General features: G+C 66.9%; 53 protein-coding genes (2 of these 53 only partly in view). 32 read left to right on the top strand and 21 right to left on the bottom strand.

Going from position 1 to position 57,049, the window contains the following annotated elements:
* Positions 1-621: the 5' portion of a DUF2470 domain-containing protein gene (locus LKD76_RS00490; protein WP_227978933.1), read on the bottom strand. It extends 153 nt beyond the left edge of the window; only the first 621 of its 774 coding nucleotides appear in the window; its start codon is at positions 619-621; the stop codon falls past the left edge of the window.
* 99 nt (positions 622-720) lie between these two features.
* Here LKD76_RS00490 and LKD76_RS00485 point away from each other — a divergent pair, with 99 nt between their 5' ends.
* From LKD76_RS00485 to LKD76_RS00475, 3 genes are all read left to right on the top strand, one after another.
* Entirely contained in the window at positions 721-1,140 is a 420-nt protein-coding gene (locus tag LKD76_RS00485) for a hypothetical protein (protein ID WP_227978932.1), read from the top strand.
* A gap of 85 nt (positions 1,141-1,225) precedes the next feature.
* Positions 1,226-2,146: a prephenate dehydratase gene (pheA, locus tag LKD76_RS00480; RefSeq protein WP_227978931.1), complete on the top strand. Its 921-nt coding sequence runs from the start codon at positions 1,226-1,228 to the stop codon at positions 2,144-2,146.
* Positions 2,143-2,844, top strand: a complete 702-nt coding sequence (locus tag LKD76_RS00475; RefSeq protein WP_227978930.1) for a histidine phosphatase family protein — start codon at positions 2,143-2,145, stop codon at positions 2,842-2,844. Before pheA ends, LKD76_RS00475 begins: the two co-directional genes overlap by 4 nt.
* Positions 2,845-2,848: 4 nt before the next feature.
* Here LKD76_RS00475 and LKD76_RS00470 read toward each other — a convergent pair whose 3' ends face one another.
* From LKD76_RS00470 to LKD76_RS00450, 5 genes are all read right to left on the bottom strand, one after another.
* Entirely contained in the window at positions 2,849-3,682 is an 834-nt protein-coding gene (locus LKD76_RS00470) for an ESX secretion-associated protein EspG (protein WP_227978929.1), read from the bottom strand.
* Positions 3,683-4,849: a PPE domain-containing protein gene (locus LKD76_RS00465; RefSeq protein ID WP_227978928.1), complete on the bottom strand. Its 1,167-nt coding sequence runs from the start codon at positions 4,847-4,849 to the stop codon at positions 3,683-3,685. It lies immediately after the preceding gene.
* 49 nt (positions 4,850-4,898) lie between these two features.
* Entirely contained in the window at positions 4,899-5,210 is a 312-nt protein-coding gene (locus tag LKD76_RS00460) for a PE family protein (RefSeq protein WP_227978927.1), read from the bottom strand.
* Positions 5,211-5,411: 201 nt separating this feature from the next.
* Positions 5,412-5,765 carry a metallopeptidase family protein gene (locus LKD76_RS00455; protein ID WP_227978926.1) on the bottom strand — a complete coding sequence of 118 codons (354 nt, stop codon included), beginning with the start codon at positions 5,763-5,765 and terminating at the stop codon, positions 5,412-5,414.
* Between the two features lie 5 nt (positions 5,766-5,770).
* Positions 5,771-6,853, bottom strand: coding sequence for a septum formation family protein (locus tag LKD76_RS00450; RefSeq protein ID WP_227978925.1), 1,083 nt, complete (start codon positions 6,851-6,853; stop codon positions 5,771-5,773).
* Between the two features lie 204 nt (positions 6,854-7,057).
* On the opposite strand from LKD76_RS00450, the gene serS reads away from it, so the two are divergent.
* From serS to LKD76_RS00435, 3 genes are all read left to right on the top strand, one after another.
* Positions 7,058-8,320, top strand: a complete 1,263-nt coding sequence (gene serS / locus LKD76_RS00445) for a serine--tRNA ligase (protein ID WP_227978924.1) — start codon at positions 7,058-7,060, stop codon at positions 8,318-8,320.
* A gap of 186 nt (positions 8,321-8,506) precedes the next feature.
* Complete coding sequence (locus LKD76_RS00440) at positions 8,507-10,291, top strand: putative bifunctional diguanylate cyclase/phosphodiesterase (protein ID WP_227978923.1); 1,785 nt, start codon at positions 8,507-8,509, stop codon at positions 10,289-10,291.
* A gap of 40 nt (positions 10,292-10,331) precedes the next feature.
* A complete protein-coding gene (locus LKD76_RS00435; RefSeq protein WP_227978922.1) occupies positions 10,332-11,312 on the top strand; it encodes a DMT family transporter in 981 nt (326 codons plus the stop codon).
* A gap of 64 nt (positions 11,313-11,376) precedes the next feature.
* Here LKD76_RS00435 and LKD76_RS00430 read toward each other — a convergent pair whose 3' ends face one another.
* Positions 11,377-11,973, bottom strand: a complete 597-nt coding sequence (locus LKD76_RS00430) for a TetR/AcrR family transcriptional regulator (RefSeq protein ID WP_227978921.1) — start codon at positions 11,971-11,973, stop codon at positions 11,377-11,379.
* A gap of 114 nt (positions 11,974-12,087) precedes the next feature.
* On the opposite strand from LKD76_RS00430, the gene LKD76_RS00425 reads away from it, so the two are divergent.
* Positions 12,088-12,909: an SDR family NAD(P)-dependent oxidoreductase gene (locus tag LKD76_RS00425; protein ID WP_227978920.1), complete on the top strand. Its 822-nt coding sequence runs from the start codon at positions 12,088-12,090 to the stop codon at positions 12,907-12,909.
* A 12-nt stretch (positions 12,910-12,921) separates the two neighbouring features.
* Here LKD76_RS00425 and LKD76_RS00420 read toward each other — a convergent pair whose 3' ends face one another.
* Complete coding sequence (locus LKD76_RS00420) at positions 12,922-14,478, bottom strand: Rieske 2Fe-2S domain-containing protein (protein WP_227978919.1); 1,557 nt, start codon at positions 14,476-14,478, stop codon at positions 12,922-12,924.
* A gap of 196 nt (positions 14,479-14,674) precedes the next feature.
* Here LKD76_RS00420 and LKD76_RS00415 point away from each other — a divergent pair, with 196 nt between their 5' ends.
* The gene (locus tag LKD76_RS00415; RefSeq protein WP_227978918.1) at positions 14,675-15,301 is read left to right on the top strand and encodes an antibiotic biosynthesis monooxygenase; all 627 of its coding nucleotides are present in this window, start codon (positions 14,675-14,677) and stop codon (positions 15,299-15,301) included.
* An 82-nt stretch (positions 15,302-15,383) separates the two neighbouring features.
* Here LKD76_RS00415 and LKD76_RS00410 read toward each other — a convergent pair whose 3' ends face one another.
* Complete coding sequence (locus LKD76_RS00410; protein ID WP_227978917.1) at positions 15,384-16,256, bottom strand: hypothetical protein; 873 nt, start codon at positions 16,254-16,256, stop codon at positions 15,384-15,386.
* A gap of 123 nt (positions 16,257-16,379) precedes the next feature.
* On the opposite strand from LKD76_RS00410, the gene LKD76_RS00405 reads away from it, so the two are divergent.
* Together LKD76_RS00405 and LKD76_RS00400 are read left to right on the top strand one after the other, a co-directional pair.
* On the top strand, positions 16,380-17,168 hold the full coding sequence (locus LKD76_RS00405; RefSeq protein ID WP_227978916.1) for a lysophospholipid acyltransferase family protein: 789 nt from the start codon (positions 16,380-16,382) through the stop codon (positions 17,166-17,168).
* Positions 17,169-17,200: 32 nt separating this feature from the next.
* On the top strand, positions 17,201-17,965 hold the full coding sequence (locus LKD76_RS00400) for a lysophospholipid acyltransferase family protein (protein ID WP_227978915.1): 765 nt from the start codon (positions 17,201-17,203) through the stop codon (positions 17,963-17,965).
* A 285-nt stretch (positions 17,966-18,250) separates the two neighbouring features.
* Here LKD76_RS00400 and LKD76_RS00395 read toward each other — a convergent pair whose 3' ends face one another.
* Positions 18,251-18,526, bottom strand: coding sequence for a hypothetical protein (locus LKD76_RS00395; RefSeq protein ID WP_227978914.1), 276 nt, complete (start codon positions 18,524-18,526; stop codon positions 18,251-18,253).
* Positions 18,527-18,646: 120 nt separating this feature from the next.
* Entirely contained in the window at positions 18,647-20,098 is a 1,452-nt protein-coding gene (locus LKD76_RS00390) for an amidase (protein ID WP_227978913.1), read from the bottom strand.
* Positions 20,099-21,121: 1,023 nt separating this feature from the next.
* Between LKD76_RS00390 and LKD76_RS00385 the strand changes: the two genes are divergently transcribed.
* The gene (locus LKD76_RS00385; protein ID WP_227978912.1) at positions 21,122-21,607 is read left to right on the top strand and encodes a carboxymuconolactone decarboxylase family protein; all 486 of its coding nucleotides are present in this window, start codon (positions 21,122-21,124) and stop codon (positions 21,605-21,607) included.
* 28 nt (positions 21,608-21,635) lie between these two features.
* Here LKD76_RS00385 and LKD76_RS00380 read toward each other — a convergent pair whose 3' ends face one another.
* On the bottom strand, positions 21,636-21,902 hold the full coding sequence (locus LKD76_RS00380; RefSeq protein WP_227978911.1) for a hypothetical protein: 267 nt from the start codon (positions 21,900-21,902) through the stop codon (positions 21,636-21,638).
* 59 nt (positions 21,903-21,961) lie between these two features.
* Between LKD76_RS00380 and LKD76_RS00375 the strand changes: the two genes are divergently transcribed.
* Together LKD76_RS00375 and LKD76_RS00370 are read left to right on the top strand one after the other, a co-directional pair.
* On the top strand, positions 21,962-23,200 hold the full coding sequence (locus LKD76_RS00375) for an MFS transporter (protein ID WP_227978910.1): 1,239 nt from the start codon (positions 21,962-21,964) through the stop codon (positions 23,198-23,200).
* A gap of 11 nt (positions 23,201-23,211) precedes the next feature.
* Positions 23,212-23,580, top strand: coding sequence for an ArsR/SmtB family transcription factor (locus LKD76_RS00370; RefSeq protein WP_227978909.1), 369 nt, complete (start codon positions 23,212-23,214; stop codon positions 23,578-23,580).
* Between the two features lie 46 nt (positions 23,581-23,626).
* On the opposite strand, the gene LKD76_RS00365 is transcribed toward LKD76_RS00370, so the two are convergent.
* Genes LKD76_RS00365 through LKD76_RS00340 form a run of 6 tightly spaced genes read right to left on the bottom strand, consistent with a single transcriptional unit; the run spans position 23,627 to position 31,555 of the window.
* Positions 23,627-24,283 (bottom strand): hypothetical protein, encoded by a 657-nt coding sequence (locus LKD76_RS00365; protein ID WP_308188498.1) that lies wholly within the window; start codon positions 24,281-24,283, stop codon positions 23,627-23,629.
* Positions 24,280-25,950 (bottom strand): ABC transporter family substrate-binding protein, encoded by a 1,671-nt coding sequence (locus LKD76_RS00360; RefSeq protein WP_227978908.1) that lies wholly within the window; start codon positions 25,948-25,950, stop codon positions 24,280-24,282. The genes LKD76_RS00365 and LKD76_RS00360 overlap by 4 nt, the downstream gene beginning before the upstream one ends.
* 31 nt (positions 25,951-25,981) lie before the next feature.
* Entirely contained in the window at positions 25,982-27,658 is a 1,677-nt protein-coding gene (locus LKD76_RS00355; RefSeq protein WP_227978907.1) for an ABC transporter family substrate-binding protein, read from the bottom strand.
* 9 nt (positions 27,659-27,667) lie between these two features.
* On the bottom strand, positions 27,668-29,548 hold the full coding sequence (locus LKD76_RS00350) for an ABC transporter ATP-binding protein (protein WP_227978906.1): 1,881 nt from the start codon (positions 29,546-29,548) through the stop codon (positions 27,668-27,670).
* Positions 29,545-30,546, bottom strand: coding sequence for an ABC transporter permease (locus tag LKD76_RS00345; RefSeq protein ID WP_227978905.1), 1,002 nt, complete (start codon positions 30,544-30,546; stop codon positions 29,545-29,547). The genes LKD76_RS00350 and LKD76_RS00345 overlap by 4 nt, the downstream gene beginning before the upstream one ends.
* A gap of 31 nt (positions 30,547-30,577) precedes the next feature.
* Positions 30,578-31,555, bottom strand: coding sequence for an ABC transporter permease (locus tag LKD76_RS00340; RefSeq protein WP_227978904.1), 978 nt, complete (start codon positions 31,553-31,555; stop codon positions 30,578-30,580).
* 163 nt (positions 31,556-31,718) lie between these two features.
* Here LKD76_RS00340 and LKD76_RS00335 point away from each other — a divergent pair, with 163 nt between their 5' ends.
* Positions 31,719-32,522: an HAD family hydrolase gene (locus tag LKD76_RS00335; RefSeq protein ID WP_227985027.1), complete on the top strand. Its 804-nt coding sequence runs from the start codon at positions 31,719-31,721 to the stop codon at positions 32,520-32,522.
* A gap of 64 nt (positions 32,523-32,586) precedes the next feature.
* Here LKD76_RS00335 and LKD76_RS00330 read toward each other — a convergent pair whose 3' ends face one another.
* Complete coding sequence (locus tag LKD76_RS00330; protein WP_227978903.1) at positions 32,587-34,833, bottom strand: N-acetylmuramoyl-L-alanine amidase; 2,247 nt, start codon at positions 34,831-34,833, stop codon at positions 32,587-32,589.
* 339 nt (positions 34,834-35,172) lie between these two features.
* Here LKD76_RS00330 and LKD76_RS00325 point away from each other — a divergent pair, with 339 nt between their 5' ends.
* On the top strand, positions 35,173-36,756 hold the full coding sequence (locus LKD76_RS00325) for a SpoIID/LytB domain-containing protein (protein WP_227978902.1): 1,584 nt from the start codon (positions 35,173-35,175) through the stop codon (positions 36,754-36,756).
* A 14-nt stretch (positions 36,757-36,770) separates the two neighbouring features.
* Here LKD76_RS00325 and LKD76_RS00320 read toward each other — a convergent pair whose 3' ends face one another.
* Entirely contained in the window at positions 36,771-37,271 is a 501-nt protein-coding gene (locus LKD76_RS00320) for a MarR family winged helix-turn-helix transcriptional regulator (protein ID WP_227978901.1), read from the bottom strand.
* A gap of 108 nt (positions 37,272-37,379) precedes the next feature.
* Between LKD76_RS00320 and LKD76_RS00315 the strand changes: the two genes are divergently transcribed.
* The 4 genes from LKD76_RS00315 to LKD76_RS00300 all read left to right on the top strand — a co-directional run bounded on the left by LKD76_RS00315 (position 37,380) and on the right by LKD76_RS00300 (position 40,365).
* Entirely contained in the window at positions 37,380-38,372 is a 993-nt protein-coding gene (locus LKD76_RS00315) for an EamA family transporter (RefSeq protein ID WP_227978900.1), read from the top strand.
* 6 nt (positions 38,373-38,378) lie between these two features.
* On the top strand, positions 38,379-39,020 hold the full coding sequence (locus LKD76_RS00310) for an NAD(P)-dependent oxidoreductase (protein ID WP_227978899.1): 642 nt from the start codon (positions 38,379-38,381) through the stop codon (positions 39,018-39,020).
* 206 nt (positions 39,021-39,226) lie between these two features.
* Positions 39,227-39,856, top strand: coding sequence for a hypothetical protein (locus LKD76_RS00305; RefSeq protein WP_227978898.1), 630 nt, complete (start codon positions 39,227-39,229; stop codon positions 39,854-39,856).
* A gap of 8 nt (positions 39,857-39,864) precedes the next feature.
* Complete coding sequence (locus tag LKD76_RS00300) at positions 39,865-40,365, top strand: hypothetical protein (RefSeq protein ID WP_227978897.1); 501 nt, start codon at positions 39,865-39,867, stop codon at positions 40,363-40,365.
* A 24-nt stretch (positions 40,366-40,389) separates the two neighbouring features.
* On the opposite strand, the gene LKD76_RS00295 is transcribed toward LKD76_RS00300, so the two are convergent.
* On the bottom strand, positions 40,390-40,707 hold the full coding sequence (locus LKD76_RS00295) for a hypothetical protein (protein ID WP_227978896.1): 318 nt from the start codon (positions 40,705-40,707) through the stop codon (positions 40,390-40,392).
* A 192-nt stretch (positions 40,708-40,899) separates the two neighbouring features.
* Between LKD76_RS00295 and glf the strand changes: the two genes are divergently transcribed.
* The 13 genes from glf to fadD32 all read left to right on the top strand — a co-directional run.
* The gene (gene glf, locus LKD76_RS00290; RefSeq protein ID WP_227978895.1) at positions 40,900-42,102 is read left to right on the top strand and encodes a UDP-galactopyranose mutase; all 1,203 of its coding nucleotides are present in this window, start codon (positions 40,900-40,902) and stop codon (positions 42,100-42,102) included.
* 42 nt (positions 42,103-42,144) lie between these two features.
* The gene (locus tag LKD76_RS00285) at positions 42,145-44,076 is read left to right on the top strand and encodes a glycosyltransferase (RefSeq protein ID WP_227978894.1); all 1,932 of its coding nucleotides are present in this window, start codon (positions 42,145-42,147) and stop codon (positions 44,074-44,076) included.
* Positions 44,073-44,675: a phosphatase PAP2 family protein gene (locus LKD76_RS00280; protein WP_227978893.1), complete on the top strand. Its 603-nt coding sequence runs from the start codon at positions 44,073-44,075 to the stop codon at positions 44,673-44,675. The genes LKD76_RS00285 and LKD76_RS00280 overlap by 4 nt, the downstream gene beginning before the upstream one ends.
* A gap of 1 nt (position 44,676) precedes the next feature.
* Positions 44,677-45,624, top strand: coding sequence for a decaprenyl-phosphate phosphoribosyltransferase (locus tag LKD76_RS00275; protein ID WP_227978892.1), 948 nt, complete (start codon positions 44,677-44,679; stop codon positions 45,622-45,624).
* Between the two features lie 4 nt (positions 45,625-45,628).
* On the top strand, positions 45,629-47,590 hold the full coding sequence (locus LKD76_RS00270; RefSeq protein ID WP_255660677.1) for an arabinofuranosyltransferase AftB family protein: 1,962 nt from the start codon (positions 45,629-45,631) through the stop codon (positions 47,588-47,590).
* Positions 47,591-47,772: 182 nt separating this feature from the next.
* Positions 47,773-48,879 (top strand): alpha/beta hydrolase, encoded by a 1,107-nt coding sequence (locus LKD76_RS00265; protein WP_255659529.1) that lies wholly within the window; start codon positions 47,773-47,775, stop codon positions 48,877-48,879.
* A 369-nt stretch (positions 48,880-49,248) separates the two neighbouring features.
* The gene (locus LKD76_RS00260) at positions 49,249-50,343 is read left to right on the top strand and encodes an alpha/beta hydrolase (protein ID WP_372465673.1); all 1,095 of its coding nucleotides are present in this window, start codon (positions 49,249-49,251) and stop codon (positions 50,341-50,343) included.
* A 456-nt stretch (positions 50,344-50,799) separates the two neighbouring features.
* Entirely contained in the window at positions 50,800-51,702 is a 903-nt protein-coding gene (locus LKD76_RS00255; protein WP_227978889.1) for an alpha/beta hydrolase, read from the top strand.
* A 234-nt stretch (positions 51,703-51,936) separates the two neighbouring features.
* Positions 51,937-53,739, top strand: a complete 1,803-nt coding sequence (locus LKD76_RS00250) for an alpha/beta hydrolase-fold protein (protein ID WP_227985025.1) — start codon at positions 51,937-51,939, stop codon at positions 53,737-53,739.
* A gap of 180 nt (positions 53,740-53,919) precedes the next feature.
* The gene (locus LKD76_RS00245; protein WP_227978888.1) at positions 53,920-54,456 is read left to right on the top strand and encodes a DUF732 domain-containing protein; all 537 of its coding nucleotides are present in this window, start codon (positions 53,920-53,922) and stop codon (positions 54,454-54,456) included.
* Positions 54,453-55,442, top strand: coding sequence for a cutinase family protein (locus LKD76_RS00240; protein ID WP_227978887.1), 990 nt, complete (start codon positions 54,453-54,455; stop codon positions 55,440-55,442). Before LKD76_RS00245 ends, LKD76_RS00240 begins: the two co-directional genes overlap by 4 nt.
* Positions 55,443-55,656: 214 nt before the next feature.
* A complete protein-coding gene (locus LKD76_RS00235) occupies positions 55,657-56,649 on the top strand; it encodes an LLM class F420-dependent oxidoreductase (RefSeq protein ID WP_227985024.1) in 993 nt (330 codons plus the stop codon).
* A 245-nt stretch (positions 56,650-56,894) separates the two neighbouring features.
* Positions 56,895-57,049, top strand: partial view of a long-chain-fatty-acid--AMP ligase FadD32 gene (gene fadD32 / locus LKD76_RS00230; protein WP_227978886.1) — the 5' portion only. It continues 1,768 nt past the right edge of the window; only the first 155 of its 1,923 coding nucleotides appear in the window; the start codon lies at positions 56,895-56,897; the stop codon falls past the right edge of the window.

The raw sequence follows: 57,049 nt of genomic DNA, 5'->3' as shown, positions 1-57,049 counted from the left end.
GACGCCGTAGCGGTCGATCGCCAGCGGCCGCACCGAACCGCCGCGCAGCCGCACCGGCAGATGCCGGGCCAGCCGGGCGATCACATCGGCGTGATCGGAGTCCATATGTTGCAGCCAGGCCGATTCCAGCTCCCAGAACGGGTCGGCGTCGGCACTGCGCAAATCGTGCGGGCATACCGATTCGGCCCCGGCGGCATCGGCGACGACGGCGGATTCCAGGACCACCCGCAGCAGGGTGGTGGTGTGGCCGACATCGAGCAGACCGGGGTGCGGATATTCACTCGCGACCTGGGATGCCACAGCGCGCTGCGCATGTCCCGGAACCGCCCGTACCCGCCCGCGGAGCCAGACCAGGGCGCGCACTGGTTCGCGCAGGGGCAGCGGCGCGTGGTCGGTGAGTTCGAGGACTCCGGGGGACCCGACCTCGGCCGCGGCGGCGGCCACCACCGCCGAATTGCGCGCGACGGCGATGACCACATCGCCGCAGGCCCGCAGGTGATGCACGGACGTGGGAATGGGATCGGTACCGGGCAGGGCCAGGACCGAACTCTCGGCATGGGCACACGCACTGCGGATCCGCTCCGCGGCGGATGGAGCGGCGGACGTGATCGTGCGGCGCATACAAACCTCCAGTGACAAACCCACGACAGATAATTAGGTAAACCTAAGCTAAGTCACCGCGTGTGGATGCGCAAGCATTGCGCTCGCTACGGTGGAAATGTGCCGCACGATCAGACGCCCGCCTCCGAACCCGTCCTGGTATCGCTGAGCGTGCCGGTCGCCGCCCGCACCGATCTGGTGCAGGACCTGGTCCGGGCGCCGTCGGCGAACCCACAGGCGCCGGTGCTCGATCTGGATCTGCCCGACGAGCGGATCGCCGAATTCCTGGTCGGCGTCGCACATTCCGATACCGGCTTCATCGCGGTCACGTCCTCGGGTGAGCGCGCGGTGGCGATCGTCGCCGCCACCGTGGCCGCGCTGTGCGGTGACGATATTCGGAGGGCGCTGACCGGTCCCGATATCGAATTCCTGCGCGGGCTGACCGCTCCGGCCGTTCAGGCGTTGCGCGAGGTGCTGCTGGCGGTCGAGACCGACCGGGTGGATGTGCTGACCGAGGCGCTGCGGGTGCTGCGGCCCTGACCGCATCGACTCGCCTACCTGGTCGGTTACTGCCGGGTACACGCAAACGGCGAGTCGGCAGCCAACTGCCAGTAATGTCGTATCCGTGCCGCGTATCGCCTATTTCGGGCCGTCGGGAACTTTCACCGAGATGGCCCTCGCCCAACTCGAATCCGCGCAGACCTTCGATGAGCCGGTCGAGCGGATCGCCGCACCCAGTCAGGGCGCCGCACTGGAGCTGATCCGTTCCGGTGCGGTCGACGGCGCGGTGGTACCGATCGAGAGCTCGGTCGAGGGCTCGATCTCGGCGACCTTGGACGCGCTCGCGGTGGGGCCGCGGCTACAGATCGTGGCCGAAACCGAACTGGATGTGGCCTTCGCGATCGTGGCCGCTCCCGGGGTGGAACTGTCGCAGGTGCGCACGATCGCGGCCTATCCGGTGGCCGCCGCGCAGGTGCGGTTGTGGCTGGCGGATCGGCTCCCGCAGGCCCGGATGTACACCTCGGCCTCGAATGCCGCCGCAGCCGAGGACGTAGTCGCCGGCCACGCCGACGCCGCGGTGTCGACCTCGCTGGCCGGACAGCGATTGGGCCTGGTCGAACTGGCCACCGGCGTCGCTGACCACGATCAGGCCATCACCCGGTTCGTCCTGGTCACGCCGCCGCGGCGAGCGCCCGCGCGCACCGGTGCCGATCGCACCTCGCTGGTGGTCCTGGAGTTGGCCAACGAGCCGGGCTCGCTGATGCGGGTGTTCGCCGAATTCGCCACCCGCGGTGTCGATCTGACCCGCATCGAATCGCGGCCCACCCGCACCGGAATGGGCACCTACCGGTTCTACCTCGATTGCGTCGGCCATATCGAGGACACCGCCGTCGCCGACGCCCTCAAGGCACTGCACCGCACGGCGGGGCGCATTCGCTATCTGGGCTCGTGGCCGGCGAGCTCACCGAGTGGTTCGCCGCCGCCCGCCGACGAGCCGGCGGCGGCCTGGTTGGACGATGTGAAGAAGGGGGTGGACGCTTCATGAGCGAACCCGAAGCAACGAAAGATCCCGGCAGGGGACCCGGCAGATTGGTGCTGGTCCGCCATGGCGAAACCGAAGGCAATGTCGCCAAGCTGCTCGATACCCGGGTGCCCGGATTGCCTCTGACCGAACGCGGTGTGGCGCAGGCGAAGTCGTTCGCCGCGCGCTTGGCGGAACCGCCGGTGCGGCTGTACTCGTCGGTCGCGCTGCGGGCGCGGCAGACCGCCGGGCACATCGAATCGGGTATCGGGGTTCCGGCCGAGGTCCTCGACGGTGTGCACGAGGTCCAGGTCGGTGAGCTCGAAGGCTCGAATTCCGATGCGGCGCATCACGAATTCCAGCGAATCTACCGCTCCTGGCATATCGGTGAACTGAGTACCCGGCTACCGGGTGGCGAATCCGGCGAAGAGGTTCTCGGCCGCTATCTTCCGGTGCTGGAACAGCTTCGCGCCGACTACCTCGCACCGGGTTCGGACTCGCGCGACGTGTTGTTGGTGAGCCACGGTGCCGCCATGCGTTTGGTAGCGCGTGAACTCACCGGTGTCGCACCACCGTTCACCACCAACAACCACCTCGACAACACCGAGACCATCGAGCTGGTGCCGACCGCCGAGGGTGGCTGGACCTGTGTGCGGTGGGGCCGTTACACCCCACCGTTCGGATACCAGGTCGAGCCGGCCGCCGACGATCCGATGGGTTAGGCGATCAGACCAGGCCCGGGGTAATGGGTGTGAAATCCTCGCGCAGCGGCAGCTTCTCGATGAGGTCCTTGATCGCGGTGCGCAGGCGCCCCGCGGTGCCACTGGCCAGCGACGTCCACATGACATCGTCGTCGGACCGGGTGGTGACGCCGATGAAGCGGCCGTTGCGAGTGTTGTAGACCGCGATCATGCCGTCGGAGACATCGCGACTGGCATCGTTGTAGACGACGCCGACGATCGAAGCGTGCGAGTGGATTTCGACCAGGGCCGAGCCCAGAACCTGAGCATCGCGCGCCGGACGGCCCACGCGGTTGAGGCGCTGCGTGGTGGACGCGGCGTCACCGGCATCACCGAGGATCGGTTTGAGTTCCTCGGTGAGGACGTTCATACCGCTGAGCTCGAGCGCTTCGGCGGGGCCCAGCGCGGCCATGATGGTGCCGGGCAGATCGTGCCCGACCTCATCGACGCTGTAGGAGTCCGGGCCCCGCAGTACCACGACCTCGAGCTCGTCCCCCTTGGCCAGACAGAAGCGGTTCACCCGATCGCCGACGTACCAGCGCATCGCGATCACCCAGTGCGGGCGATACAACGCCCGCAACCGGTCCTCGAGATCGCGATGCACCACACTGTCGACGAGTAGGTCACGCGCCGTGAGTGATTCGGCGGCCGCGGCCATCGCCCTACCATGGTCGGTGACGTTGTCATAGCGGCCGATCGCATTCAATACGACCGGCACCTCGTCGATCTCCAGTTTCTCGAGCAGAAACTGCATCTCGTCGAGCGACAACACCACGCCCTCGAGTGCGGATGACCCGCGGCCTTCGCCGAGAATTGTCACTTAGCGTTCCTCGGTAATCGCGCCTCCGCCGATGACGCCGGCCGCGATGATCCGACCGTCGGCGAAGTGATCGCCGCGGAGGTAGTCGGTGCCGTTGTGATCGCTCTCGTCGTCGTCACTGTGAACCTGACGGCCCAGCAGCGGATTACCCGACGGATTGCCGGCCCGAGCCGGAGCCGGCGTGCCGACCTGCGGGGCACCGGACTCGACCACCGGGGCACCGGCCGGCTGACCGATGACATTGCCCGCGCCCCAGCCCTCGGGCAGCTGAAGTGTGCCCGCGCCATTCCCGATTCCCACGCTGCTGCCGGTGAACGACACCGCCCGGGTGGCCGCCGCGGCACCGCCGGCAGCGGCGACACCACCGAGACCGCCCATCATCATCGGCGACATGGTCGAGGCCGATCCGGCGTGGGTGGCCGCGGCGATCGCGGTACCCGCCACGTTGCCGGCCGTCGAAACACCCGTGGTGGCCACCGAACCCGCGACCTGAGCCGCCTGGGTCGCGGCGCTGATCACGCTCGGGTTACTGGCCAATGCCTGGGCCGCGGCGGCCGCGGTCTGGATCGGATCACCGCTGGTGTTCTGCGCGGCCGACTCGGCACCGCCCTCGGCCAGTCCGGCGCCGGCCGCGATCGGCGGCGGGGGCGCGAACTCGGCCGGAGTGGCCATCATGGCCTCGACCGTCGACTCGTAGGTGTCCATGACCAGGGCTGCCTGGATGTCCAGCGCGGCTTTCACGGCCTCGGCGATTTCGGCCGAGCCGTCGAGATCGCCACCGTGCGCGTGCGCCGCGACGCGGGCCGTATCGGCGGCCGCGATCTCGGGCAGGCTCGGCATGGCCAGGCTCGCAACGGTATTGGCGGTGGCGTGTGCGGAGGCCTTGGCGGCCATGGCGGCCGCCTGCACGCCCTGCTGTTCGGCCCAGCCGGTGAATCCGGCGAGCTTGGCCAGTGCGACGGTGCCGTTGATGCCGACCATGCCGACGCCGAGCTCCGCCATCACCCGGACGGCGGTGGCGGTCGCGTCGACCCACGCCGCGGTGAGCCCGCCCCAGGCGGTGGCGGCGGCCGCGGCCGGAATCGCATGCGGTCCGGCGGTCAGCAGACTCGAGTTGCCCTCGGCCAGACGGGGCAACCAGTAAACTCCGGTCAATCCTGCGGTCATTGTGTCTCCCCTGAACGAACGGTGTGGTGAAGGATCGTTGGGCCTCGGGTCAGAACGTGATGGCCGCGGTGGCGGCGGCGTTCAATCCGTCTTCGGCGATGTAGGAAGCCAACTGCTGACGCAGGATCGCGGCGGCGTGATGCAATTCCAGAATGGCCTGGGCGGCCGCGCGGTCGTGGCTGAGGGCACCTTCGTTGAGGTGGGCGGCCGCGGTCGCGGAGACCTCTTCGGCGCCGGCCGGAACGACATGGGTCGCCGGTCCGCTCAATGCGCTTGCGGCGGCGAGACGTTCGGCGAGCAGATCGAGTTCCGCCGAGGCCGCGAGGACGACTTCGGGCTGTACACCGAGCAGACCAACCATGACTCGAACTCCTTCTAGTGGCGGCTGTGCAAGTGTCGGGACAGCCTGAGTTCGAGTACCGCACCGGTGCCCGGACTGTATGACCGACCCTTCGGTGGAACCACGAGAATTCCCCCTACGAGATGATTGGACGCGACGGATCTCCTTTCGGTTCCCGCCAATCCCGAATCACTTCGACTTTACCGCTTTCGCGTGTAAAGACTAGCCCCATCCCAGCTCATGCAGCCGGTCTTCGTCAATGCCGAAATAGTGAGCTATCTCATGGATCACGGTAATGGCGACTTCCTCGACGACCTGCTGTTCGTCCTCGCACATCTCGAGGATCGAGTCCCGGTAGATCGTCACGGTGTCGGGTAGCGCGCCGCCGTATTGGCTGTCCACCCGGTCGGTCAGCGCGATGCCGTGGTAGAGCCCGAGCAGGTGCGGATCGTCGCGGTTGCGCGGTTCGACGAGGATCACGACATTGTCTATGGCCCTGGTCAGCCCGGGCGGAATCGTATCCAGCGCTTCGCCGACCAATTCCTCGAACCGGCTCTCCGACATGGACACCGGCACTGTGGTCAGCCCCCCGGCGGAATCGGCGCGGGTGCGGCGCCCGGCAGCGGCGCGGGTGTGGAGCGACCCGAACTCGGCGGCGCCACCGGAGCCTGGCCGTCGATGAGGATATCGCCCTTGGCCGATCCGGTGATGGTCGAGAAACCGTCCTGAGAACCCTTGCCCACCAGGCAATTCAGTTTGTGGCTACCGACCAGCCAGCTGCGGCTGTCGAGGTTGTCCCAGAAGATGGTCAGCGTCTTGTTGATCAGCGCGTCCTGTCCACCCAGGTAATCGCCTGCGGCGCGGCCGCATTCGTCCTGCATGAACTTGTCCTGATCGGCATTGGCCGGGGGGCCGCCGTTGAACTGGGTGCCGAGGTCGACGGTCGACATCACCTCGTAGGCATGTGGCTGACCGCAGGGGACGGGCTCGTTGGTGGGCAGATTCTGGCTGATGCCGATGCAGGTGCCCGGATCGAAGATGCGCGACTGATCGCTGTCGCGCACCCGGCCCACGGCCTGCTGGGTGGCACTGCCGGTCGCGCTCACCAACTGCAGCCCGCATCGGATGGTCCGATCGCCGTTGCGCCAGCCGGGTTCACCCGGGTTGACCATTCCGACCACGAACTTGCCGCGCGGATCGAGCCGCCCGCCGAGATAGGCGGCCGCGGCCGGTCCGCAGTGCTCGTCGCGCAGTTCGGCGAAGCGCAGCGAATCGGGAAAGGCGGAACCGGGCCCGAATTCGCGCCCCGGGTACCGGCTCAGGTCGATATCGGAGGTGACTTCGAACAGATGCTTGTCGGCGCAGTTGACCTTGGCCAGATCCAGCGTCTTGGCGCTCGTCCAGGTGAGGCAGTCGCCGGATTTCGCGGCGCCGAAGGCGGCGCCGGCGTGGCCGCCGGGTGCCTTGGCCGTACCGGGATCGTGGGCCTCCAGACCGTGCGAACTGCGAAATCCGGAGATGGACAGTGTCACCAGCGCCGCCACCACCGCGCCGATGGCGACCGCGAGCAGACCCCAGCGCAACCGGTGTGGATGCAGCGCCTTCTCACCGGCCTCCGCACTCGCCCGACGGCCGTGCTCGGAACGTCGCCGCGGGCCCGGCACCGAGCGATGGCGGTTCGCTCCGGCACGCCTGCGAGTGGGCCTGTCGGATGCTTCGGTTTCCGGTTCCGGCGCCGCTGGCGCCCCATCATCGGAGGACATCGCCGTCCATCATGGCAGGCCGCGCGCGGAGCCTGCCACGATCGTCTCGGTTTTCACCGGATCCTCAGAAATTCGGCTGGACGCCGCCCATTAGGCTGATTGCCCATGATCGACCTCCGATTCCTGCGCGAGAATCCCGATGCGGTCCGTGCCTCGCAGCGTGCCCGTGGCGAGGACCCGGCGCTGGTGGATGCCCTGCTCGAGGCGGACGCGGCTCGGCGTGCCGCGGTCGCGACGGCCGACAATCTGCGGGCCGAGCAGAAGGCGCTGGGCAAGAAGGTCGGCAAGGCGTCCCCCGACGAGCGGCCGGCCCTGCTGGGCCACGCCCAGGAGTTGTCGGCGAAGGTGAAGGAGGCCGAGGCCGCCGAGAACGCCGCCGACGCCGAGCTCGACACCGCGCACCGGGCCATCTCCAATGTGGTCCAGGAGGGTGCGCCCGCCGGAGGTGAGGACGATTTCGTCCTGCTCGAGACCGTCGGCACACCGTCCGAATTCGATTTCACCCCGCGTGACCATCTCGAGCTGGGCGAAGCGCTGGGCCTGATCGATATGGAACGCGGCGCCAAGGTATCGGGAGCCCGGTTCTACTTCCTGACCGGATACGGCGCGCTGCTGCAGCTGGGTCTGCTGCAGCTGGCCGCCCAGCGCGCCACCGCCAACGGTTTCACGATGATGATCCCCCCGGTGCTGGTGCGCCCGGAGATCATGGCCGGCACCGGTTTCCTGGGCCAGCATTCGGCCGAGGTCTACCATCTCGAGGACGACGATCTGTACCTCGTCGGCACCTCGGAGGTCCCGCTGGCCGGCTACCACTCGGGCGAGATCCTCGACCTGAGCGCCGGGCCCAAGCGGTATGCGGGCTGGTCGTCGTGCTTCCGGCGCGAGGCGGGCAGTTACGGCAAGGACACCCGCGGCATCATCCGGGTGCACCAGTTCGACAAGGTCGAGATGTTCGTCTACTGCCGTCCCGAGGATGCCGACGCCGAACATCAGCGCCTGCTGGCCTGGGAGAAGGAGATGCTCGCCGCGATCGAGGTCCCCTATCGGGTGATCGATGTCGCCGGCGGTGATCTGGGCAGCTCGGCCGCTCGTAAATTCGACTGCGAGGCCTGGGTGCCGACCCAGCAGACCTACCGGGAACTCACCTCGACCTCGAACTGCACCACCTTCCAGGCCCGCCGCCTGTCGGTGCGGTATCGCGACGAGAACGGCAAGCCGCAGATCGCCGCGACCCTGAACGGAACCCTCGCGACCACGCGGTGGATCGTCGCCCTGCTGGAGAATCATCAGCAGGCCGACGGTTCGGTCCGTGTCCCCGCGGCGCTGGTGCCGTTCGTGGGTCGCGAGGTGCTAGAGCCGCCGCGATGACCGTGCGCGGCACCACCGCGATGACCGTGCGCGGCACCACCGCGATGACTTCGGTCTCGAATACGGCGGATGTCACTACTGCCCCGCAGCACGTTGTCTAGGCTGGACGACGTGCGAGGACTCGGGTCTCGCGGCGATAACCGCACGCAGGTTCGGGCGGCATCGGCGCTGGCGACGGCAATGGTCATGGCTCGGACCACCGGGGCGTTCTACGTCATGGGCGGGGTACTGGGCCTGTTGATCACTGCGATCGCACCGGGGGACGAGGGCAACCGGCCACTGGTCGGTTCGGCGGCGGCGGTGGCGCTGCTGCTGGGGGTGAGCCTGCTGATCTGGGGTCCGCGCCTGCCGCATTCGGTGCATCATGGCTACGTCGCCTTGGCGACGGTGCTGGTCACGGTCGCGGTGCACTGGTTCCCCAATACCGTCGGCGCGATCACGCTGGCGGCCTTCTATGTGTTCGTCGCCGCCGACGCCGCGATCTTCTTCGCCTGGCGGCTCACCGCGGCGCATGTGGCGTTCGCGGTCGTGCTCTGCCTGTGGGTCGTGCCGTCGCGGGGGCTGCCGTGGTGGTCGGGCATCATCCCGGCGGGTATCACCGTCGGTGTCGGCATCGTGGTCGGCATCCTGACCCGAATGGCCGCCGACGCCGATATCGATACGCTCACCGGCCTGTTGAACCGCCGCGGTTTCGATCGAGCGCTCAACGGCGCCATCGGCCATGCCGGCCGGACCGGCCAGGGCCTGGCCCTGATCCTGGTCGACCTGGACCGGTTCCAGAAGATCAACGACCATCTGGGCCATCGCGCCGGCGACGCGGTTCTGCAGCGCGTCGCCGACACCTGGTCCAAACTGCTCGCGCCCGATCAGTTGCTGGCTCGCTACGGCGGCGACGCGTTCGCCCTGCTGCTGCCCAACACCACCGAACAGGCCGCGATTCTGCTGACCGAACAATTGCGCGCGGCCGTCACCACCGGCTGTTCGGCGGGTGTCACCTCCTGGCAGCCGGGTGAATCCGGTTCCTTGCTGGTGAGCCGGGCCGATGTGGGGCTGTACCGGGCCAAGCAGGCAGGCCGCAACCGCACGGTGCTGGAATCCTCGCGGCAGCAGCCGCTGGCGGTCGAACTGCGCCAGGCCATCGATACCGGCGCGCTCGATGTGCACTATCAGCCCATCGTCAGTCTCGGCGAGGACGGCGCGCAGGCGGTCGGCGTGGAGGCGCTGTTGCGCTGGTCGTCGAATGCGCAACCCGATGTCACCACCGAGGGCCTGATCCGGGTCGCCGAGGAATACGATCTGATCTCCGACCTGGACGAGCTGGTGCTGCGGCGGGCCTGTGCCGACGCCGCTCGGCTGCAGGAGACCTTCACCCAACTCGATCTGACCTTGAATGTGAACGTCAGTGGTCTGGAACTGGCCGAAAGCGATTACGCCGACCGTGTTTCCGGCATCCTGGCCGACACCGGCTGGCCCGCCGATCAGCTGGTCCTCGAGGTCACCGAAAGCGAACTGGCCGCCGAATCACAGACCGCCATCCAGAACCTGCACACGTTGCGCGACAACGGAGTCCGGATCGCCATCGACGATTTCGGCACCGGATACTCCTCACTGAGCCGGCTGGCGACCATCCCCAGCGATATCCTCAAGGTCGATCAGTCGTTCGTGGCCGCGATCCGCTCCGATTCGCCGGCGCCGCCGCTGCTCGGTGTGATCGCGGCGCTGAGCAAGTCACTGGACCTGCAGGTCATCGCCGAGGGAGTGGAGACCGAATACCAGGCGGCGGTGCTCACCGAACTGGGATTCGCGCTCGCCCAGGGCTATCACTACAGCGATTCGCATCCGGTTTCCGAGCTGATCAGCGATATGAACTCCCACCGCGGTCTGGTCGGGGCCGGTGCGACCGATCGGGATTTCGCCGCCAAGGGCTGGGTCCCGTTGGACACCAACGGTTTCGATCCGGAGGGTCTCTGACTTCCGGGTTCGTCCGTCCGGAGCCACTACCGTGGCGGTTATGACCGCAGTCCGTGAGAAATCCGACCTGCGGCGCCGGCTCGGGGTCCTGCTGGGCATGTGCTGCGGCGCCGGTGTGGCGGTACAGGCGCGGATCAACGGTGCTCTCGGTGATCGGCTGAACGACGGAATCGCGGCGGCCGTGGTCAGTTTCGGCTCCGGCCTGATTCTGCTCCTGGTCGTCACGGGTTTCAGCGGGCGGATGCGCGCGGGGCTGGACGCGATACGCCGGTCCCTGCGCGCGGGCCCGTTGCGGTGGTGGCATCTGCTGGGCGGATTGTGCGGGGCGTTCTTCGTTGCCAGCCAGGGCTTGTCCGTGGTCACGATCGGTGTCACCGCCTTCACGATCGCCGTGGTCGCCGGTCAGTTGAGCAGTGGGCTGGTCGTGGATCGTCTGGGGGTGGGGCCGGCCGGTGTCACGCCGGTGACGCCGGTGCGACTCGGCGCGGCGGTGCTCGCGGTCGGCGCGGTGGGTGTTGCCGCACTGGGCCGGTCCGGCGGTGAATCCGGTTCCGGCGGGGCGGTGGCGTACCTGCTGATCGCACTGCCCGCGCTCGCCGGTCTCGGGCTCGCGTGGCAGCAGGCGGTCAACGGCCGGCTCGCGACCGTCGGCGGGCCGGTGCCGGCCACGGCGATCAATTTCGCGACCGGAACCGCGGGCCTGTTGGTGGTCGAGGCCGCGCAGATCGCGCGAATCGGCCTGCCCACGGAATTTCCCACCGCGCCGTGGCTGTATCTCGGTGGTGCGATCGGCGTGTTCTTCATCGCGGTGGCGGCGCTGATCGTGCGCTGGATCGGGGTGCTGCTGTTCGGCCTGACCTCGGTTTCCGGCCAGCTCATCTGTTCGGTGGTACTCGACGGCCTCGCGCCGACGGGCACCCGGCTGTCGCCGTTGACCGTCATCGGCTGCGTGCTGACCCTGTTCGCCGCCGTGATCGCCGTCATCGGGCAGGGGCGTGGTCCCGACAGCGACAGCGCCTGATCGACGAGTTCGCGCGGATACGCGTCGTCGTCGAATCAGGGTTCGCGCGAGCGTACTTCGTGGCTCAGGGCCGAAAGGCGCGAAGGGTACGGCTCACCAGCGCATCGGCGTACGCGTCGTCGAGCGGCCCGTAGCGCAGTAGCCAGCGCTGATATACGGGTGCGTACAGCATTTCGAGCATCAGATCGAGGTCGGCATCCGCGGATATCTGCCCGGCGGCCTGCGCGCTGCGTAACCGCGCCTTCTTGGCCTCCTCGACGGGCCGCCGCAATCGCCGGTCGTACTGTTCGGCCAGATCGGGATCGTTGATGATCTCGGTGTTGAGCGCTCGAATCGGTTTCTCGAAGTCCGCATCGGCGAATTCCGCGACCGTCGCGCGCATGACGAGCGTCAGGTCCGCCTCGATATCGCCGGTATCAGGAAGGGTGATGCCGTGCCCGTCCGTGTCGCTGAGGGCGAGGAAGGATTCGAAGATCACCGCCCCCTTGTTCGGCCACCAGCGATAGATGGTCTGTTTGCCGACCCCGGCCCGCGCCGCGATGGCCTCGATCGACACCTTTCCATATCCGACCTCCGAGATCAGCGTGCGAGTGGCTTCCAGGATCGCCTGGCGTGCGCGTTCGCTGCGCCGGGAGCTGTCGGGTTTCTCGTTGTCGGGCACCGGCCGACTCTAGCAGTCCAACGAGACGAACCGGTTCGTGTTGACAAGTCCTCGGCGAGCTGTCACTCTTCTCGAGACGAGACGCACCGTCTCGACTCGAGAGGATGTGAGCATATGACCACCGGCAAGGTGTGGTTCATCACCGGCGCTTCGCGTGGCCTGGGCCGCGCGTTCACCGAGGCCGCGCTGGACGCGGGCGATCGTGTCGTGGCGGCGGCTCGCGATGTCGAACCGCTGGCGGAGGCGGCCCGCGAGTACGCCGATCGCCTCGTCACGCTGTCGCTGGACGTCACCGATCGACAGGCCGTCTTCGACGGCGTCGAGCGGGCGGTATCCGCGTTCGGGCGGCTCGACGTGGTGGTCAACAACGCGGGCGCCATGCTGTACGGAATGGTCGAGGAGGCCACCGAGGAGCAGGCTCGCGCCCATCTGGACGTGAATTTCTTCGGTGCGGTCTGGGTGGTACAGGCCGTGCTGCCGCACCTGCGGACCCAGGGGCACGGCCGCATCCTGCAGGTCACCTCGATGGGGACCGCCGGCGGAATGGCCGCGGTCGGCTTCTACGGTGCCGGTAAGGCGGCGCTGGCCTCACTCACCGAGGCGCTGGCGATGGAGGTCGAGCAGTTCGGCATCCAGGTCACCAATGTGGAGATGGGCGGATACGCCACCGGCTTGTTCGTCACCGGCACGACCGCGACCGAGGCCGAGCCGCGGTACGAAGCACTGCGCGCGGAGCTCGCCCGGATGTGGGGCGACGACGCGGGGCCCGATCCGAGCACCGCGGCACCGGTGATCATGAAACTCGCGGCACTGGCGAACCCGCCGCGCCGCCTGATCGTCGGCGCCGCCTCCTTCGACCAGGTCCGCGAACTCTACGCGGCTCGCGCCGAGGGATACCGGGAATGGGAGGCGTTGAGTCGCATGGCACCCGGCTGACCGCCGCTCGAATCAGAGCTTGCGGGAACGCAGTTCGTGGCCCTTGGAGGTCTTGCAGCGCCCGGACTCCAGATCCCACTGCCAGCCGTGCAGATTGCAGGTGAGCGTATTGCCTTCCACCACGCCGAATTTCGACAGATCCGCCTTCAGGTGCGGGCAGCGGCGCTGTACCTCCCAGCCCGCGAGCTCACAGGATGCCGAATCGTCGTGTGCCTCGGAGAACCAGCCGTCGGCATAGGCGATGCGCTCATCGGTGAGGCATTTGAAGAAGGTGTAGAGGAATTCGTTGTAACCACCGATCCGCCACGCCTGGAATCGGGTCGACAGGAAGATGGTGTTCACCCAGTCGGGTTCGTTGTCGCGCAGCACGGTGCGGACCAGCTGGGGCGCGATGCGGAACCCGTAGCGGTACCGGCCTTCTCCCTCGATCGGGCCGCGCACCAGTCGCTTCGGGAAGTCGAGGACGACGGTTTCGTCACCCATCACCAGGCCGACCGGATAGCCGATACCGTCGCAGATCAGATCGCTCTGCGCCATGATCGGCTCGAACAGCTCCTTGAGCTCCGGCAGCAGCGGGCCGCCGGCTGCGGTTGCCCACGAAGCCTTTTCCCGTTCGAGCACGGGTGCCAGGCGCTGTGCCATCCGTTCGATGTAGCCGGCCTTGTCGTCGTAGATCTCGGCCGGATCGAACGGATGGGCCAGCTCGAGTTCCTTACCGCGCACGGTCGCGACCGAGCCCGGAATCATCAGCACCCCACCGGCATTGTCGTGGATGCGCATCTGCTCGAGGAACACCATCTGGTCCGGGAAGATGTTGCCGTTGTCGGCGGAGTAGCGGTTCTCGCCGTCGTCGTTGAGATAGCGCAGCTCGTCGTCGAGGAAGACCGGCGGCCCGGCCGAGGGCACCACCCAGGTGGCGCCGACCTGCTCGATATAGCTGCGCGCGCGGTCCATCCCGCGCTGGCGCTTCTGCTTGCCGAAGTTCGCCTTGGTCTTGGCCGGGATGTCGTAGACCATCGGGTACCAGATGGCGCCCGAATACTGCAGCAGGTGGATGTCGATATGTCCGAACTGCTCGTGCAGGACGTCCATATCCACTGGCCGCGCGTCGTTCATGTTGAAGCACACGGTCTCGCGATCGGAGACGACCAGTCCCGAATCGCCGATCGGGCCGTCGGCCGGCGCCCGCAGCGCGATGATCATGATGTCGAGTTCGTGCCCGTCGCGGCCGGTGATGGTGTGCTTCACCGAATCCTGGGTCTCGAAGAATGTGTGGAAGCCCAGCTTCTCCAGCTCCCGCTGTAGATCCGGCACCGGATAGTCCGGCAGCAGGACGGTCGCGTCCTTGTTGACGTGGTCCAGCAGATTCTGTGCGTCGAAATGGTCGCGGTGCAGGTGGGAGACGTAGAGGTAATCACAGTTACCGAGCTCGTCCCAGTCCAGCCCGGTGTTGTCCGGGAAGGGCACCCACGACGCGAAATACGCCGGGTTCACCCACGGATCGCAGAGGATCGTTCCGGCCGCGGTGCGGATATGGAACCCGGCATGTCCGACGCTGGTGATCTGCACGAAGAAAGTCCCTCCTGAACCCGGCTACCAGCCATCCAGGGTAGCGGTTCGGCGGTCTGCGGCCGCCTGAGGGGCGCATCGCGGGGGATCGATATCGGTTATTTCGGAGCTATTGCTATGGCTGATACGCCGGAGCAGTGTGAGAAGCATCGGTGGCGCCACCGGGGCGCCGCCCCGAGCACAGAGGGAGCACGCCGTGTACGCACGTTCAACAACTGTTCAAGCGAAGTCCTCCGCAATCGACGCCGGTATCGCGCATGTGCGCGATGAGGTGATGCCGACGCTGGCGGACATGCCCGGCTGTATCGGGTTGTCGTTGCTGGTCGACCGGCAGTCCGGCCGCTGCATCCTGACGACGTCGTGGGAATCCGAGGAGGCGATGCGCGACAGCACCGAACGGGTGCGTTCGCTTCGCGATCGCGCCGTCCAGCTGTTCGGTGGCGATACGACCCGGGTCGAGCAGTGGGAGGTCGGTGCCATGCACCGCGACCATCGCCTACCCGAGGGTGCGTGTGCCCAGCTCACGTGGGCCGAGGCCAAGGAGCCGGGCCGATTCGACGCGGCGGTGGAGACCTACAAGTCCATGGTGGCGGCACAGCTGGAACAGATGCCGGGGTTCTGCAGTGCGAGCCTGCTGGTCGACCGCGCCGGCGGACGCGGCGTCGCATGCGAGACGTTCGACAGCCGCGACGCGATGGAACGCAACCGCGAGCAGCTCGCGACCCTGCGCCGCGAAGGCACCCGCCAAGCCGGTGTCGATGTACTCGATGTGGGCGATTTCGAGATCGCGCTCGCCCATCTGCGCGTCCCCGAACTGGTCTGAGGTGTACGACGGCGCCCGCATCGCGATCTGATGCGAGCTACCTCGAGGCTATTGGTGTGATGATCCCGTTGGCGCTGACACGTCAGGCCGAGACGTCACCGATGCAGTAACCCTGGTCGGTCGCCTTCACGGTGTACGTCCGCTCCTGCTGGCTACCGCCCGCGGTAACGGTGGCCGTGATCGAGAGATATGTGCTGTTCAGTGCGGTGGAGCTGAGGGACTGGTCGGAGAACGCGGTGGGATCGGGGAGTTTGTTCGGATTCGTGGCCAGCGGTGCCCGCGCCGTGCGTCCCGCGCCGCTGGGATCCCACGCCGTGTCGGTCGTGCACAGCAGCGGATGGGTGCTCTCCTGATCGGCCGCTTCGAGCGGATGCCCGCTCGTCCGGGCCAGATAGCGCCGCACGATATGCCGGGCATCGGCGGTCTGCGCTTCGCTGGAGGTACCGAATCCGACCTCGGTGCCGGCCGGATGGACCCGCGGGCAGGCATAGCCGGTGGCGATGTCGGCACGTTCGGCCACGACCGTCACCGGATCAGCGGCCGCGCTCGCCGACTTCCACACGAGGGCGGTGCCGTTGTCGCTACCGGGCTGGGCCAGCGCCGAGAGGATGGCCGACTTGTCCGCGTACATGGTGTCGACATTGCGCGGCGCCATCGTCCAGCACTTGGCTTCCAGTTCCGCGGGCGTGAGCCGCTGCAGGTCCGCGGCCCAGCGACCGACCGCATCGGTGGCCTGCGCATCGGCCGTCACCAGCGCGACCGTGACCGGGGAGTCGATCATCGGCGCGGACGCCGCCGGGCTGGCAGACGCCGCCGCGGTCGCTGATCGCGTTGTCGCCGAGGGGGAATCGTCGCGGTGGTAGTCGGAACCCTCGATGCCGACCTGCGAATCGCAGCCGGCGAGGATGCCCGCCACCACGACCGCCAGGCCACCCGCGCGCATCGCCGCGCCCATACCCCCTCGTGGTTTCCGGCCGCCTGCGCGCGATGCTGGGCTGGGGATTTCCACTGCGGTGAACCTCGTTTCCTGTGCCGCGGTCGGTGCCGAAAATGTGACAGCGACTACGCTAGCGGAATTGTGGAACCCGTATACCGGACGATCATCGGCCTGGCCCGGACCGTCTTCTTCGTACAGGGACTGAAATTCGACGTCACGGGGGCTGAGAACATCCCCGCGGAGGGTGGCGCGGTCATCGCCATCAACCACACCGGCTACATGGACTTCACCTATGCCGGTCTGCCCGCTCGCACGCCGAAGCGCTACATCCGGTTCATGGCGAAGAAGGAGGTTTTCGACAACTCCGTCTCCGGTCCGATCATGCGCGCACTGCGCCATATCCCGGTCGATCGCGGTGCGGGTGCGGACTCCTACAAGGCGGCCGTCGACTATCTGCGCCGGGGTGAGCTCGTCGGGGTCTATCCCGAGGCGACCATCAGCCGCAGTTTCGAGATCAAGGAATTCAAATCGGGCGCGGCGCGGATGGCCGTCGAGGCCGGGGTGCCGATCATCCCGATGACGATCTGGGGCGCCCAGCGGGTCTGGACCAAGGGGCATCCGAAGCGCCTGGGCCGCACCAACACTCCGATCTCGATCGCGGTCGGCGCACCGATCGTGCCGCCAGTCGATGCCGACGACAAGGCCGTCGCCGAGCTCACCGCGACGCTGCGCACCACGATGCAGGACATGCTGCGCGGTCTGCAGGAGGGTTATTCGCACGAAGCGGGCGCATACTGGGTTCCGGCCCGATTGGGCGGTGGGGCGCCGACGCTCGAGGAAGCCGATGCCATGGACGCGGCCGAGGCGAAGGCCAAAGCGGAGGCGCGGGTCGCGCGTCGAGCGGCGGAAGCGGGAAACTCCGACACCTGACGGGTGCGGGGACACAGCAGGAGTGGGACCAGATGACGCGAGAGCCGGTTTTCGACGTCCTCACCGGGTTGGTCCGGGCAATCTTCCGGGCGCAGGGCCTGAAGATCGATATCGCCGGTGGCGAACATATTCCACGTACCGGTGGCGCGGTCCTGGCCGTGAATCACACCGCCTATCTGGATTTCATGGAGGTCGGCCTGGTCGGCCGCGAATCCGGCCGCAATGTCCGCTACATGATGAAGGCCGAACTCGAACACGGCATCGTCGGCTGGTTGATGAAGCACTGCAAGGCGATCGGCGTCGACCGCACCGCCGGCGCGGAATCCTACGGCCGGGCGGTGACCGCACTGCGCGACGGTGAAATCGTGGTCGTCTACCCCGAGGCCACTATCAGCCGCAGTTTCGAATTGAAGGAATTCAAGTCCGGCGCGGCGCGAATGGCCATCGAAGCCGACGTCCCCATCGTCCCCATGACCATCTGGGGTGCGCAGCGCGTCTGGACCAAGGACATTCCGAAACAACTGGGCCGCCACCACTTCCCGATCAACATCCGGGTGGGTGAACCGATCCGGCCGCACGAACGGGTCGACGACCTGACCGCCGAATTGCGTGCCGGCATGGAGAAACTACTCGAGCTGGCGCAGCGGGACTACGAGATGCCACCGGGTGCTCGGTGGGTCCCGGCGCGGCTCGGCGGGTCGGCGCCGACACTGGAGCAGGCGGCGGTGCTGGAGCAGGAGGAGCTGGCGCGGCGGCGGGCGGCGAAAGCGAATCGCGCGGACGGCCGACGACACTGAATCGGCCGCCCGCGCGGCGACGACTATCCGCCGAGGCTACCGGAGGCGCTACCGGTGATCAGGTACGTGACGATCGAGCTGAGCAGCTCGAGTGGGCTCATACCGTCGAGTGGTGGCAAGAGAACTCCTCTGTAGTCGGATGCGTTATCGGCAGTTTTGCCGAAATGGCATGAGGTACATCGTCGTTCGCGATCACAACGTTACCGAAAAGAACCTGTGGCCGCCGTAGGCCGATCCCGACGCGACATGTGCGTCGGGACCGGCGAATCCCGGTGTCCGGGTGCGTTATCCGGCCGCCCTGGCGGACCAGCCGTTGAACGTCGCGGAGGTACCCGGGGCCACTGTCGCAGCGGGTTCGCCCGTGCAGTCCTTGGACGCGTAGACCAGGAAGTTACGGGTGCTGCGGTTCTCGAAGTGGATGTCTCGGGGGAAGCCGCTGGCCCAGCACGAGTCCAGATCGCTCAGTTCCAGCGTGTTGTCGACGATCACCACCTGTCGGCCATCACCTCCGCCGGCGGATCCGGTGGGGAACGCGGCGACGGCCGGAGCGGCTACCGCCACCGTCGCAAGTGTCAAAGCTCCAATGCACGAGAGGATTCCAGGTTTCACCGCCCGAGGCTACAAGAGCCGCTGAAACGCTCTGTTCTCGGTGACGAGAGGTCGTCGGTCCGGTCGCCCGCCCTATTTCGGTACCTCGAATCCGCCGATCCGCTGCTCGAGCAACTCGGCCAGTCGCAGTGGCGTCCGGTCCTCGAACATCGGACCGATGAGCTGAACTCCTACCGGCAGGCCCTCGGGGGAGCGGCCCGCCGGTATCGCGGTGGACGGAAGTCCGGGCATGGTGGCCAGACCGGCCCAGGCGAGCTGGTCGCCGAACGGGTACTCGATGCCGTCGATGTCGATGGACCGTTCCCGCAGATCGACTGTGGTGTCGTGGGGGAACGCGGGAGTCGGCGTGATCGGGCAGATCACGACATCGAACTCGGAGAACAGTTGCCGCCAGCCCTGCCGATGGAGTTCGCGACGGTTGTTCGCGCGGAGCCAGTCGGCGTGGCTGAACGCCGCACCCCGCAACCATGCCGCGCCGGAAGCCCGGTCGTCCTTCGGCAATTCGGCGGCGGCCGCACGCATCTTCTCGTAGTCGTCCTCGGGAATACTCGCGGAGACATTCGACACCAGGAGCTGGGTGTAGAGCGTCGCCGCCTCGGTGAGATCGGGTAGCAACGGACTGTGGCGTTCGACGCGGGCACCGGCGGCGATCAGGGCATCGGTCACCCGGTCGAGCGCGGCGCGCACGGCCGATCCGGTCGCGATCATCGGATGCTCGTCGAGCACCAGGACCCGGAAGTCGGCCGGCCGCTCGTGCCGGGCGGGCGGCAAGGCCACGTCGTAGGCGATGCCGAACGTGAGCGGGTCCGGGCCGGCCATGACATCCAGCAGCAGGGTGAGATCGCGTGCCGTGCGCGCCATCGGGCCGACGACCGCGAGATCGTGCTCGGTCGGCAGCGCCGGCGTGGGAGGCGGAACCATACCGCGAGTCGCGGCCAGCCCCAGCGTCGGCTTGTGCGAGTAGATACCGCAGAAATGCGCGGGCGTGCGGAGCGAACCGCCGATATCCGAACCGATCGACAGCGGACCGAATCCGGCGGCCAGGGCCGCCGCGGATCCGCCGGAGGATCCGCCCGAGGTGCGCGTGTGATCCCACGGATTGTTGGTGGTGCCGTAGATCTCGTTGAAACTCTGCAGATCTCGCAGCATCAGCGGGACGTTGGTCTTGCCGAGAATCACCGCGCCGTTCGCCTTCAGCCGCGACACCTGCACCGCGTCCTCCGCCGGCACGTAATCCCGGTACGCGGGCATGCCCCAGGTCGTCGGCAGCCCGGCCATGTTGTAGGACTCCTTGACCGTCACCGGAATTCCGAGCAGTGGCCCGTCCTCGCCGCGGGCCCGTGCCTGATCGGCGCGTAGCGCGGCGGCCCGCGCGCGGTCGAAGTCCGGTACGCAGATCGCGTTGATTTCCCTGTCGTCCCGCTCGATTCGGGCGATCGCCTCGTCGGTCAGTTCCACCGACGTCACCTCACCGGCCCGCAGCGCCGCCGCGAGTGCTTCGGCCGACTGATAACTCCACTCCATGAATTCGAGACTAGGGGCGGTTCGGAGAGGCCACGAAATAGTTTTTTGCACAATAGGGGAGAGACCGCAGGAGCCGGATTCTTCTCGCTGCGAGATCCGCGGATCACGCTGTGTGACGGGGTGCCGCGGTCGATCAGTCGTCGGAAGCGACCAATCGGTGAGCCGTGCGCTCGACCCTGTCGATGATGACGAACTCGAAATACCCGTTGTGTCGATCGCCCCGATCGTTCACAGCCGATGTGCCCGGCCTCGGCAGCGCGTAGCACACGGCGGCGGGTCCGAACAGTGGATGTATTTCGTTTTCCAGATCGGATCGAAGTCCGGCCGGAAGGGGCCCACTCGCCGTGACCCACCGGTCCAGTATCCAGCGCGCAGTCGGAATATCGTGCGCGACAAAGGCGTCGGGGGAGATCGTACCGATTCGGTACGGCCCGTGCACCTGACCGCCGACACGGTCGTCACGGTATTCGGCGGAGCGGATGACGCCCGCGATGATGCCGAGGTCGTGGCACTCTGTGTCGTCCACGTCGTAGGCCTCGATGGAAATCGACCGATATCGGTGATGGCCCGCGGACGAGAAATCATAGGATCGAAAGTTGATGAATCTCGAACCCTGATAGGACACCACGGAATCCATGCGCTCAGCTCCGGCTTCCGCTTCGTTCCGAATCATGTGAGGCCATACGAAGAACAGCCTCTCCGGCCGCTGTCGAGATATCCGGATCAACCCGATTCGGTATCGAGCGGCCCGGGTCCGGAGAAGAAGTGGTCCCCGCCGCGTCACTCATGGTGCGATGCTAGTGCCGAGCCCAGGAGGCTCGTGCTCCAACTCGCCCACGGGGATCACAGGCGACCGTCGGGTGGCCGTGGGAGGCCGCCGCCGCGACGCCGCGCGCCGTCCGTTCGTAACACCGGATCACGGTGCTTCTCATCACCTTTTCGCGGTGTTACGCAAGGCGGGTCGTGCGCGTCTTGTGTTCGTTCATCACAGCGATGTGCGTAGCGACAGCAAGGAAGAGAATCATGGAATCCCGTTTCAACCTCGCCGGCAACGCCCTCGGCAGCAAGTTCGCCAAGCGGTTCGGCAACGCCAGCATGGTCGTCCTTCAGTCGACACTGCCGAAGACGACCCAGGATCTGATGATGCTGCGCGTCAGCCAGATCAACGGCTGCGGCTGGTGCACCGATGTGCACAGCAAGGATCTCGCCCATGCCGGGCAATCCTCGACGCGGATCAATCTGGTTGCCGCCTGGCGTGAATCGACGGTCTTCACCGAGCCCGAGCGGGCCGCGCTCGCCCTGGCCGAGGAGGGCACCCGCCTCGCCGACGCGGGGCGCGGTGTCTCCGATGAGACCTGGGCCGACGTGCGCAAGCATTACGACGATGACCAGATCGCGGCCCTGGTCGCGCTGGTCGCCCAGATCAATGCCGCGAATCGGCTCGGCGTGATCGTTCGGCAGCAGGGCGGTTCCTACGAGCCCGGTATGTTCGCCGAGGTCACGGAGTAGGGCGCTGTCCGGCGGCGAACCGGACGCGTCAGGCGAACCGTTCCCATGCCGATTGACGGCGCATTCGCAGCGAGTCGCCGATCCGGCCCCAGGAGATGCCGCGATGGCGCGCTTCGGCCACCCAGGAGCGCGGGTCATCGTCGACCAGGTGGCGGATCGCTTCGATGCGCGGCAGATGCGCCGGCAATGCCTCGTCATCGATCCCCTCCCAGATCGGTGTGGTGCGCTTCGGTCCGGCCGGCTTGTTCTCGATGGCCTCCGCGTGCGTTCGCCGCCGCCCGAACTCGGCCGCCATTACGTTCGCGCTTGCGCACATGTTGGCCTATCCTGGAGGTAGGCGAGCGGGAGGCCGATGTGATCGAGGTATTGGGGCACCCGCAGTTCCGGCGGCTGTTCACCGCGCAGGTGGTCGCGTTGGTGGGAACCGGACTGCTCACGGTGGCGCTCGGGCTGCAGGCCTACGACCTGGCGGGTAGTGCGGCCGGGGCGGTGCTGGGCACGGCACTGGCGATCAAGATGGTCGCGTATGTCGGTGTGGCGCCGGTGGTTTCGGCTCTCGCCGAGCGGGTGCCGCGACGTATGCTGCTGGTGTCGGCGGATGCCATCCGGTTGATGATCGCGCTGACGCTGCCGTTCGTCGATCACATCTGGCAGATCTACGTCCTCATCTTCATCCTGCAATCGGCCTCGGCCACCTTCACCCCGGCCTTTCAAGCGGTGATTCCCGCGATACTGCCCGACGAGCGGGACTACACGCGCGCGTTATCGCTGTCCCGGCTGGCCTACGACCTGGAAGCGCTGCTCAGTCCCGTGCTGGCGGCCGGGCTCCTGACAGTGATGAGTTACCACCGGCTCTTCCTCGGCACCGCAGCGGGTTTCGCGGTGTCGGCGTTCATGGTGGTCGGCACCCGGCTGCCGCGACCGGCGCCCGCCACCGGCTCTATTCCGTTGGTGCGGCGCATCACTCGGGGCGCCCGGATCATGCTGGCGCATCCGGTGCTGCGCGGTCTGCTGGCGATGAACCTCGCCGTCGCCGCCGCGACCGCCCTGGTGGTGGTGAACACCGTGGTGTACGTGCGGGATCTGCTGCATGCTCCGGCGTCGGCGGTCGGACTCGCGCTCGCCGTCTACGGTGCCGGTTCCATGCTCGTCGCGCTGAATGTGCCGCGGCTGGTCCGCCGGATGCCCGACCGCCAGGTGATGCTCACCGGCTGCGCGGTACTCCCGATCGGACTGGCGGCCGCGGCAGCCCTCGCCGCGATGCCGCTCACCGCCGAGCTTCGATGGGCGCTGCTGGTGGTGACCTGGGCCGGTCTCGGGGCGGGTACCTCATTGATCAACACACCATCGGCGCGCCTGCTGCGCGACCACTCCGATTCCGAAACCCGTCCAGCCGTATTCACCGCTCAGTTCTCCCTGTCGCACGCCTGTTTCCTGATCACCTACCCGATCGCCGGTTGGGTGGGGGCGGGAATCGGGCAGTTCGGTGCGGCGGCGGCGCTGGCGCTGCTGGCTACACTGGCGACGATGACGGCCGCGCGGGTGTGGCCGATCGACACCGCCTCGGGTGTCGAAACGGTGTCGACGAGATGACGGGGAGCCCGATGAGCACAGCGGACGACCCGGAAGCCGTGCCCCGGGCGAGTCTCGAACATCCGGTGGTGATCGACCGTGTCCATCTCGAGGCCGCTACCTCGGCTTTCGCTATGCTCGCCGACCCCACCCGCCTGCATATCCTGCTACTGCTGGCCGAGGGTGAGGCCGATGTCACCGCGCTCATCGAGGCCTGTGGCGCCTCCCGCACCGCGGTCAGCCAGCATCTGGCCAAACTCCGCTTCACCGGCATGGTCGAGACCCGCCGCGACGGCCGCCACGTCATCTACCGGATTCGTGACGGCCACCTCGCCCGCCTGGTCCGCGAGGGGCTCAACCTCGCCGACCACATCGTCACCGGCGAACCGCCCCACGCCTGAGCGGCAGCGCCGATAGAAGTCGAGGTACCGGGAAAATCGACAGCGCTCAGCTGGGGTCGGAGCCACGGACGGCGGAGAACCAGGTCGCCGCGGCCGCCGCGACGACCGTGGCGCCGATGAAGGCCGGGAATCCGCCGCCGGCGATGTAGATCCAGAACAGGCCGGCGAACGGGGCGGCCACCGCGGACTGCGCGTCGAGCAGCAACCGGCGGCCCAGCAGGCCGGCCGAGGCGGCATGGGCCGCACCGTCCGGATCGGGACGGGTGGGATTGTCGATCAGCCGGCCCCGCGGCTCGCTGTCACGCACCCGCCCCGAGGGGAACAGGCGACGGCCGTCCACCAGCACGGTGGCGTCGAAGGATCCGTCGGCATCGACCATCGTGACGAGGGCGGGATCGAAATACACCGGTAGCCACCGGGTTCGGCCGCCGATGGTGAACTCCAGCCAGGATCGGCTCAGCAAACGGTACTGCTGGCGTACCCGCTTCACCCGGAATTCCCCGGCCGGCGCGGTCCGCCACGGCACCACCCCGAAGGCCACCGCGCACCGGAATCCGGTGTACATCAGCACGACCAGACCCACCGCCACCAACATGGCCGACTGCTCCACATCGGCGAACGGCGCCCAGGCGATGCAGATCACCAGGGCGCCGATCGTGGTGAGCACCGGATAGGCCAGGGGATGGCCCGTACCGGAAATCACTTCAGGTAGCCGACTTTCGTCCAGTCGGGCGTGGCCAGGCCGCGCGCGCCGTAGTTGGCCAGATCGGATCGGGCCGCGACGATGCCGGGCGATTGCAGCAGGGGCAGAGAGTGCCCTTCGGCGAAGATCTGCCGATCCACCTGATTCGCCAGATCGATGGCCTTGTTCGGATCCAGCTCGGAGACGGTCTTCTCGATCAGATCGTTGAGTTCCGGGGAACCGATGCGGCCGTAGTTACCCTGCATATCGTTCGGGTTGTACCCCCAGATCTGGTTCATACCGCTCAGCGGGAACGCGTCACCGACCCAGGAGAACTGGGCCAGATCGAAATCGCCCTTCTGGAACACATTGGTGAACAGCCCTTGTCCGGGCCGGGTGTCGATGGTGAGTTTGACGCCGATCTTGGCGAGGTTCTGCTGCATGATCTGGGCCATCTGCACCCAGGAAGGATCGTTGTACATCACATCGCGGACCTCGAGTTTGCGGCCGTCCTTCTCCCGGACATCTCCGTTGAGCTTCCAGCCCAGGGCGTCGAGTTCGCGGGCGGCGGTGTCGGGGTCGTAGGGCAGAGCGTTGTCCTGATAGCCCTTCTGCCCCTCCAGGTAGATGTGATTGTTCAGCGGCCGGGGATCGGCCACGAGGCCGTTGTCGATGGCGTTGGCGATGCCTTGCCGATCGATCGCCTTCGAAATCGCGACGCGGAGCTTGGGGTCGGCGAGAATCGAACCCGGTGCGCCGTTGAAGGTCAGATGCGACCACTGCATGGCAGGCGCGCGGCGGATCGACACATTCGGAACGCCCTGAGCGGTCACCAGATCCCCGCGGCTGCCGATGCCGATCGCATCGAGTTCGTTGTTCTGCAATGCCGGTACCCAGGCCGATGTGTCGAGCACACTGAACGTGATGTTGTCGAGCTTGGGTGCGGAACCCCACCATTTGGGGTTGCGGCCCAGCGTGATACGTCCCTGCGCACGGTCGGTGGACTGGACGAGGAACGGTCCTGCCGTCACCTTGATCCCGTCGACGAGACTCTTGTTGAACGCTTCCGGATTCGAGGTCACCGATTTCGGATACAGCATGCTGTTACCCGCGAACTGACCCTGCCATTCGCCGTAGTGCTTGCTGAAAGTGAGGACCGCCTGCCGGTCGTCCACACCGCGCTCGACCTTGGCCACCCGATCGAACCCGCCATTGCTGGCGACCAGGTATTCCGGGTTTCTGCCACTGAGCGCCTCGGCCTGGGAGGCGATGTCCTCCCAGGTGATCGGCGTTCCGTCGGTCCACACCGCTTTCGGATTGATGGTGTAGGTGACCTGTTGAGGATCGGTACCGGTGAGCTCGACACTCGTGAAATAGTCGGTGTTGAGGTGCGGGATCCCGGCGGCATCGATACCGAACGCCTGTGGCAGCATCGGCCGCTCGACCGAGGTGAAATCGGCATTGTTGCCGTCGATTTGAAGGTTGTTCCAGTTCGACGGGAATTCCGTGATCGGCACCCGCAGATTTCCGCCGTCGCGGAGATCGGCGGCATCATGGGGATTGATGTCGTTGGTGGCGCCGATGGCGGAGGTCCCGGTGCCGGTATTCGAGCCGGAACACCCCGACAGCAGCAAACCGAGCGCGGCCGCGGGGATCGCGAGCCGGGTCATCGTCGAACGAATCCGCATGGCTTCGTTCTCCTTTCGTCGGGGCGGGCGGCTAACTTACGAAGCCGATCTTGGTGTAGTCGTAGGAGGCCAGGCCGGGGGCGCCGTAGTTGGCGACGGTAGTACGCACCCCGTAGTTGCCCGGATCCTGGGTCAGCGGCAGTGAGAATCCCTCTTCGAAGACCTTGCGGTCCACCTGATTAGCGAGGTCGATCGCCTTCTGCGGATCCAGTTCGTTGAGGGTCCGGTCGATGAGCGCATTCAGTTCGTCGGAGCCGATCCGGCCGAAATTGCTCTGCTCGTCATCGGGGTGATACGCGTAGATCTGCGTGATGCTGCTGAGCGGGAAGGCATCGCCGGAGAACAGGAACTGGGCGGTGTCGAAATCGCCCGGAATCATCACATCGGTGAAGAATCCCTGGCCGGGCCGGGTGTCGATGGTCATCTTCACCCCGACCTTCGCCAGATCGCCCTGAATGATCTGCGCGACGCGCACCCAGGTCGGGTCGTTGTACATCACATCGCGGATCTCGAGCCGGCGCCCGTCCTTGACGCGGACATCGCCCTGCAATTTCCAGCCCAGCGCGTCGAGTTCGCGGGCCGCGGCATCGGGATCGAAGGGCAGGCTGTTGTCCTGATAGCCCTGCTGCCCCTGCACGAAGATGTGATTACCGAGTGGCTTGGGATTCATGACCAGGCCGTTCTCGATGGCATTCGCGACGCCCTGCCGGTCGATGGCCTTGGCGATCGCCACCCGCAGCGCCGGGTCGGCGAGAATCGAACCCGGTGCGCCGTTGAAGGTGATGTGCCGCCACAGATTGCCCGGCGCGTGCCGGACCACCAGATCGGAACTGGTGCGCACGGTGGCGAGATCCTCGATGGAGGTCAGCCGGGCGGCATCGAGTTCGTTGTTCTGCAGCGCCGCGGCGTACGCGGATCGATCCATCACGCTGTAGGTGATGGTGTCCAGCTTGGGCCTATCGCCCCACCACTTCGGATTGCGGGCCAGCACGATTCGGCCCTGTGTCCGGTCGGTGGACTGCACCACGAACGGCCCGGCGGTCTGTTTGGTCCCGCTGACCAGCGCATGATTGAAGGTCTCCGGATCTGAGGTCACCGATTTCGGGAACAGCATCGCGTTGCCCGCGAACTGCCCTCGCCAATCGGCGTAGTGCTGCTTGAAGGTGATCACGGCCTGGCGATCGTCGACGCCGCGCTCCACCTTCTCGACCCGGTCGAATCCGTTGTTGATCGCGATCAGATAGCGCTTGTCGGTACTCGACAGCGCGTGCGCCTGAGATGCGATGTCCTCCCACGTGATCGGCGATCCGTCGCTCCACACCGCCTGGGGATTGATGGTGTAGGTGACCTGTTGGGGATCGGTGCCGGTGAGCTGGATATCGGTGAAATAGTCTTTGTTGACGGCCAATTGGCCGGCGGCGTCGATCACGTACGAGCGCGGCATCAACGGCCAGACGATCTCCGCGGTCTCGAGATCGTTGCCATCGGTGGACAAGGTGTTCCAGTTGGACGGGAACGCGCTGACCGCCAACCGGAGATTGCCACCGTCGCGCACCGCTTCTCGCGGTTGGGGATTGATGTCGTTGGCGTTGCCGAGTTCGGTGGGGCCGCTGGCGGTATTCACCGCCGAACACCCGGCGAGGGCGACCCCCATGCCGGCCGCGATCGCGACTGCGGCCAGACGTAATGCCCGCGAACGAATCTGCACGACGAACTCCTAGCGTGAGACGACCGGAAGCGGAACCGCGTCGATCAGCGCACGGGTGTACTCGTGCTGCGGCGCCGCGAAAATCTGCTCCGCCGGGCCCGATTCGACGATCTTGCCGCGATACATGACGGCGATGTCGTGCGCGAGATTACGCACCACCGAAAGATCGTGGGAGACGAACAGATACGACAGTCCGCGCTCGGTCTGCAGACTCCGCAGCAGGTTCAGCACGCCCGCCTGAATGGAGACGTCCAGTGACGACACCGGTTCGTCCAGCACCAGCATCTGCGGATCCAAGGCCATCGCCCGCGCGATGTTGATGCGCTGCTTCTGTCCACCGGAGAAGTCCGCGGGATAGCGGTCGGCGTGTTCGGCGCGGAGCCCGACCTGTTTCAGCAGTTCCGGTACCCGCTTGCGGATTTCGTCGCGGGAGCGGCCGTCCACACGGAGCGGTTCGGCGAGCGCGTCGAAGATCGGCAGGCGCGGATCCAGCGATGAGGACGGATCCTGGAACACGATCTGCAGATTGCGGCGGATCTCGCGGACGCGCTGTTTGGTGAGCGTGGCGACATCGTTGCCGAAGATCTCGATCGTGCCCGCCTCCGGTTTCACGAGATCCATGATCTGACTCAGCGTGGTCGACTTCCCCGATCCGGATTCCCCGACCAGGGCCAGGGTGCGACCCTTGCGGACCTCGAAATCGATCCCGTCGACGGCGCGCACCTCGCCGGTGCGGCGCTTGAAGACCACGCCCGAGGTCACCGGGAAGATCTTGGTCAGGCCCGAAACCCGAAGTACCACCTCGGAATCCGTGGGCTCGGCGGCCGCGGTGCTGTCGGTCTCCTGCCGGTATGCGGCGAACAGCTCGGACGAGCTCACCTCGGCGGTGCGGATACAGGCGGCCCGATGCCCCGCACCGGTGTCCTGCAGCGGCGGTTCCGCGACCGAGCAGTCGTCGATGTGCACCGGGCAGCGCGGCGCGAACGGGCATCCGGGCGGTAGCGCGTGCATGGCCGGCGGCGCGCCCACGATCGGGATGAGCGGTGCGCGGGCGGGGCCGTCCATCCGCGGGATCGAGCCGAGCAGACCGACCGTGTACGGCATCCGCGGCGAGTTGAACAGCTCGGCGGCCGGGGCGTTTTCGACGATGCGACCGGCGTACATCACCGCGATCCGATCGGCCAGCGTGGCGGCGATCCCCATATCGTGGGTGATCATGATGACGCCCGCGCCGGTGATATCGCGCGCCTTGCGCAGCAGATCGAGAATCTGCGCCTGCACCGTCACATCCAGCGCGGTGGTGGGCTCGTCGCAGATGATCAGTTCCGGATCGTTGGCGATGGCCATCGCGATCACCACGCGCTGGCGCATACCGCCGGAGAATTCGTGCGGAAAGGCCTTGGCGCGCAAAGCGGGTTCGGGAATGCCCACCAGATCCAGCAGCTCCACCGCACGTGCGGCGGCCTGCGATTTACTCATCTTCTTGTGCGCGAGCAGAGCTTCGGCGATCTGATCGCCGACCCGATAGACCGGGGTGAGGGCCGAGAGCGGGTCCTGGAACACCATGCTGATCCGCGCGCCGCGCAACGCGGACAGCTGTTTGTCACCCATGCCCAGCAATTCCTTGCCGCGCAGGCGAATCGAGCCGCGGATCCGGGCCTGCTCGGGGAGCAGCCCCATCACCGCCAGTGAGGACACCGATTTACCCGAACCGGATTCACCCACGATGGCCAGCACCTCACCGTCGGCGACGGTGTAGTTCACGCCCCGCACCGCGTCGATGCGGCCCTGTTCGCCAGGGAAGGACACGTGCAGGTCCGACACCTCGAGCAAGGGGGTGGCGCCGGGCCGGGTGTCGGTCCGCTCGGCGGATTCGGTCGTCTTGGTCATGCCGCTTCAACCCTCTTGTCCGAACCCTGCCCATCGCCACCGGCAGCGGCGGACTTCGCGCGCCGTGCCGACCGATCGGATCTATCGGTCTTACGACCGGCCCGCGCCCGTTGCGAACTCGGGTCGAACGCGTCACGCAGACCATCGCCGACGAGGTTGGCGCACAGCACGATCGCGATCAGGAAACCACCCGGGAACAGGAACAGCCACGGGAAGGTCAGCGCGGATTTGGTGCCGAAGGCGATCAGCGAACCCAGGGACACATCCGGCGGCTGCACCCCGAAACCGAGGAAGCTCAAACCGGTTTCGGACATGATCGCGGCGCCGACGGCGAGTGTGGTGTCGATGATCAGGATCGAGGCGATGTTGGGGACGATGTGGGTGACGATCACCGATCGGGTCGATGCGCCCATATACCGTGCGGCCCGGACGAATTCACGGTCGCGCAGGCTCAGCGTCAGACCGCGCACGATGCGGGCGCTGATCATCCAGCTGAAGGCGGCCAGCAATACGATCAGCAGCACGATCGAGCCACTGCCCTTCGTGCGCGGGGCGAAGATCGCGATGACGATGAAGCTGGGCACCACCAGCAGCAGATCCACCAGCCACATGACGGCTCGATCGGTCCAGCCGCCGAGCAGCCCGGCGAGAGCGCCCGTCGTCACCGCGATCAGCGAGGTCAGCAGTGCGACACAGATACCGATGATCAGCGACTTCTGCAGCCCGTGCAGGGTCTGGGCCAGCATGTCCTGGCCGATCTCGTTGGTGCCGAACGGATGGGCCGGACTCGGCGGCTGCAGCAGCGAGTACGGGTCGCGCTCCTGGTAGTCGTAGGTCAGGAAGGGCGGTACCGCGAAGGCGCCGATCAGCATCAGGATCAGGACCGTACCGCCGGCCAGTGCCGGCTTGTTGCGCAGGAATCGGCGCCACACCAGCTTGCGCCGACCGGCCGCCGCGGGTTCCGGCGCGCCCTGGGCGATGATCTCGGATTCGGTCATTGCACTGTGTCCTCTGCCGCACTCGACTCGATCATCCGACCCGCACCCGCGGATCGAGGATCGCGTACACGATGTCGGACAGCAGCCCCGACACCAGGACGACGAATCCCGCGAACACCGTGACGGTCACCACGATGTAGATGTCCTGCGCGTTGATCGCATCGACCAGCCATTCCCCCACGCCGTGCCAGCCGAAGATCTTCTCGGTGAAGGTGGCGCCGGTGATCAGCGCGCCGAGACTGTAGGCGAACAGCGTCGCCATCGGAATCAGCGCGGTGCGCAGGCCGTGTTTGTACAGGGCGTGCCGCCTGGTGAGCCCCTTCGCCCGTGCGGTGCGGATGAAATCGCTCTGCAGCACATCCAGCATGGCGTTGCGCTGGTAGCGGCTGTAACTCGCCATCGCGCCCAGCGCCAGGCCCAGCGTCGGGACGATCATGTGTTGCAGCCGGTCCACGAATTGATTCCACACGCCGTGCACGGCATTGGCCGATGTTTCCCCGGTATAGAGGAATATCTGTTGGCCGGCGGCCGTATTTATTTCCAGCGCACCGTATTTCAGGAGTGTGGCCAACAGGAATACGGGTGTGCTGAGTACCAGTAGCGAGACGATCGTGGTGAAGTAATCGCTGAATCGATATTGCCGGACGGCGCCGGCCGCACCGATCAGGACACCGAGCACCGTGCCGACGACCGAGCCCACGATCAGCAAACGCAGGCTGACCCCGATCCTGCGGCCCAGTTCCTGACTGACCGGCTGCCCGGTCAAGGTCTGGCCGAAGTCGCCGTGGGGGATGCCGCTCACCCAGGTGACGTAGCGCTGCGGGATCGGTTCGTTCAGGTGCAACTCGTCGGCTTTGGCGTCGATCACCGACTGGGGCGGGCGCGGATTGCGCTGCTCGAGGCTGTCCAGCGGGCGAAATGTCAGCGACGCCAGACTGAACGCCAGGAAGGACGCCAGTGCCAGCAGCACGACATAGTTGAGCGCACGTCGTAGCAGAAAGCCGGTCATCGGTCCCCTCGGGTCGGGTTTACTAGGCCCTGATCATAGGTAATGGTCTCGGGCCCACCGCTGACATCGTGCCCCACGCGCGACCGGTCCGCACGGAATGGATTACAGCCGCACCCGTATTTCGGGCAGGATGGAATAGGTGACGCGTCTGCCGAAGCCCAAGATGGTGGCCACCGATGTCGATGGCACGCTGCTCGACGAGTGGGAACGGGTGACGCCACGCACACGCGCCGCCGTGGCCGCGCTGATCGCGGACGGGGTGCCGTTCGTTCTGGCCACCGGCCGCCCGCCGCGCTGGATCGATCCGGTGATCGAGGGGCTGGGCTACGCGCCGCTGTGCGTCTGCGGCAACGGCGCGGTGATCTACGACAGCGCCGCCGACCGCATCCTGCACAGCAGCTCCCTCGACGTGCCGAGTCTGGAGTGGATCGCGGAGCTGGCCGAACGAGTACTGCCCGGCTGCGGCCTGGCCGCCGAGCGGGTCGGCAGCAGCGCCCACGACGCCGCCACCCCGCAGTTCGTCAGCTCGCCCGAATACGAGCACGCATGGCTGAACCCCGACGACACCCAGGTCTCGCGGCGAGAGGTCATCTCGGCACCGGCGATCAAGATGCTGATTCGCATGCGCGGTGTCGCGAGCGCCGAGATGCAGGCCGCCCTGGCGCCACACCTCGCCGGGCGGGCCGATCTCACCTACTCCACCGACAACGGCCTGATCGAACTGTCGGCGCCCGGGATCACCAAGGCCGCGGGACTCAGCGTGGTCGCCCAGCGTCTCGGGGTGGAACCGGCCGCGATCGTCGCCTTCGGCGATATGCCCAACGATGTGCCCATGTTGCGCATGGCCGGTCACGGCGTCGCCATGGGGAACGCACACCCGGAGGCCCGGGCCGCCGCCGATGAGATCACCGCGTCCAACTCCGAGGACGGGGTCGCCCGGATCCTCGAACGCTGGTGGGACAGCTGAGGTAACAAGCGAAACGCCACGCGCGGCACCGGTCGGGCCGTACGTGGCGCTATCGCGATCGCTCTCAGCCCACGGGTGCGGGATCGGCCGGCGGTGCCGCCTGGTCCGGTGCTTGTGCCGGCGTTTCCGGTCCCGATGGAGTCACCGGTGCCGCTGGCTCGGCCTGCGCGTCCGGTGCCGCGGGCTCGGCCTGCGCGTCCGGCGCCGGGGGTACGTCCGGCGCCGGGGGTGCCGCCTGTGCTTCGGGTGCCGGTGCCGCCTGTGCTTCGGGTGCGGGGTTCGGAGCTGCCTCGGGTGCCGGTGCTGCGGGCGGTGTTCCGGGCTGCGGAGCCGAGGCGTCCGGGGCCGGCATCGGTGCCGGAATGGGCGCTCCCGCCGGATTCTGCTGGGTACCGGAATGTTTCAGCAGAGTTGTCACGACGCCGGTGGCGGTGTTGAGGATCAGCGATCCGAGCTGGAAGTCGGCGCGCTGGCCGCCGGGCACCGGGTAGGTATTGCGCATCGGCGTTCCGAGCGCGCCCGATTCGGCTCCGAGCTGGACGAAGCGGTCCAGGATCCGACCGGCCAGTTCGACGACCGAGCCGTCGGGGGCGGCGTAGACGTAACCGTTGACGAACTTCGCGTACTGACCGCCGTCTCTGGTGGGTGTCGGTTGGGAGGCCGCGTCGCCCAGATGGCCGTTCGGCCCGCCCTGTGACACCCAGTATTTCGCGATGATGTTCTTGTCGACCATGCCCAGCAGCTGACCGGTCAGATTCGCCAGCGCCGCCAGATCCGTCTGCGGGCGCTGCTTTTCCGAGATGTCGGGGGCGGTGCCGGCCGGCACGCCCGCGGCGATCTGCCGGATCTCGTCCATGCGCGCGTAGGCCGCATCGCCGGGACAGGTGGTGTTGCCGACGTCGCGGTGGGCGAACACGATCGGCAACCGCACGGCCTCGCCCTCGGCGTACGGGGTGAAGTCGGTGCCCTCCGAGTACATCGTGGTGTGGCCCTCGGGATCGAGTCCCGCGATCTTGGCCCGCCAGCCGACGTACTGTCCGGTGGCCTGCAGTTGCGCGTCGGTGGGCGGGTCGGATTCGAAATCGCCCATCATGGCCACGCCCGCGGTGTTCTCGTTGAAGCCACCCGCGTGCGCGCCCTCGACCGGGCGATCCAGACCGCCGTAGCGGCCCTCGAAGATCTGCCCGTACTTGTCGACCAGGGCGTTGTATCCGATATCGCACCAGCCCAGCGTCTTCGCGTGGTATGCGTAGATCGCGCGCACGATACCGGCGGATTCGGACTTGCTGTAGTCGTTGCGGCCGGCCGTGTGGTGCACGGTGATGCCGCCGAGTCCGTCGTCGTAGGTCGGTTCCTCACAGCGCAGCGATTCGTCGGCGCCCCACTGGGCCCGGCTGATCACCTTGGGACCGCCGCCGGGCAGCGCCGCCGCGACCGAGGTGAGGTTGTCGTCGACGGCGCCGCGGCCGGGATCGATCAGTACGGCCGAGAGCTGGGACGCGGCCGTGTGCGTCGGATCGTCGGACGGCGCGGTGGCCTTCTTGGTGGTCAGGACCTGGACCGCCGTGGTCGGGCCGACGTAGATCGGTTCGGTGCCGGTGCGGGCGGGCGCGGCCGCGCGATCGTTGCGGAAGGTGTCGACCTGATCGGTCGGAAACCACGGACCCCAGGTGCCGTCGGACTGCTGTGCGCGAATGAGCGAGGTGGTGTCCGCGAGTTCCTCGGCGGTGAGCGCGACCATGCTGAACGGCGTGTCGCGGGTCAGTTCCTTGACCTGGGCGCCGACCTGATCGGTCATATCCGGGGGTACGGCACCCGGTGAGAGCGCGGGAGCGGCTGGGTCGGCGCCCGGAATCGGGGCCGGATCGAGTGGTGCGGAGATGAAGCCGGGGCCGGAGTGTGTGGCGGCGGGAGCGGCCGGGGCCGAGTGTGTCGTCGGAGCCGACGGAGCCTGCGGGGTGACCGGTCCCGCATACGGCGTAGGACTCGGCGGGGTGGTGGACTGCTCACCGAATTGGGGTAGGGGAATCTCGCTGGGTAGCTGCACGCCGGGTGGCGCCGGTAGTCCGGGCGGCACCGGAATCGACTTCGGCAGCGGCAGTTTGCGCAGATCGGACAGTCGCAGATCGGGCAGGTTCAGCCCGGTGAGCTCACGCAGCGGCAGCACGATGTCGGGAGCCGAGGCGAGGGCCACCTCGGCGAGTTGCGCGGGGATCGCCGCGAGATCGCTGTTGCCCGCCGGACGATAGCCGGAGGGCTCGCGAAGTGTCAGCGTCGCGAGCGGGGCGGCAACCGCGAGGGTCGCGACCATCGGGAGGACGACGGAACGTTTCGGGCGGCGGTACGGCACGAGCATCTCCCATTCAGGTAGAACCAGTGACCGTCAGCTCGGGGCGAGGGTTGATTCCTGACGGATCATTGATCACACTAGTCCCAAATGCCACATATCTAAACCTTTGGTTGAGGATTAGATCTAGGATAGCTCGAATGTAACTTCTCAATAGCCACGAGGTCAGGACATGCCGAGCGGGGAGTGCGCTCGATCAACCACCGCTCGCCGAACCCCATGGGGAGGCACGATGAGTCACCACTGCCCGGCACACCGCCGGGCCGATCGGTGCGGCCGTCCCGAAACCCACAGGAGTGGCCGATGACCCGCACCGAAACCGCAGCGCGGCAACAGAATCACGGCGACACCGGACCCTCGGCCGGGCCGGAATCCGGCGGGTTCGGGAACCGGTTCCGGCGGCGCCGAGGCGGGCTGCTGCATCGTCGACGGATTCGTCGCGGCGCGCTGATCGGATTGGTCGTGCTCCCGGTGACCGGCGGTACGGTGATCGCCTTCGCCCTGTCGGTATCCGGCGGATCCGGGCTCAGAAATGCCTCCTACCAGGCGATTGCGGGACCCGGGCACGGTCGCGGAATGAGTCAGGACGGCGCCTTCGATCAGGCGGCCTCGGGCGCCACCGCCGACGGCATCCTGGCGCACTACTACCCCGGCGCCCAGCTCGGGAACATCGGGCCGACCACGGTGCGGGTCCGGCTCACCGTCTATGACAACGAGACCCTGGATGTGACCTCCGATTCCGGGCTGACCGTGGCCGGCCGGCGTGTCGTGGCGGGGCAGGCCGCACACCTGACGCCGACTCCGGACGGCGGCGCGAATGTGGTGGTCACGATCGGCTGCGACGGTGATGTGCTGTGGCAGGGATCGACCGACGATCCGTGGGCCTATCCGGCCGACCCCGGCCCGGACCGGCCCGCCGCCGAACATCTGAGGGTGTGCGACGGCTCGGGCTTCCGTGGGGCACTGGGCGTCGCGCAGGACAACGGCGCACCCGTCACGGTGAACCAACTCGACGTCGAGGACTACCTGCTCGGCGTCGTCCCGGCCGAGATGCAGGCCAACTGGGCCGATAAGGGCGGTGCCGAAGCGCTTCGGGCGCAGGCGATCGCCGCCCGCTCGTACGCCCTGGCCGAACATCGCTACCCGTACGCGCAGACCTGCGACACCACCGACTGCCAGATGTATCCGGGCACCGACAAGGAGGATCCCCGCGCGGCCGACGCCGTCCATTCGACCGCGGGCCAGGTCCTGCTGCGCGACGGCCGTCTGCTGCGGACCGAATATTCCGCCGCGCCGGGCGGTGGCCGCCCCATCGATATCGGCGACCTCGAGCTGGGGCCGACACCCGCCGAACTCGAATCGGCGCCCGGTGGTCCGGGTCCGATGCCCGCGGCACCGGAAGTGCCCGGTCCGGCCGGTCCCGAACAGGCCGTTCGCGGCAATACGGCCATCGATGCGAAGTACGCCGAAAGTGGCGGGGCGGCAGGGCCTCTGGGGGCCGCGATCGGTCCGGAGTCACTGCTGCCCGGTCGAGGTGGAACCTTCCGGCTGTACCGGGGCGGCGTGATCATCGCGACGCCCACCCTCGGTGCTCAGATCGTGGACTTCGCGCGGCTGCTGCAGCTGGCCCCGGACGCGGCGCAGAGCGCGGGGGTGGACGCGGCGGCACAGGCCGCGCCGGGCGGAACGCACAGCCCCGGCACGGCGGCGACCCCGACGCCACCGCCCTCGGTGCGCACCGCACCGGGTCGGCCCGGCTCGGCCGCCCAGGTCGACGGTCGGTCCGCGTCGTCTCCGGCCTCGTCGGATCCGGCCGCGGCGAATATCGCCGTGCCGCCCGACCACACCGCGCCGGACGCCGGGGCCGCACCGCAGGTACCCGAATAGCCGGCAGCGGTGCCTCAGCCCAGGGTGGTGTCGTCGAGAGATTCGGACAGGCGGCGCAGTAGCGCGCCGAGCTGATCGAGGTCGGCCCGGCTCATTCCCGCCAGCAGCCGGGTCTCGTTGTCGACGTGCTGGGGCATGAGCTCGTCGATCACCGCGCGGCCGTGGTCGGTCAGCTGGACCCGAATCGTGCGGCGGTCCTTGGCATCCGGAACACGGCGGACCAGATCCTTGGCCGCCATGCGGTCGATGCGGTTGGTGATGGCGCCCGAGGTCACCATCGTGGCCTTGATGAGGTCGCCCGCGGTGAGTCCGTCCGGTCCGCCCGAGCGGCGCAGCGTGGACAACACATCGAATTCCCAGTACTCGAGGCCGTGCCGGGCGAAGAACTCCTTCATCTCGTGCTCGAGGCGGCGGCCCATCCGCTTGATCCGGCCGATGACATGGGTGGGCCAGACATCGAGCTCGGGCCGCACCCGTCCCCAGTCGGCGACGATCTGGTCGACGGCGTCGCTCATGGTTCTCCTCTCGACGGTGAGAATCTTAATGTTCAGATACTTGACATGAAGGTATCTCGTGAGGCTTCATTATCTCAACGTTGAGATTATCAATGAGGAGATATCGTCATGACACGCACCGGCGCCGCACGCGGATCGAGTGCCGCCGTCCTCGCGATCACTGGGCTCGCCCCGCTGGTGTGGGGTAGTACCTACGCGGTCACCACGGAGTTCCTGCCACCGGAACGCCCGATGTTCACCGCGCTGATGCGAGCACTCCCGGCCGGTCTGGTGCTGCTCGCGGTGACCCGGACACTGCCGCGCGGGCGCTGGATCGGCCGGGCGGCGCTACTCGGCGTGCTGAATATCGGCGCCTTCTTCCCGCTGCTGTTCCTGGCCGCCTACCGGCTACCCGGTGGCGTCGCGGCCGTCCTGGGTTCGGCCGCACCGGTTTTCGCTCTCGGATTCGCCGGAATCCTGCTGCGAACACCCCCGAGCGGCCGCAAGGTGCTCGCCGGAATCATCGGAATCGCCGGGGTGGCGCTGGTGGTGCTGCGCGCGGACGCCGCCCTTGATCCGATCGGTGTGCTCGCCGGACTGGGCGGCGCGGCATCGATGGCCGCGGGGACGGTGCTGACCGGACACTGGGGCCGGCCCGAAGGAGTCGGGCCGCTGGCGTTCACCAGCTGGCAGCTCACCGCGGGTGGGCTGGTGCTGCTGCCGCTGGCGTGGCTCACCGAGGGGGCGCCACCCGCGGTGAACGGCGCGGCGATAGGCGGATACCTGTACCTCGGTGTGATCGGCACGGCGGCGGCCTACGTGATCTGGTTCCGCGGGCTGGCGCGGATACCGGCCACTTCGGTCGCCTTCCTGGGGCTGCTCAGCCCGGTCTCGGCGGCGGTGATCGGCTGGGCGGCACTCGGACAGGCGCTGACCGCCCTCCAACTGCTCGGGATCGTGATCGCCCTCGGCGGCACCCTGCTGGGCCAGATCGGCAGCCGCGCACCACAACCCGCGGAATCGGCGCCGCCGGTGCCGGTCTCGCCGGAATCCGAAGAATCCGAAGAATCCGAAGAAACCGACTCCCGGGACGCTTGCGTTCCGGCACAGCACAGGAGATGAACAGTCGTGCGTATCACTGTATTCGGGGCGGCCGGGACCGCCGGAACACGGATCGTGAGCGAGGCCGCGGCGCGCGGTCACGAGGTCACCGCCGTCGGTCGCGGTGTCGAGGGGCTGCGGACCGTTCCGGCGGGGGTGCGGGTGCGCGCCGCCGACGCGGCCGATCCGGAACAGGTCGCGGCCGCGAGTATCGGCAGCGATCTGGTCGTCAGCGCCACCAGGCCGCGTCCGGGCCGCGAATACGAATTGGCCGCCGTGGCGCAGGCGCTGTTGGACGGACTCCACGGATCGGGTGTCCGCCTGCTGGTGGTGGGCGGGGCCGGTGATCTGATCGTGCCCGGATCCGGAGGCTCGCGCGTCATGGAGTCGCCCGATTTTCCGCCGGACTGGCGGCCGATCGCCCTGGCCTGCCGGGAGCAGCGCGAGATATTCGCCGCCACGGCAACGGATGTCGACTGGTCGTATCTGAGCCCGCCCGCACTCCTCGAACCCGGTGTGCGCCGGGGGGTCTATCGAGTCGGCGCCGACGAACTGATCACCGACGACGCGGGCGATTCCCGGATCTCGATGGAGGATCTCGCCGTCGCGCTGCTCGACGAGGCGGAACGACCGCGCCACCGCCGTCAGCGCTTCACGGTCGGGTACTGAAGCGCGTGGTCCACCTCTCGGGACTCGGGTGATCACGATGGCGCGGAGGGGGGGAGCGGTTCCGCGGATCGGTTCCCGCACCGGGTGGTTCACCCCGTACCGGTGTCGCCCGCAGGCGGTAGAGTCCCTGCCCGACAGCAGGGGGAGGTCGGCTGCCGCCGGACCGCTTCGATCCGAATCCCGAGCCGCGAGGGGGGACAACGCCGATGAGCTACCCATATGGTCAGCCCGACTACCAGGGGTACGGCTACCCACCGGCGGGCTATCCGCCGCCGGGGTATCCACCGGCCGGCTATCCGCAGCCGGGGTACGCGCCCTACGCCTACCAGGAGCCGCGACCGAGCGGCGGTGCGGCCATCACTGCCGGCATCCTCGCACTGTTGCTGGCCCTGCTGGCGGCGCTGGGCATCATCGGATTGCTCAGCGCGGCAGCCAGTTTGAACGAGGTGCACCACTCCTACAGTTCGTACAGCAGCTCCTACAGTTCGAGCGGTTCCAGCGGCGCGGGCAACATCTTCTACGTCTGGGCCGGGGTCGACGGCCTCGTCGCACTGCTGTGGGCGATCGGCGGCATCATGCTGATGAACCACAAGAACGCGGGCCGGGTGCTGCTGGTCGTGCTCTCGTCGATCGGATTGCTGGGCGGCGCCGCCGGCATCGTGGTGTCCTTCGCCAACGGCGTGCCCGCGGCCTCGATCGGTGGGTTCATCGGCCTGCTGATCGCGGTGCTGATGTTGAGCCTGACCCTGTCCAGCTCGGCGAAGCGCTGGTGCGGCGTGGGTATGCCGTCCTATCCGCCGGCCGCCTACTACGGCCAGCCGCCCTACCCGTACTGAGGCCGGCGATGGCTTATCCGTACTCACAGCCCGGATACGTTCCGGTGGCGCCGAAACCCGGTGGCGGCACCGCGATCACGGCCGGGGTGCTCGCTCTGTTGCAAGGTATCGGGTTGACCGTGTTCTCGATCGGTGGGGCGGTGTCGACACGCCACGACCGGCAGGGCGGATCCGATACCGCCGCGGACATGATCGCGCTGGTCCTGTTCGGATCGTTGTCGGCGCTGTTTCTCGCCGGTGCGATTCTGCTGTTGTGCCGGCGAATGGCCGGGCGCGTCATCGTGATCCTCCTGACCGCTCTGGTCCTGCTGGTGGTTCCGGCGATCGCTGTCATCGCGACGATCGTCGGCGGGATCGGGGAGGACGACGTGGCGCCGTTCGCGGTCATGCTCGGAATTCTCTTCGCCATCGAACTCCCCATCCTGGTCTGCGCGTCGATGAGTTCGACCGGTCGCTGGATCAACACGCGGACCGCCGCGAACCACCGGTCGGCCTACCCGTACTACTGAGCCGCGGTCGGGCCGCTCGGTATTTCAGGCCGTGCACATCGACCGCAGCACGCCACGCAGCATCGGCGCGCCGAAGGTGGCGGGCGCGAATGCGAGGGTTTGCGCGATACCGAGCGGTGTGAGTACGGCCGACGATATTCCGGCCGGACTGCCGATGCCGTTGGCCGCCGCGAGCAGCAGGCTGGTCACATCCAGTGCGAGCGTGGTCAGGTCGAGCGCGTTCTGCACGCTCACCTCCGGCGGATCGGCGTGGACGCCCGCGGGGGAGAGCAGCCCCGCGCCGAGAGCGCCGGACAGGGCGAGCGCGGCCAGAGCCGGGGAGAGCGCGCGGGACAATCGCATGGCTGTGATTTCCGTCGAGTCGACGACCGTCCGATATGGACTGGACGTCCGTTCAGTTCGGCGCTCATGTAATAGTCGTGCGATGTCGCATGGGTGAATAACGGGGTTACCGGGGAGGGAAATCGTGGTGGCCGTCGCGCTTCGCCTACGGCCTGAAGACGCGGAGCGACGCTACGGCTACGCTGGGCTCCCGTGACCGTCGCAGCTCCCTTCGATCTGATCGTCGTCGGCTCCGGATTCTTCGGGCTGACCGTGGCCGAACGCACCGCCAACTTGCTGGGTAAGCGGGTGCTCGTGATCGAGCGCCGCTACCACCTGGGGGGTAACGCATATTCGGAGGCGGATCCGGAAACCGGAATCGAAATCCACAAGTATGGCGCCCATCTGTTCCACACCTCGAACAAGCGAGTGTGGGATTACGTCAATCAATTCACCGAATTCACCGGCTACCAGCACCGGGTCTTCGCGCTGCACAAGGGTCAGGCCTACCAGTTCCCGATGGGCCTGGGCCTGATCTCGCAGTTCTTCGGCCGCTATTTCACTCCCGAGGAAGCCCGGGCACTGATCGCCGAGCAGTCCGCGGAGATCGAATCCAAGGACGCGGCCAATTTCGAGGAGAAGGCGATCTCCCTGATCGGCCGCCCGCTCTACGAAGCCTTCATGCGCGACTACACCGCCAAGCAGTGGCAGACCGATCCCAAGGAGCTGCCCGCCGGCAATATCACCCGGCTGCCGGTGCGCTACAACTTCGACAACCGCTATTTCAACGACACCTACGAGGGGCTGCCGCGCAACGGCTACACCGCGTGGCTGGAGAAGATGGCGGAATCGGATCTGATCGAGGTGCGGCTGAACACCGACTGGTTCGAGGTGCGTGACGAGATCCGTGCCCAGAACCCGGACGCACCCGTCGTCTACACCGGCCCGCTGGATCGCTACTTCGACTACAGCGAAGGCGAACTCGGCTGGCGCACCATCGATTTCGAGACCGAAGTGCTGGAAACCGGTGACTTCCAAGGTACGTCGGTGATGAACTACAACGACGCCGATGTGCCCTACACCCGCATCATCGAGCCGCGTCACTTCCATCCGGAGCGGGACGCCTACCCGGAGGACAAGACCGTCATCATGCGGGAGTTCTCGCGCTCCGCGCAGACCGGTGACGAGCCGTACTATCCGATCAACACGCCCGAGGACCGGGTCAAGCTGCTGGCGTACCGGGAGCGGGCGAAGAACGAAACCGCCTCGGCCAAGGTCGTTTTCGGCGGTCGCCTGGGTACCTACCAGTACCTCGATATGCATATGGCGATCGGCAGCGCGCTGAGCACTTTCGACAATGTGCTGCGACCGCATCTGGAATCCGGAGCTCCGCTCGCCGACGCCGATTCCCAGTGATCTCATGCGCCCCCAGCCCGTACTGCGGATGCAGGAAGTGAAATGACCGCTCAACTGACCGTCGAGGACATGACCACCGAGACTCGCGCGAAATCCCTACTGCAGCGCATCATCCTGCCCCGTCCGGGTGAGCCGTTGGATGTGCGCACGCTGTATCTGGAGGAGTCGGAGACCAACGCGCGGCGCGCACATCCGCCGACGCGAACCTCGCTGTCGATCGGCGCCGAATCCGAGGTGTCGTTCTGCACCTACTTCAACGCGGTGCCGGCCAGCTACTGGCGGCGCTGGACAATTCTGACCTCGGTGGTCCTGCGCCTCGAGCTGTCCGGGCACGGCCGCGTCGACGTCTATCGGTCGAAGGCCGACGGTTCTCGAATTCACGTGCGGGGCAACGAATTCGCCACCACCGCACCCGCCGACGTCACCACCGTCGAGTTCGAGGTGGAGCTCGCGCCGTTCGAGGACGGCGGCTGGATCTGGTTCGACATCACCACCGATACCGCGGTCGAACTGCGCAGCGGCGGTTGGTACGCGCCGATCGAGGCGCCCGGTGAGGGCAGCATCGCGGTCGGTATGCCCACCTTCAACCGGCCCACCGACTGTGTGAACACCCTCGCGGCCCTCGGCTCCGACCCGCTGGTGCTGGAGAAGCTCGAGGCCGTGATCATTCCCGATCAGGGCAACCGCAAGGCCGTCGACGAGCCCGGATTCGCCGAAGCGGCAGCGGTTCTCGGTGATCGGCTGACCATCCACAACCAGCCGAATCTCGGTGGTTCCGGCGGTTACAGCCGCGTCATGTACGAGGCGCTGAAAACCACCGATGCGGAATACATCGTCTATATGGACGACGATATCGAGATCGAGCCGGACTGCATTCTGCGCGCACTCGCCTTCGCCCGCTTCTCCCGCACCCCCACACTGGTCGGCGGGCAGATGCTGAATCTGCAGGAACGGTCGCATCTGCACACGATGGGCGAGGTCGTCGATCGCGGCATCTGGATGTGGACCGCGGCGCCGAACGTCGAATACGACCACGACTTCTCCAAGTATCCGCTGCGCGACCGCGACAATTCGAAACTGCTGCACCGCCGTATCGATGTCGATTTCAACGGCTGGTGGACCTGTGTCATCCCCCGTGTGGTGGCCGAGGAGATCGGCCAGCCGCTGCCGCTGTTCCTGAAATGGGACGACGTCGAATACGGACTGCGCGCTCGCGCCGCGGGATATCCGACCGTCACCCTGCCGGGTGCCGCGGTCTGGCATATGGCGTGGAGCGACAAGGACGACGCCATCGACTGGCAGGCCTACTTCCACCTGCGTAATCGCCTGGTGGTCGCGGCTCTGCACCTCGGTAACGACGGCCGCCCGATGATCGTCAACACCGTCAAGGCGACGCTGAAACATCTACTGTGCCTCGAGTATTCGACGGTAGCGATTCAGAATCAGGCCATTCGCGATTTCCTCGCCGGTCCGGACAAACTGTTCGAACTGCTGCCGACGGCGCTCGGTCAGGTCGCGGCGATGCGCAAGGAATATCCCGATGCGGTGATCGTCGGATCCTCCACCGAACTGCCGCTGCCCAGCGGCGCCGATGTGGGTGCGGTCGGTGAGCCGTCGAACCCGCTGGCCAAGATCGTCCGGCTCGGCAAGGGCGTGCTGCACAATCTGCGCGGAGCCAAGTCCGAGCACCACGATCGGCCGCAGTTGAACGTTCCCACCCTTGACGCGCGTTGGTTCCTGCTCTCGCAGGTCGACGGAGTTACCGTGACGACAGCCGACGGGCGTGGTGTGGTGTACCGCAAGCGTGATCCGCGCCAAGCCCGGGAGCTGTTCGCCGAGGCGATGCGCCTGCGTCGGGAGTTGGCCGCCCGGTTCCCGGAACTCCGGGAGCGGTACCGTGCCGCACATTCCCGGTTGACCAGTACCGCGGCCTGGGAGAACGCCTTCGGAATCAACGCGAGTGAGGACAAATGAGCGCCCCTGCAGGCTCCGGCCAGGCCGACGACGCCCCGCATCTGCGGGTCGTATCCGGCGGCGCCTCGTCCGCACCCGCGGAGGTCAAGATCCTCAACGCGGTGCAGTCGACGATCGGCACGCCGGAGGTGATCAAGGCCGCGCGCGGTATGTCGCATTTCGGTGAGCACGCGCTCGGCTGGATGGCCATCGGCGCCGCCGGTGCGCTGATCGACAAACCCCGCCGGCGGCAGTGGGCAGGGGTCGCGGTCGGTGCCTTCGGTGCCCACGCGGCCTCGGTCGTGATCAAGCGCATCGTCCGGCGGCCGCGCCCGAATGATCCATCGGTGCAGGTCAACGTGTCGACGCCGAGCAAACTCAGCTTCCCGTCCTCGCACGCGACCTCCACCACGGCAGCGGCCGTGTTGCTCGGAAAGCTGACCGGGCTACCCTTGCCTGCGGTGCTCGTGCCGCCGATGCTGCTCTCCCGGGTCGTTCTGGGAGTGCACTATCCCTCCGACGTACTCGCCGGGTCCGCTCTGGGTGCGGCATCCGCCGCAGCCGTGCTAGCCGCCGAAAAGAGATTCACCAGTGACCGCACAGGAAAGAACCCTCGCTGATATGAGTGAAGAGCCGACCGGCACCGACCTCGACGACGCCGTTCTGAAGGGTCCGCCGAAGACGCTGGCCGGCGGAATCGTCAAAGCGGTCCGGCCGCGGCAGTGGGTGAAGAACGTCCTCGTGCTGGCGGCCCCCCTGGCCGCGGGCAAGGACGTCGTCTCCGGCGAGTACGTACTCGCGGATATGACCGTCCTGGTTCATATCGCGATCGCGTTCATCGTCTTCTGCATGGCGGCCTCGGGGATCTACCTGGTCAACGACGCGCTCGATGTCGAGGCCGACCGGGCCCACCCCACCAAGCGGTTCCGGCCCATCGCGGCCGGTGTGGTGCCGGTGAATCTGGCGTACTCGCTGTCGGCGGTGCTGCTGGTCGCCTCGATCTCCGTCTCGTTCCTGGCGTCGTGGCATCTGGCCGTGGTGATGGCGGTCTACATCGGCATCCAGCTGGCCTACTGCTTCGGGCTGAAACATCAAGCGGTGCTCGACATCTGCATCGTGTCCTCGGGCTTCCTGCTGCGCGCCGTCGCCGGTGGCGCGGCCGCCGACATCAAGCTCTCGCAGTGGTTCCTGCTGATCATGGCGTTCGGCTCGCTGTTCATGGCGGCGGGTAAGCGCTACGCGGAGTTGAAGATCGCGCTCGACACCGGCGCGAAGATCCGCAAGTCGCTGCAGTACTACACACCCACCTACCTGCGTTTCATCTGGACGTTGTCGGCCACCGCGGTGGTGGTCTTCTACGGCCTGTGGGCCTTCGAAACCGATCACAAGCACACCCAGTGGTTCGCGATCTCGATGATCCCGTTTACCATCGCAGTCCTGCGCTACGCGGTCGACGTCGATGGCGGCGAGGCCGGGGAACCCGAAGAGATCGCGCTGGGGGATCGCATTTTGCAGCTCCTGGCCATCGCCTGGATCGGAGCGGTAGGTGTCGCTGTCTATCTCACCTGACGAGATGCTGGTAGCGGGAGACGAACACGGAGAAGGGGAACACGCGGACTCGTCCGCTCGCGCACTATCGCGCGACGGCGATGCCGCGCGGCGCTTCTCGGTGTTATCCCGCACGGTGTTCGTCGGTGGGGTGATCGTCACCCTCGCGTTGTTCGGTATCGGCGCCTGGCAGCGGCGCTGGATCGCCGACGACGGCCTGATCGTCCTGCGCACCGTGCGCAATCTGATGGCCGGCAACGGGCCGGTCTTCAACGCGGGCGAGCGGGTGGAAACCAACACCAGTGCCGCCTGGACCTATGTGATCTGGTTCTTCGGCTGGATCTCCGACGCCCGGCTCGAGTACGTCAGTCTGGCCGTCGCGCTGACCCTTTCACTGCTGGCCATCGTCTTCGCGATGGTGGGTTCGGCGCGGTTGTGGCGGCCGTTCACCGGCGCCGCCCCGACCCTGCTGCTGCCCGCCGGCGCGCTGGTCTACGTCGCGGTGCCGCCGGCCCGCGACTACGCCACCTCCGGGTTGGAGAACTGCCTGGTCATCTTCTGGCTCGGGGTGCTGTGGTGGCTGCTGCTGCGCTGGAGCCAGGACGAGAATCCGCGGCTGGCACACCTTCTCGTGGCGGGCTTCTGGGCCGGCCTGTGCTGGGTGGTCCGCCCGGAGATGACCGTTATCGGCGGTCTGGCGCTGGTCGCGCTGTTCTTCTCCCGGATGCCGCGGACCCGGTTGCGCCCCTTGTTCACCCGGGCGCTGCTGGTCGCGGTCAGTGGTCTGGTGCCGGTCGGGTACCAGATCTGGCGCATGGGCTACTACGGCCTGCCCTATCCGAATACCGCGGTCGCCAAGGAGGCCGGCGGTGCGAAATGGGAACAGGGCCTGAAGTATCTGTGGGATCTGATCGGGCCGTACTACCTCTGGGTGCCCCTGCTGATCCTCGTCGTGGTCGCCGCGTTGCTGCTGCGCGCCCGGCACGCGCGGACGGTCACGGCCGCCGACGGTGGCCGGCTGGTCCGTACGCAGCGGTGGCTGCGGTCTCCGGCCGCGGTCGTGACCCTGATGGTCGGTGGCGGGCTGTTGCTGGTGGTCTTCAACATGCGGGTCGGCGGCGACTTCATGCACGGCCGGATGCTGCTGCCACAGCTGTTCTGCCTGCTGTTGCCGGTATCGGTGCTGCCGGTGCGACTGCCGGTCTCCAGCGGTGCGGACTCCCGGTCCGGCTGGCTGCGATGGTCTTTCGCCCTGCCGGTGATCGCCTGGCTGGGCACGATCGGCTGGGCGCTGTTCGCCGCCAACACCACCGCCGATACCTCGGGCGGTCAGATCAGCGCGTCCGGCATCGTCGACGAGCGCATCTACTACGTCCTCAACAGCGGTCACGACCATCCCATCCTCGCCGAGGACTACCTGGACTACCCGCGGATGCGCGCGATGGTGCGCGACATCGCGGCCAACCCCAACGGCGGTCTGTTGATCAACTCGCCGTCGTACATGATGTGGTACGTCGCGCCGCCGCCGCTGCCGATTCCGCCGGGCGGGCACGGGCATACGGTCTACTTCCTCAATCTGGGAATGACCAGCATGAACGTTCCGCTGAGTGTCCGGGTCATCGATCAGGAGGGTCTGGCCTATCCGCTGGCCGCGCATACCGACCGGCTGGCCGACGGCCGCATCGGACACGACAAGAACCTGTACCCGGACTGGGTGATCGTGGATACCGGGATGGTCGATCAGCATCCGTGGATGCCGTGGTTCCTCGACGAGAAGTGGGTGACCCAGGCGCGCACCGCGCTGAGCTGCCCGGCCACTCAGGATCTGCTGGCTTCCTACCGGGCTCCGCTGACCCGGGATCGGTTCAAACACAACCTCATCCAGTCGCTGCACTTCGCGAAGTATCGTATCGACCGGGTGCCCAAGTACGAGATCCAGCGTTGTCACCTGGTGGATCCGACGACACCGCCCCCGATGCCCAACTAGACCCACCCCGGCCACGAATCGGTCGTGTATTAGTCTCGGTTTGATAACGCCGACGTATCGATTTCGCGATACGCTCGGTGACGGACGTCCGTCGGGGGCGCATCCTCGGATGCGCACGGGTGATCATTCGCAGAGAAGAAAAGCGGTCGGACGGCCGCACTACGGAAAGGCCGGACAGGGATATGCGAGGCGTGACTGTGCGATGGGTGCAGCAGAGACGTCGGGGACGGTCGCATCAGCCGTCGACGCCTCGGCGGGCCGGATGGCTCCGGCGGTCCGCGGTGGGCGTGGCCTTGGCGACGTTGCTGCCGTTCGGGGTGTCGGTGGCAGAGGCCGGACATGCGGCTGCCGCGTTCAACCCCTCCGGTATCGACTTCTGGGTCGACTCGTCCATGGGGCCGATCAAATCCCGCATCTTCCGTGCCGCGGACGGCAACACCAGTCGGGTGGTGTACGCCCTCGACGGTATGCGCGCCCGTGGTGATCTCAACGGCTGGGAGAACGACACCAACATCATCCCGGCGCTGACCGGTGCCAACATCAATGTGGTCATGCCGGTCGGCGGACCGTCGAGCTTCTACGCCGACTGGAACGCGCCGAGCAACTTCTTCGGCATCGACACGGCGTCGGCCGGTTCCGCGGGCTCGTCGACGGGGTCGGCGATGACCGGTTCGTCCAACTACAACGAAACGCTGGGCAAGGCCAACACCTACAAGTGGGAATCCTTCCTGACTCAGGATCTGCCCAACGCGCTCGCCGGCCGGATGGGCTTCAGCTCGCACCGCAACGGTGTGTTCGGCTTGTCCATGGGCGGTAGCGCCGCGCTGACCCTGGCCGCGTACCACCCGGATCAGTTCAGCTACGCCGGTTCGTTCTCGGGCTACCTGAACATCTCCGCACCGGGTATGCGCGAGGCCATGCGTGTGGCCATGCTCAGTGCCGGCGGCTACAACATCGACGCGATGGCGCCCCCGTGGGGCCCGCAGTGGCTGCGCATGGACCCGTTCGTCTTCGCGCCGCGGTTGAAGGCCAACAACACCCGGTTGTGGGTCGCGGCCGGTAGCGGTCTGCCCGCCCCGGCGGACGCCGTCGCGCCGCTCGACATCATCCAGGGCTCGCCGCTGGAGGCGTTGGCGCTCGCCAACACCCGTGCCTTCCAGGTCCGGATGATGACCCTGGGCGCCGGCAATGTCACCTACGACTTCCCGAACGTGGGTGTGCACAACTGGCACAACTGGGAGGCCGAGGTCTATCGGATGATCCCGGATCTGTCGGCCAATATCGGCTGATACCAGCACGACACATGGCCCCGCGGCGGACTTCCGTCGCGGGGCCACGTCGTTTCCGGATGTTCTGTGGATTCGCGCTGCCGTATCCGGACGCCGCCGACGCTGGGGATTTGCTGTAAACCGGTCTTGGCGTTGCGATCAGGTATATTCCATTCGGAACTGTGCCGCAGATCACCATTCGGAGTATTTCGCGTTCGGATCTTCTTGCGGCAACCCTGGATCGCCGATACTCGTTTCGTATCGAAGAACCTGCAGTACAGCGGCGAGTGCCCGGCGCCGATGCGCTTTGTCTGAGTTGTCCGGAATGAGTGACGGTCGCATGGCGTGGGATCGGATGCGGCAGCCGCCTCAGGTGAAAGGTCGAGTTCGATGCGATTTGCGCGCAGGAAGCCGTTGGTCGGAAGTGGGTCCGTCGGTAAGTCCGGTTCCTGGGCCAGGCGCTCGGCGCTGGGGATGGCATTGGCGCTTCTGCTGCCGCTCGGAGTTTCCGTTCTCGGTCACGGCGCGAACGCGTCCGCCGCCTTCGATCCGTCCGGATCCGACTTCTGGGTGACCTCACCGGTGATGGGGCCGATCAAGTCCCGAATCTTTCGCGCCAAGGACGGCAACACCAATCGAGTCGTCTATGCCCTCGACGGCCTGCGTGCACCGGAGACCTTGAACGGCTGGGAGATCGAGACGAATGTCGCTCAGGTTCTCACCGACTGGAATATCAATGTGGTGATGCCCGTGGGCGGGCAGTCCAGTTTCTACGCCGACTGGAATGCGCCGAGCTCGTTCTTCGGTGCCGGGCCGACCGATTTCGGCTCCGCCGGAACCGGCTCCGGCGCCACGGAGGCATTCCTGGGCGGGCCGGGCAAGAGCTATCGGTACGAATGGGAGACCTTCCTGACCTCGCAGCTGCGCGGTGCGCTGCGTGACCGGCTGGGCTTTCGGGCCGACCGCAACGGCGTCTTCGGATTGTCGATGGGCGGCAGTGCCGCATTGACCCTGGCCGCGTATCACCCCGAACAGTTCAGTTTCGCGGGATCGTTCTCCGGTTACCTGAACATCTCCGCACCCGGCATGCGCGAAGCGATTCGCGGGGCGATGATAGATGCCGGTGGTTACAACGTCGATTCGATGGCCCCGCCGTGGGGCCCGCAATGGCTGCGCATGGATCCGTTCGTCTTCGCGCCCCAGCTGATCGGGAACAACACGCGGCTCTGGATCGCCGCTGGTAGTGGTATCCCGTCACAGCAGGATCTGGGATTGCCCTTGCCCGCGGCCGCTGATCACATCGTCCGCGGCGCTCCGCTCGAGGCCCTGGCATTGGCCAATACCCGGGCATTCCAGGTGCGGATGATGTCGCTCGGCGCCCAGAACGTCGTGTATTCATTCCCGAATGTCGGTGTGCACGACTGGTTCAACTGGCAGGACGAGGCCTACCGCATGATCCCGGACCTTTCGGCCAATATCGGCTGAACCGAGGCGAAATTCACCGGCGCAGTGGTTGATTCGTCATTTCACGCTGAGATTTCGCGGTCGACGCGATAGGGTCACTGCACGATTACGAATGGCGCACGGGCGGATTTCAGCCACCCGGCGGGGTCCGTGTTGCTAACGATTGGGCGGTCGAATATCGTCCAGCGAGCGCACGTGCGACGTTCGTAGCCGCGGCGTCGCTCATATCGAATGGTCGGGTTCGATTCGAGTACTGATCCTGCCGTCGCTGACGGAAGTGGTCGGGGCGCGGCGACAACAGGAGACAGCAGAAAGAGAGCAGTATCCATGCGTTTCGGCAGGTCGGCCGCGCCGGTTTCGCATTCGGCGCTCGCGTCGGTGCCATCCCCGCAGCGGCGGCAAGGTGCTCAGCGTGGTTGGCGTACACGACTTCTCGCTGCGGGTGCCGCGCTGGCGCTACCGATCGCGGCGGGCGCAATGTCCCCGGCCGCTATCGCCGCGCCGATTCACGCACCCGTACATCAGACGCCCGCGGGCGGATACGACGAGCTGATGGTTCCGTCGAGTATGGGTCCGATCAAGGTTCAGGTGCAGTGGGCGCGCAACGGTGGTAACGGCGCGCTGCTGCTGCTGGACGGTCTGCGGGCCCGCGACGACCGCAACGCCTGGTCCTTCGAGACCAACGCGCAGCAGATGTTCGGCAACGACAACGTCACCCTGGTGATGCCGGTGGGTGGCCAGTCCAGCTGGTACGCCGACTGGCAGGGCCCGAGCAACACCAACGGCCAGAAGTTCACCTACAAGTGGGAAACCTTCCTCACCAAGGAACTTCCGGATTTCCTCAGCAACTACGGTGTTTCGCGGACCAACTACGCGGTCGCCGGTCTGTCGATGAGTGGTCCGGCGGCACTGCGCCTGGCGGGATTCCACCGGGATCAGTTCAAGTACGCGGCCTCGTTCTCGGGCCCGCTGAACTGGAACGCCCCCGGTATGCGCGAGGCGATTCGCGTGATGATGCTCGACGCCGGCCGCTTCAACGTCGACTCGATGGCCGCGCCGTGGAGCCCGCAGTGGCTGCGTTCGGACCCGATGGTGTTCGCGCCGCAGCTGCGGGGTCTGCCGATGTTCATCTCGGCCGCCAGCGCTCTGCCGGGGCCCTACGATCACCCGAATTCCCCGGTGGGCCTGTTCAATACCGGTAACGCCATGGGAATCGAGCTGATCGCGATGGTCAGCACGCACTCGTTCAAGTCTCGGCTGGACTCCCTGGGTATCCCCGCGACCTACGACTTCCCGCCCACCGGTACCCACTCCTGGCGCTACTGGCAGGACGAGCTGGGTAACGCCCGGGCCGGCATTCTGGCCGCGCTCAACGCCTGATCACAGGCCGTAAACGACAGCTGATTCGGCGCCGCGCAGATCTGATCTGCGCGGCGCCGAATCGTTGCGGGACGGCCCAAGTCCCGTTGTGGGCTGCCATTTCTCAGGTTTGCTGTCAGCGCGTCCTACCGGCTCGAGCGGCTCGGGCGCGGTACAAACACTCCTGTGGCAGGTGTGGCATCCGACAGACGGGGGACACTCGGTCGCGGCCGGCGGGGCCGGCGACGACTGGCGATGCTGGCCGCGGCAGCGGTCGTGCCGATGCTCTCGGGAGTCGCGCTGGCGCCACTTCCGGCCCTCGCCCAACCAGCCGCCGTCCCCGCGCCCGCCGGCGCGACCATCCAGAAGGTGGTCTGGCTGACCGACCGCCGAGTGTCGCTGTGGGTGAACTCTCCCTCGATGGCGACACCGGTGCAGGTGCAACTGCTGCTGGCCCGGGACTGGAATTCCCGGCCGGATGCGCGCTTTCCCTCGTTGCTCATGCTCGACGGATTGCGCGCGCAGGACGATGAGAGCGGATGGACCAAGGATGCCGGCGCCGTCGACTTCTACGCCGACAAGAACGTCACCGTGGTCCTGCCGATCGGCGGTCAGTCGAGTTTCTACTCCGACTGGATGCAACAGGACAACGGCAAGAACTACCAGTGGGAAACCTTCCTGACCAAGGAACTTCCCCCGCTGCTGGAGAACCAGTGGCGTGCCACCGCGGTGCGTGGCGTGGAGGGGCTTTCGATGGGCGGCACAGCGGCGATGTTCCTGGCCGGCCGCAATCCCGACTGGGTGAAGTACGCGGCCTCGTATTCGGGCTTCCTCACCACCACCAGTGTCGGTATGCCGCAAGCGATCATGTTCGCGATGCGGGACGCCGGTGGCTTCGACGCCAACGACATGTGGGGCCCGCCGACCAACTCCCAGTGGTCCGAGCACGACCCGTACGAGCTCGCGCCCAAACTCAAGGGCATCAGCCTCTACGTCTCGGCGGGCAGCGGCAGTACCGGCGCTTACGACAAGGCCTCCGACATCCCGGGAATCAGCACCAACTACGCCGGGATGGGCCTGGAGATGTTGTCCCGATTGACGTCTCAGAACTTCGTCGAGAAGTTGAACAAGCTGACCATCCCGGTGCAGGCGAACTACCGCCCCTCGGGCACCCATTCGTGGCCGTACTGGGATTTCGAGATGCGGCAGTCGTGGCCGCAGGCCGCGGCCGCGCTGGGGGTGGAGGCCGACAAACCACCGTGCTCGGCCGGCGGCGCCATCGCCGCGGCGGCGCAGATCGATACGTGGCTCGGCGACTGTGTCACGCCGGAGTATCCGGTGACCAACGGCAGCGCACAGGATTTCAAGGGCGGCCGGGTGTTCTGGTCGCAGGCCACCGGCGCCCATGCCGTGGCCGGGATGATCGCCGGGACGTATCAGGCCACTCTCGGCCCGGCCGGTCCGCTGGGCCTGCCGGCCGCCGCCGAACAACCGCTCCCGGACGGGCACGGCCGCTTCCAGAACTTCCAGGGCGGCTCGGTCTACTGGACGCCGGAGACCGGCGCCCAGGTGGTGCGGGGCGCGATCCTCGACGCATGGGGCCGCGAGGGCTTCGAGCGGGGTCCCGCCGGCTATCCGAGTGGGCCGGAGGCCAAGACGCCGAACAAGGACGGTGTCGTGCAGGCCTTCCAGGGCGGTCCGATGTACTTCAGCGACCGAACCGGCGCGCACCGGGTCCAGGGGCTGGTCCTCGGCAAGTACGCGGAGATGGGGTACGAGAACAGCTGGCTGGGGTTCCCGGCGGGCGACGAGCAGCCGGTCAAGGATCTGGGCCGCTACAGCAGGTTCGAGGGCGGCAGTATCTACTGGAGCCCGCTGTCGGGCGCCTGGGCGGTCCGCAACGGCCCCATCATGGACGCCTGGGGTCAGAACGGCTTCGAGAACGGCAGGCTCGGCTATCCGATCAGCGACGAGTTCCCGGTCCCCGGCGGGGTGCAGCAGAACTTCCAGGCGGGATTCATCGTGCTACGCGACGGCAAGCCCCCCGAAGTGCGGTAGTTTCGGCTCTCGCTTCGCCGCGACGGGTTCGGCGGCCCGGTAAGCGTCCGGTGAGGCGTTTGTGAGAGGTTCCATCCGTGGGGCACACCTCTTCATAGGTTGCCGTTAACCTGGAGCGCGACCTGCTAGGCCTTGTGAAGAAGTTCTAGCCCTCAGCGAACTAGATCGAGGACACGATTCATGCTTCGGACCCGCCCGGTCGGAGAACGGTACATCGCCGGTGGCAAGGTTGCCGGCATCGTGGTCGCCTTGGCGGCCTCCGGATTGCTCGCTGCCTGCGGTGGCAACGACTCCACGGCGTCGAGCACGCCGAGTTTGAAGACGTCCACCACGACCGCGGTCGCGCAGAGCAAGGCGCCCAGCGCCGAGCCGTCGGCGGCCGAATCCACCCCTGAGCAGGCCCCCGAGACCAGCGCCGCCGAGCGGCCCGAGCCCGCCCCCACCTCGGCCGACCATCCGCCGCTGTCGGAGAAGGATCAGGCCTATCTGGACGAGCTGAAGAAGCGCGGGGTCACTCCGTCGAGTCCGGATATCGCGCTGACCGCCGCCAACTACATCTGCCAGAGCAAGGCGAACGGCGCCTCGGATGCGGAGGTCAAGACGTTCGTGAACGCGATGGCCGGCACCGATCCGGGATTCGACCCGCAGAAGATGCCGGTTGAGCAGGCGGGTCAGATCTACGTGGACGTCGCGACCGAGACCTACTGCAACAAGTGAGCGCGCGACGACGTTCCGGATACGGCGGCCGGGCTTCCGGCCGCCGGCGGCCGGGCTGTTTGGTTTTCCTGCTGATCGCGGTCCTGGCGGTGATCGTGGCGCTGGTGCTGTGGTTCGTGCTGGCGGGGCGCCTGCACGTGCCCAAGCCCGGGCCGCCGAAGCCGACCAAGCCCAGCAGCCAACCGGCCTCCTGCCCGGATGTGCAGTTACTGGCCATTCCCGGTACCTGGGAGTCGAACAGTAATGACGACCCGCACAATCCGACGGCCAATCCGGCGTCGTTGATGCTGCATGTGACCAATCCGATCCGGCAGCAGTTCCCGGACTCCCGGCTCGATATCTACACCGTCCCCTACGTCGCGCAATTCTCCAATCCGATCGCGCTCCCACCGGACGGTCAGGAGTCCTACAACAACAGCCGCACGGAGGGCACCCAGCGGGCGGTCGCCGAGCTGGCGCGGATGTCCAAGGACTGCCCGCTGACCAACTATGTGATCGCCGGGTTCTCCCAGGGCGCGGTGATCGGTGGCGATATCGCCGCCCAGATCGGTGCCGGGAAGGGACCGATCTCCGCCGATCAGGTGCTCGGCGTCACATTGATCGCCGACGGGCGCCGCGTGCTGGGCGATGGCCAGGCCGACGAGATCGGGAACGCGCCGCCGGGTGTGGGCGCCGAGGTCGCGCTCAAGGGACTGTCGGTTCCGGGAATCACGATGACGGGTGCGCGCACCGGTTTCGGCACGCTGGCCGGCCGCGTCAACACCATCTGCGCGCCCGGGGATCTGATCTGCGATGCCCCGCAGCAGGCCCTGAATCCGCTGAATATGGTGCCGAGTCTGATGACGCTGGTGCATGCCGTGGGCAACCCTGTGCACAGCCTGTACAACACCTTCGTGGTGGACCAGGACGGCACCACCGCCACCCAGTGGACGGTCGGCTGGGCCGAGGGTCTGATCAACGACGCACCGCACCCGCCGCACCCCTGACGGCCGCGCGGTGGTGGTCGCCGGAGGTCTGGGGAAAAAACTAAACCCGAGGGTCACTCAGATTTTGGTGAAGGCTGTAAAGTGCAGCGATGATCGCGCCACATCACCGTCCGGAGCTCGACGTTCCACCGATGGTGGCGCAGCACTTCCGCACAGCCAGGAGCAAAGGTTCATGACAGAAGCCGCCGCCGCCAGCGCGACCAGCGGTGTCGAAATGACAGCGCTGGATGTCCCGGCGCGCGCGTTCCGATTCGCTGCTGCCGGTGAGGGGAATCAGCAGGAGGGCGGGGCGCGCAAATTCGTCAAGCTCGCCCAGCAGGCCGAGGAATACGGCTACGACTCCTTCGCGATCCCGGACCATCTCGGCCCGCAGGTCGGCCCGATCGCCGCGCTCGGCGCGCTGGCCGTGGCCACCGACCGCATCCGCATCGGGACCTCGGTGCTGGCCAACGGCTTCCGGCATCCGGTGGTGCTGGCCAAGGACGCCGCGACCATCGACGTGCTCTCCCGCGGGCGCCTGGAGCTCGGTGTCGGCGCCGGCTGGATCAAGAGCGAATTCGAGGCGGCCGGCCTGCCCTACGAGTCGCCGGGTGTACGACTCGAGAAGCTGGACGAGGCGCTCACGATTCTGGATGTGCTGCTGCGTGGGCAGGAATGCCATTTCGAGGGCAAGCACTATCAGGTGCGGGGCATCAAGGGCACGCCGCGGCCCCGGCAGGGCCCGCGCCCGCCGCTGGTGACCGGAGGCGGTGGCCCCAAGATGCTGCGGCTGGCCGCCAAGCACGCCGACATCATCTCGGTCGTCCCGCGCACGACCAAGACCGGTAAGGGCCTGCTGTCGGGTATCACCCTCGAGAAGACCATCGAGAAGGTGAAACTGATCAAGGAGGCGGCCGGGGACCGGTTCGCCGATATCGAACTCAACTGGACCATCACCGCGGTCGTGATCACCGACGATCGCGAACGCACCGCGGAGATGGCGTTGGCGGCCCTCGACAAGGGGTTACACCCCGATCTCGAGGTCGACGTCCAGCTGTCGGTCGAGGACATCCTGAACTCGCCGTATGTGGCCATAGGCACATTCGAGGAGATCGCCGAGCAGATCCGTAACGTGCGGCGATTGACGTCGATGTCCTATGTCGGAGTGTTTCCGACACAGATGGATGCTTTCGCGCCGGTGATCCCGTTGCTGCGAGAGGAGTCGTAGCAGATTCGCCAAGCGTGTCGGCCGGGAATGTGTTCGAGTTCGCTCCGAAGACCGCTTCGGGGTCCGCTCTGTAACATGTCCCTGGCTCGAGTACATCTAGCCCATAGGTGGTCACCGCGCAGACCGCCGGAAAAAGCTGCAGGCAGGCTCTCGCACCACAGAGCGCCCGCAGGTGAAAGAGAGTCGGGGCCTCACAGGTATCAGCGGCCATGGCGCCGTGCTGCGTGTGCCTCGGAGGAGAAGGAATGACGGACGAGACTTTCGACGACTACCTGGACGAAACCGGGAACATCAGAATTCCCGAGGGCCGTACCCTGGTCGATTACGTCGAGAAGCACACCCGCAACGATGCGAACGATCTTGCGTATCGCTATATCGACTACTCCCGTGAGCGCGATGG

It is taken from the genome of Nocardia spumae, assembly GCF_020733635.1.
Lineage (GTDB): Bacteria > Actinomycetota > Actinomycetes > Mycobacteriales > Mycobacteriaceae > Nocardia > Nocardia spumae.
Note: the sequence above shows the minus strand (reverse complement) of the source record. Positions and strands in the feature narration are given on the sequence as shown.

Excerpts from the sequence above, each read along its gene's own strand:
- LKD76_RS00425 (WP_227978920.1), top strand. The coding sequence starts at position 12,088 with ATGACCACCGGCAAGGTGTGGTTCATCACCGGCGCTTCGCGTGGCCTG.
- LKD76_RS00370 (WP_227978909.1), top strand. The coding sequence starts at position 23,212 with ATGAGCACAGCGGACGACCCGGAAGCCGTGCCCCGGGCGAGTCTCGAA.
- LKD76_RS00380 (WP_227978911.1), bottom strand. The coding sequence starts at position 21,902 with ATGGCGGCCGAGTTCGGGCGGCGGCGAACGCACGCGGAGGCCATCGAG.
- LKD76_RS00250 (WP_227985025.1), top strand. The coding sequence starts at position 51,937 with ATGCTGGCCGCGGCAGCGGTCGTGCCGATGCTCTCGGGAGTCGCGCTG.
- LKD76_RS00350 (WP_227978906.1), bottom strand. The coding sequence starts at position 29,548 with ATGACCAAGACGACCGAATCCGCCGAGCGGACCGACACCCGGCCCGGC.
- LKD76_RS00340 (WP_227978904.1), bottom strand. The coding sequence starts at position 31,555 with ATGACCGGCTTTCTGCTACGACGTGCGCTCAACTATGTCGTGCTGCTG.
- LKD76_RS00300 (WP_227978897.1), top strand. The coding sequence starts at position 39,865 with ATGGCTTATCCGTACTCACAGCCCGGATACGTTCCGGTGGCGCCGAAA.
- LKD76_RS00235 (WP_227985024.1), top strand. The coding sequence starts at position 55,657 with ATGACAGCGCTGGATGTCCCGGCGCGCGCGTTCCGATTCGCTGCTGCC.
- LKD76_RS00320 (WP_227978901.1), bottom strand. The coding sequence starts at position 37,271 with ATGAGCGACGCCGTCGACCAGATCGTCGCCGACTGGGGACGGGTGCGG.
- LKD76_RS00285 (WP_227978894.1), top strand. The coding sequence starts at position 42,145 with ATGACCGCTCAACTGACCGTCGAGGACATGACCACCGAGACTCGCGCG.
- LKD76_RS00270 (WP_255660677.1), top strand. The coding sequence starts at position 45,629 with ATGCTGGTAGCGGGAGACGAACACGGAGAAGGGGAACACGCGGACTCG.
- LKD76_RS00335 (WP_227985027.1), top strand. The coding sequence starts at position 31,719 with ATGGTGGCCACCGATGTCGATGGCACGCTGCTCGACGAGTGGGAACGG.
- LKD76_RS00245 (WP_227978888.1), top strand. The coding sequence starts at position 53,920 with ATGCTTCGGACCCGCCCGGTCGGAGAACGGTACATCGCCGGTGGCAAG.
- LKD76_RS00390 (WP_227978913.1), bottom strand. The coding sequence starts at position 20,098 with ATGGAGTGGAGTTATCAGTCGGCCGAAGCACTCGCGGCGGCGCTGCGG.
- LKD76_RS00260 (WP_372465673.1), top strand. The coding sequence starts at position 49,249 with ATGCGATTTGCGCGCAGGAAGCCGTTGGTCGGAAGTGGGTCCGTCGGT.
- LKD76_RS00345 (WP_227978905.1), bottom strand. The coding sequence starts at position 30,546 with ATGACCGAATCCGAGATCATCGCCCAGGGCGCGCCGGAACCCGCGGCG.
- LKD76_RS00275 (WP_227978892.1), top strand. The coding sequence starts at position 44,677 with ATGAGTGAAGAGCCGACCGGCACCGACCTCGACGACGCCGTTCTGAAG.
- LKD76_RS00315 (WP_227978900.1), top strand. The coding sequence starts at position 37,380 with ATGACACGCACCGGCGCCGCACGCGGATCGAGTGCCGCCGTCCTCGCG.
- LKD76_RS00280 (WP_227978893.1), top strand. The coding sequence starts at position 44,073 with ATGAGCGCCCCTGCAGGCTCCGGCCAGGCCGACGACGCCCCGCATCTG.
- LKD76_RS00255 (WP_227978889.1), top strand. The coding sequence starts at position 50,800 with ATGTCCCCGGCCGCTATCGCCGCGCCGATTCACGCACCCGTACATCAG.
- LKD76_RS00475 (WP_227978930.1), top strand. The coding sequence starts at position 2,143 with ATGAGCGAACCCGAAGCAACGAAAGATCCCGGCAGGGGACCCGGCAGA.
- LKD76_RS00325 (WP_227978902.1), top strand. The coding sequence starts at position 35,173 with ATGACCCGCACCGAAACCGCAGCGCGGCAACAGAATCACGGCGACACC.
- LKD76_RS00360 (WP_227978908.1), bottom strand. The coding sequence starts at position 25,950 with ATGCGGATTCGTTCGACGATGACCCGGCTCGCGATCCCCGCGGCCGCG.
- LKD76_RS00410 (WP_227978917.1), bottom strand. The coding sequence starts at position 16,256 with ATGGGCGCGGCGATGCGCGCGGGTGGCCTGGCGGTCGTGGTGGCGGGC.
- LKD76_RS00460 (WP_227978927.1), bottom strand. The coding sequence starts at position 5,210 with ATGGTTGGTCTGCTCGGTGTACAGCCCGAAGTCGTCCTCGCGGCCTCG.
- serS (WP_227978924.1), top strand. The coding sequence starts at position 7,058 with ATGATCGACCTCCGATTCCTGCGCGAGAATCCCGATGCGGTCCGTGCC.
- LKD76_RS00265 (WP_255659529.1), top strand. The coding sequence starts at position 47,773 with ATGCGAGGCGTGACTGTGCGATGGGTGCAGCAGAGACGTCGGGGACGG.
- LKD76_RS00440 (WP_227978923.1), top strand. The coding sequence starts at position 8,507 with ATGGCTCGGACCACCGGGGCGTTCTACGTCATGGGCGGGGTACTGGGC.
- LKD76_RS00305 (WP_227978898.1), top strand. The coding sequence starts at position 39,227 with ATGAGCTACCCATATGGTCAGCCCGACTACCAGGGGTACGGCTACCCA.
- LKD76_RS00400 (WP_227978915.1), top strand. The coding sequence starts at position 17,201 with ATGACGCGAGAGCCGGTTTTCGACGTCCTCACCGGGTTGGTCCGGGCA.
- LKD76_RS00435 (WP_227978922.1), top strand. The coding sequence starts at position 10,332 with ATGACCGCAGTCCGTGAGAAATCCGACCTGCGGCGCCGGCTCGGGGTC.
- LKD76_RS00465 (WP_227978928.1), bottom strand. The coding sequence starts at position 4,849 with ATGACCGCAGGATTGACCGGAGTTTACTGGTTGCCCCGTCTGGCCGAG.
- LKD76_RS00385 (WP_227978912.1), top strand. The coding sequence starts at position 21,122 with ATGGAATCCCGTTTCAACCTCGCCGGCAACGCCCTCGGCAGCAAGTTC.
- LKD76_RS00295 (WP_227978896.1), bottom strand. The coding sequence starts at position 40,707 with ATGCGATTGTCCCGCGCGCTCTCCCCGGCTCTGGCCGCGCTCGCCCTG.
- LKD76_RS00330 (WP_227978903.1), bottom strand. The coding sequence starts at position 34,833 with ATGGTCGCGACCCTCGCGGTTGCCGCCCCGCTCGCGACGCTGACACTT.